Below are 41,320 nucleotides of genomic sequence, written 5' to 3' on the forward strand. Positions count from 1 at the left end.
TGCTGGGTCAGGTCGGCGCCCAGGTTTTCCCCGGAAATGGTGGCTTCCAGGTTGGACACCGGGTTCTTGCCCTTGTTCACAAAGTTCAGGGTCACGCTGGTGGAGTTGCCCACATAGATGGTATCGCTGATCTGCAGCTGGCCCACCTCAAACCGATCGGGCTGGCTGATGGGCACCGAGATCACGGTGGAGCCGGTGACCGAATTGCCGCTGAGAGCGCCGGCCCCCACCAGGTTCACGGTGATGTCGGCCACGCCGCCGGTAAAGCCCGCGGAGGCCTGCAGGCTGAAGCTCACATCCCGGGTGGACTGGGGGCTCATGGACCCCAGATAGGTGGACAGGCTGCCGCCGGTCATGGTCACGCCCTCGGGCAGGGTGAGGGAGGCCACCACGTCGGACAGGCTCTCGGTGCCGGAGGCGGCATAGACGGTGAGGGACAAAGTGAAGGGGCTGCCGGCGGTGATGGTCTCATTGCCGTAGCTGGACTGCCGTACGATCAGGCTGGGGGCCCGGGCCTTGCTGGGGTCGTTGGGGTCCTCGTCCACACACTGGCCGATGTTCACCGAGAACTGCTGCATGGGCAGGGCGTTGTCGATGTAGCTCAGGTCGATGGGCAGGCTGGTGCCGCCGCCGTTGTAGATCACGTCCCGGAACAGCAGCACATAGCTGTAATAGTTGTAGGCAGGGTCATTCTGGCCGGTAGGGTCATCGTTCTCCTCATAGAACTGGCCGATCTCCGCCGTGCCGGTGAAGGTGAACACCGAGGAGTTCACCCGGGCCACGATCTCCTCCGGCTTGACGTTGAACTTGGCCGAGGCCCGGTCCACGATCTTCAGCACGATGTTGACCTTGTCGCCCCAGTTCACGGTGGACACTTCGCCCCCCGCCACGTCGGTGACGGTGGCCGCCACCACATAGGCCGCCCCCTGGGGGCTGGCCGTGCCGGGTTCCTGGGGGATGGGGGTGGGGTCCGGGGTGCTGGTCTGCTGGCTGCTGGACGGGGCAGAAGCTGTGTCTTCCGCCAGGGCCGGGGCCATGACCGGGCCCGCAAACAGGGCGGCCGCCAACAGCAGGCTGGCCGTCAGTTTCAGTACAGAGCGTTTCACGGGTGGGTTCCTCCTCTTGTTTTCTTCTTTCTCTTCTCGTTTTGAAAATTCCTTGGGAATTTCTCGTTTCTCTCTCTCGTGGGAGCCGTCAGGCTTCCTTGGCCGCGGCGCCGCCGATCTCCAGGTTGTCCCGGATGGAGGCAAACAGCTCGTCGCGGTGTTTCTGTTTTACGTCCTCCGGCTGGCGGACGTTGGACTGGACCTTGCCGTCCAGAATGGTGATGATCCGGTCCGCACAGGCCGCCAGGGACGGCTCGTGGGTGACCATGACAAAGGTGATCTGCTCCTGCTTGGACAGTTCCAGCATCCGGTGCAGCACCTGCTTGGAGGTGGTGGAGTCCAGGTTGCCGGTGGGCTCGTCCGCAAAGATCACCTTGGGCCGGCTCACAAAGGCCCGGGCAATGCCCACCCGCTGCTGCTGGCCGCCGCTCATCTCGGTGGGCAGGTGGTTGGCGCGGCCGCCCAGACCCATGGTCTTGAGCTCCTTGCGGGCCATGGCCAGCCGCTCTTTGGGCGGGATGCCCTTGAACATCAGGGGCAGGGCGACATTCTCCGCCGCCGTCATGCTGGGCAGCAGGTTGTAACTCTGGAAGATGAACCCCAGATGCTGCTGCCGGAACTTGGCCAGCTGGTCCTCGTCCATGGCACTGATCTCGTGTTTGCCGATGAACACCCGCCCTTTGGTGGGCTTTTCCAGTCCGGCCAGCTGGTTCAGCAGGGTGGATTTGCCGCTGCCGGACTGGCCCACGATGCAGCAGAATTCCCCTTTTTCGATGTTGATGTCCACGTCGTTGAGGGCAATGACCCTCTCCTTGCCGACGGCGTAGACTTTGCGCAATTTTTCGGTGTGGATGATTGCCGCCACGAAGGCGCCTCCTTTCGGGCAAAAGAGCCGCCGCAGCGGCAATTGTCGAAACAGATATAACCTTATCATACCATAGCCGGAGACAGGCGGGAACCCCCTTTCCCGGCCGGGAAATGTAAATTTTCAGTGCCCCATTCCTGTTTTTGCCTCCGGGGCGCCATACAGAGCGGCGCCATCGGCAATCAGCACGTCGGGCAGGAACTCCAGCCCCGGCTTGCCGCCCTTGCGGGCCTGCAGCAGGAACAGCCAGGGGCGGTCCCCGGCCCGGTTCTTGACCAGCGCCAGCCGCTTGGGCTCCAGGCCGGCGGCACAGAGCACCGCGCAGACCTCGGCCAGCCGCTCGGGGCGCTGGCACAGGGCCAGCCGGCCCCCGTGGCGCAGGGCCCGGGCAGCACAGGCGGCCAGGTCGGCCAGGGTGCAGGTATCGTCATGGCGGGCGGCGGCCCTGCGGGCAGCGGGACTCTGGATGCCGCCGTGGAAGTAGGGCGGGTTGCAGGCCACCAGGTCGAACCGCTCCCGCTCCGGACCGGGCAGACAGAACTGCCGCAGGTCCCCGCACACCGGGGTGATGTGGGCGGCCAAGGGGCCGTTGTCCGCCGCCGAGGCGGCGCACAGGGCCGAGGCCTCCGGGTCCAGTTCCAGGGCGGTGCAGGGGCCCCGGTGGCCCATATCGTGCCAGCACAGGGCCACGATGCCGCACCCGCTGCACAGGTCCAGGGCCCGCTCCCCCGGGCGGGGCGGGGCAAACCGGGCCAGCAGCAAGGCGTCGGAGCCGAAGGTGGCCCCGGGGGCGGTGTGTACCCGGGTACCGTTGTCCAGAATCTCAACAGACATGACCATTCTCCTTATTGGATGACCGGCGGCTGATGAACCGCCGGAATTCTGCCCATTATTATACCATAAGCGGCGCAGCATCGGAAGAAAGGGGAAGGATTTGCCTTTGGGGAGCAAAACGTGTACAATAGGCAAAGAAGAATGGGGTCGAAAGGGGGCGGTGGCCATGACCCAAGGCAAAACCACCCGGCGCAGCGCCGGCGGGGTGGAGTATGCCCTGACCCGGCGGCGGGTGCGCAACATCAACCTGCGGGTGCGGCCGGACGGCAGCGTGGCGGTCTCGGCGGCCGGTTGGGTGCCGGTGTCGGCGGTGGATGCCTTTGTGGCTTCCCGGGCCGACTGGGTCCGGCAGGCCCGACAGCGGCTCACCCTGCGCCGGCAGACGGAGGAAAAAACGCCTCTGCCCGCCAGAACCGAAGCCCTGGCCCGGATGCAGGCCCTGTGCGAGGCCTATTACCCCGTGTTTGCCTCCACCTGCCCCGGCGGGCGGATGCCCAAAGTGGCGGTGCGGGACATGCATACCCGGTGGGGGTCCTGCAGCCTGCGCACCGGGACCCTGGCCTTTTCGCTGCGGCTGTGCACCATGCCTGCCGCCGCCCAGGAATATGTGGTGGTGCATGAGTTCTGCCACTTTGCCCACCCTGACCACAGTCCGGCTTTCTGGGCCGCCGTGGGCCGGGTGCTGCCCGACTACAAGGCCCGCCGTGCGCTGCTGCGCACCCCGGTGCCCCCACCGGGCATAGAATGACCCAATCCTATCAAAAGCAGGGAGGCCCGCCCTTTGTCTGACAATAAAAAGTATTCCATGCTGGTGAGCAACACACTGCTGTTTGCCATCTCCAACTTCAGCTCCAAGCTGGTCAGTCTGTTCATCCAGCCCTACCTGACCTACGCCCTGGAAAGCCCCGACGTCATGGGCGTCATCAAGCTCATGCAGAGCGTGACCAACCTGCTGATCCCGGTGGTCAGCCTGGGGGTCAGCTATGCGGTCATCCGTTTCGGCTTGGATAAGACCAAGGACAAATCCAGCGTCTTCATGAACGGTCTGGCCACCATCCTGGCCGGATTTGCCCTGATGGTGCTCTTCTGGCCGCTGGTGCGGGTGATCCCCAACGCGGCATCCTACCTGGTGCTTTTGTATATGTGCGTGCTGGCCAGCTGCCTGCGCACCCTTTGCACCCAGTTCATCCGCGCCCGGATGTGCAACCGGCTGGTGGCCATCGACGGTGTGCTCACCACCCTGACCCTGCTGGGGTTCTATTTCCTCTTCCTCAGCGTGCTGAACATGGGAGCCACCGGCTATCTGCTGGCCCTCTTCTGCTCGGACATGTGTTCGGCCGTCTTTGTGTTCCTGGCCGGGGGATGCCGGCATTATTTTAACCTGCGCAAGTTCAGCGCCTCTCTCTGGAAGGAGATGCTGCGCTACTGCGTGCCCATGATCCCGGCATCCATCAGCTTCTGGATCATCAACGCCTCCGACCAGTTCTATGTCCAGGCCATGTGCGGCGGCTACGAGGGCCGCAGCAGCGAAGCCTGGGTGGGCCTGCTCAGTACCGGGTACTATCTGCCCCAGATCATTACCTTTGTGGGGCAGTTCTTCTACGAAGCATGGCAGCTCTCCGCCGTGACGGTGGAGGAGGACCGGGAAGCCTTCTTCAGCAAGGTGTTCCGGGTGTACGCCAGCATGCTTTTCTGCTGTGCGGCGGGCATCATCTGGCTGTGCCAGCCCATGATGCACCTGTTCCGGGCGGACTACTACGACGCATGGCAGTTCGTGCCCTTCCTGGTGCTGGCGTCCATGTGCACCTGCCTGAACAACTTCCTGAACAGCGTGTACGTTGTGTACAAAAAATCTTCCGGTTCTCTGTACACCATGCTGGCGGGGGCGCTGCTCAACCTGGTGCTGAACTATCTGTTTATCCTGTGGATGGGACCGGTGGGGGCCACCTCGGCCAGCTTCCTGTCCCTGCTGCTGGTGTTCCTGCTGCGGGCCTACTCCACCCGGGGGCTTTTGTATATCGACTTCCACCCCAAATGGATGATCGTCAATCTGGGGCTCATCCTGGTGGAGATCTGGGTGCTGTTCTATGTGGAAAACTGGGTGGCCCCGGTGACCATCCTGACCATGGTGGTCTGCGGGCTGAATTTCCGGGAAGTATACAGCATGGCGCAGAAGCTGCTGGGCATGGTGACTGGACGGCTGCGGCGCAAGAAGTCCTGAAGGAGGCAACAGTATGGCGGATGTGACGGTGTGGGGGACGGTGCTTTCGGCACCGGCCCGGGCCACGGCGGGAAGCTGCAAGGTGATCGTGCCCCTGACGGCGGCGACCCCGGCGGAACTGGCCGGACTGGCGGTGCAGGCGGCGGAGGCAGCGGACCTGCTGGAAGTGCGGCTGGACGCCCTGGAAACCCTGACGCCCCGGACGGCGGCCCAGGCCCTGGCGGCGGTGCGCAAGGCGGCGCCCAAGCGGGCCATCCTGGCCACGGTGCGCACCGCCCGGGAGGGCGGTCCGGCGGACCTGACCCCCGAGGAATATGCTGCCCTGCTGGAAGGACTCTGTGAGGAAGCCCCCGGCGGGTTCGACCTGCTGGATGTGGAGTTCTCAGTGGGGGAGGCCCTGCGGGGGTCCCTGCTGGGGGCCGCCCATCAGGCAGGGGCGGCGGTGGTGTTCAGCTGCCACGATTTTGACAAGACGCCGGTGACCGTCGCCATGACCGACCTGCTGGTATCCATGGCGGATGCAGGGGCGGATGTGGCCAAGCTGGCCGTGATGCCCCGGGACGCGGCGGATGCGGCCCGACTGCTGCAGGCCACCGCCCAGGCGGCGGCCCGACGGCCGGAGACGCCCCTCATCACCATGGCCATGGGGCCCATGGGTGCGGTGACCCGGCTGTGCGGCGGGGCTTTCGGGGTGTGCGCCAGCTTCGGCGCCGTGGGCGGCGCCGCCAGCGCCCCCGGCCAGCCCGACGCCCGGGACCTGCGGGCGGCCATGGAGGCGGTGGGGAAGGCGATGCAATAAAACTTCCTTGCGTAGCCTTTTGGTAAATGGTGGTTGCTATGGCGGACGGCAGTCTGCCGGTTGGTCCTTCCTTTTTGTCACCAAAAAGGAAGCGAAAAAGTGCCACCGTTTCGATGCGGTGGACGCCGACCAGGGCTGCGGCTTTTCCTATCGTGTCCGGCACGATAGGAAAAACAACACGAAGTGTTGATTCCTCTATCACCCGGCCGCGAACAGCGGCCATTGGTTGGTCGAAGAACCTTGCCCCGCTGGGATGCGGCCACCTTACGACGGCCTTCTCACCGGCTGGGGCCGGTGAGCAAGGAATGGATTAAAATGACGTTTCAGAAGCTTTCCGATAGAGAGGAAGGGCTTCGCGTCTACATAAACAACCAAAAAATAAAGCAGACAGCCCTTTGCGGACTGTCTGCTTTTTTCGGTGTTTATCCCCGCGGTGGCACAACGCTGGAATCGGTGCTGTAGCCCTGCAGGTCGGTGGGGGTCAGGCTGGAGGACCAGCGGCCATCGGCCTGGGCGGCGTTCCATTCGTCCCAGGCGGCCTGACTGCGGATGGCCGTGCCGCTCAGGTACTTGTCATCCCAGGGGTTGGCCGGGTCGGGGTCGGTGGGGTCCCAGCCCCGCAGGGTCTCGTCGGCGGGGTCGGTGTAGATGGTGCCCGGTTTGCCCATGGGGCCGGGGTCGTTCTCGTCGTCATAGATGATGACCCGGGTGCCCAGCTCACAGTTGTCGTAGATCCACTTCACGTCCGCCACGGCCAGCCGGATGCACCCCAGAGAGGCCAGGGTGCCCAGCTTGTTGTACTCGTCGTATTCCAGGTCGTCCTTGTGCTGGCTGTAGTAGGGCACGCTGTGGAAGAGGTAGGAATCCCAGATGCGGGTGGAATACTGGCCGTACACATTGCCGCTGAGCAGCCGCCAGGGGTAATCCACCGGGGTGGCGAAGAAGCCCAGGGGGGTGTCCGAACCGCCGGAGCACACCATGGCCATATAAGGCACGGTGTACCGCTTTTCCTCGTCCAGGGTGTAGACGGTGACGGTGGAGGCTGCCCGGTTCACCGCGATCAGGTAGGGAAAGCCCGCCTTTTCACTGACATTGATGCCTTCCTTGACAAAGAACTCGTCGGAACTCAGCCGGTCCATCAGCTCCTTGCCCCGCTGGTTCCAGGTATCCGGGTCGGTGACAGCGGGCGCCGTGCCGGTGGTGTTGGCGGACGCTGTGGCGGTGGCCTCGTCGATGCGGGCCTGGGCCGGGTCCGGGGTGGGCTCGGTCACAGGGGTTTCCGCCTCGGTCCCGGCGGCCACGGCATCGGAGGCGGCGCCGCCGGCGGGGGCGGTGTCCGGTTTGGGACGGTTGAGCAGCAGGAACACGCTGGTGCAGATCAGCACAAGGGCTGCCAGACAGACGATCAGCCTGACCCGTGCCTGACGGCGGCGGGCAGCCCGACGGGCGGCGGCCCGCCGCTTGGCAGCAGCGGTCACCGGGTGCTGCGGTACATAGGATGCCCGGTCAGGGCGGCGGTCGGGTCGGCGGGATGTGGGCATAGGAAACTCCCCTTTTCGGTGTGGATGGAAAAGCGCAGGGCTTTTCTGTCAGTATATGTGGCGGAAGGGGGAAGGCGGGGCGCTGCCAGTATTTACCGGTTTACCGGCCGTAGCAGTCCCGCACAAAGCGGCGCAGGGCCTCAAAGCTGCGCTCCACCTTTTCGGTCTCGATGCAGTAGGCCATGCGGAAGTAGCCCGGGCAGCCGAAGCCGTCGCCGGGGACCAGGGCCAGGTCATAGTCCTGGGCCTTGCGGCAGAAGGCGGTGGCGTCCGCCTCCAGGGCCTTGGGGAAGATGTAGAAGGTGCCGCCCGGTTTGAGCACCGTGAAGCCCAGCCGCACCAGCTCGGCATAGATCAGCTCCATGTTGCGCTCATACACCGAAAGGTCGCTGGTCACGTCCAGGCATTCGGCCACCGCCAGCTGGATCAGGCTGGGCGGGCAGTTGTGGCCGGTGCCCCGGCTGATCTGGCCGCACATGGGCACGATGAGCTCGGCTTTTTCGCAGGCCGGGTTGGCGGCCACATAGCCGATGCGCTCCCCGGGCAGGGAGAGGCTCTTGCTGAAGGAATAGCAGGTCAGGGTGTCGGGGTAATAGGCGGCAGGGTGCTGCTGGGCAGCGCCGCCGAAGACGATCTCCCGGTAGGGTTCGTCGGAGATCAGGAAGATGTGGTGGCCGAATCTGGCCGAAGCGGCCTGCAGGCAGGCGGCCAGGTTCCGCAGGGTCTCGGGGCTGTAGGCCACGCCGGAGGGATTGTTGGGGGTGTTGATGAGCACCGCGGCGGTGTCCTTGTCCAGCAGGGCTTTCAGGCCGTCAAAGTCGATCTGGAAATCCTGTACCCGGGGCGGCACCACCCGCAGGGTCATGCCCGCGCCCTCCACATAGGGGGTGTACTCCGAGAAGAAGGGGGCAAAGGTGATGATGTTCTGCCCCGGCACCCCCACGCAGCGCAGGGCATGGGCCAGGGCGCCGGCGGCGCCGGTGGTCATGAAGATGTGGTCGGCGGTGTAGGGCACCCCGAACCGGCTGCGCAGGTTTTCGGCCACGGCGGCCCGCACCGAGGGGATGGTCAGGGTGGGGCTGTACCCGTGCAAAGTCACCGGGTCGCAGGTCTGCAGCAGGTGCAGCATGGTCTGGGTGAACTTGGGCGGGCAGGGCACGCTGGGATTGCCCAGGGAATAGTCAAAGACGTTCTCGTACCCGATCTCCTTGCCCCGGGCGGTGCTCCATTCGGACAGCTGCCGGATGACCGACTTGCCGCCCAGCATGTCCACATAGTGTTGTGCGATCATACAAACGATACCCCTTTCCGTAACTCAGCGGCCGGGATGGCCCAGCACGATCTGTTCCAGTTCTTCGGCGTCGGCGGCCAGGTATTTGGCGCCGGCTTCCTCCAGTTCCTCCCGGGTGCGGAAGCCCCACAGCACGCCGCAGCCGTCCAGGTCCGCATTGCCGGCCGTCTGCATGTCCACGTTGCTGTCCCCCACATAGAGGGTGTTGGCCGGGTCGGCCTTCAGAAAGGCCAGCAGGGCTTTGGTGCCTTCCGGTGCGGGCTTGGTGGGCACTTCGGGCCGCTGGCCCCGCACCACCGCAAAGAGGGACATATCAAAGTAATCGGCCACCACGGCCTGGGCCAGGGCGTCCGCTTTGTTGGAAAACACCGCCATCTGCACCCCGGCGGCGTGCAGATGCTGCAGCATGGCCTTGATGCCGGGATAGGGGGCGGTCTTGTCCCGCATATGGGCGCCGTAGTCGGCCTTGAACCAGTCCAGCGCCGCGGCCAGGATCTCCGGGGTGCGCTGCTCCGGCGGGGCCAGACGCTCGATGAGCTTGGGGATGCCGTTGCCCACAAAATAGCGGTAGGCGTCCACGGGATGCTGTTCCCAGCCCTGATGGGCACACAGCCGGTTTCCGGCGTCGGCCAGGTCGTCCAGCGTGTTGAGCAAAGTGCCGTCCAGATCAAAGATCACGGTCTTGTACATACTTTCCACCTCTGCGAATCCTTATGTGTTCATTATACCGCGGCTGTCAATCGGGGCGGAATTTGTAAAAGGTGTAAAAACAGGGTGCCAAATGCATAAAAGTATGGTATGATAAAGGATACAATAGGGGGATATGACAATGGATTTACTTGTGGAAATTTTGAAAGCCGTGGTATACGGCGTGATCGAGGGCGTCACCGAATGGCTGCCCGTTTCCAGTACCGGCCACATGATCCTGGCCGAACAGGTGCTGAAATTCCAGCTCAGCGACGCCTTTATGGAAATGTTCCGGGTGGTCATCCAGCTGGGTGCTATCCTGGCGGTGCTGGTTCTCTACTTCAAAAAATTGTGGCCCTTCTGCCGGGACAACGGGCGGGACAGCGGCTTCGGCCGGCATTTCCGCTGGCCGGTGATGCGGCTGTGGTACAAGATCATCGTGGCCTGCCTGCCCGCGGCGGTGCTGGGATTCCTGCTGGATGACTGGCTGGATACCCACCTGTACAACAGCATCACGGTGGCCGCCATGCTGATTATCTACGGCGTGGCCTTCATCCTCATCGAGCGCCGGCCCCGTCCGCCCCGCACCACCAAGCTCAGCCACATCGGCTACAAGCAGGCACTCCAGGTGGGCGCCTGGCAGGTGCTGGCCATGATCCCCGGCACCTCCCGCAGCGGCGCCACCATCCTGGGCGGCATGCTCTGCGGCCTGTCCCGGCCCTGCGCCTCCCAGTTCACCTTCTTCCTGGCCATCCCGGTCATGGCCGGCGCCAGCGCCCTGAAACTGGTCAAGTTCTTCCTGGACGGCAACACCCTCACCGGCACCGAGGTCATCGTGCTGCTGGTGGGCTGTGTGGTGGCCTTCCTCATCTCCATGCTGGCCATCCGGTTCCTGATGGACTACGTCAAGCGCCACACCTTCACCGTCTTCGGCTGGTACCGCATCGCCCTGGGCGTTGTGGTGCTCATCATCTGGGGCGTGCAGACCTTTGTGCTGAAAGCCCCTGCCGCGGCGGCCTGAATCCGGACGCAGCGACCCCCATACACGAAAAAAAGACCCGCTCTGCCAATGGCAGGGCGGGTCTTTGCAGTCTTTTGGAAAAACTCAGCGGCGCCGGCGGGAACGGGGGCGCATCTGGTGGGACATGAGGGCGAAAAACACGATCATGCCAAAGAGGGCGGCTGCGGCGATGACCAGCAGCACCAGCTGGAATACCTGGGCATTGAACCCGGATTTGAGGGTGGCGGTGGCTTCGTCCAGGGCGTCGGACACGGCGCCGGAGGAAGAATTGGCCGCACCGGCGGCGCTGCTCAGGGCGCCCAGGGCGGCGTTGGCGGCATCACTTTCGCCCAGGGCGTTCAGGGCGTCGGACAAGGACTGCCCGGACATGGCCTTGAGGGCGCTGCCGTCGGACTTGACCTGCTCCCCGTTGACGGCGGAGGAAAGGTAATCCGCAAAGACGTAGGCCGCACCCCGCAGGGCGGGTTCGGCATCGCTGTTGATGGTCCAGCCGTCGGAGGTCCACATCCCCTTGAGGTAGAGCAGCAGCTGCATGCCGGCGTCGGAGGTCAGGGTGGAGTACACCGTTTCCCGGAAATCGTTGGTGTTGCCGGTGTTCACATTGCCGAAGCTCAGGGCGGTGAACCGGTAGGCCCGGTCATAGTCGGACAGGTCGGCGTAATAGGTGCGCATCAGGTCGGCCAGGTTGGTGTCCGCCGTGAGCTGGGAGCCGATGTTGATGGAGTCCAGGTCGGCCCGCAGGTCCTCGGCCCCGAAGGTGCTGGTGCCGTCCTCCGAACCCAGGGAACTCTGCATCAGGGAGATGTAGCCGTCCACGTCGGAGGCCTGTCCGCTGAACTGCTGGGCCAGCTCCATGCAGTCGCCGCCCCAGCTGCCGGTGATGGGCACCCCCCGGTAGACCAGGTTGATGGAGGCCAGCAGATGGCCGAAATCAATGGACTGACCGTTGGGCAGGCTGATGCTGCCCATCCCCATCAGGTCGGCCAGGTCCCCGTTCTGGTCCAGCACATAGGTCTCGAAATCCGGGTCCTTGGACCCGGCGGTGAGCTGCCAGACCGTGTCGTTGTAGGCGCCCATGCGGGTGTAGGCCAGCATCAGCTCGATGGGGTCGGTGTCATCCCCCTGCTTGTCCGCATAGCTTTCGGCCAGGGACTGCAGCTCGCTGAGCTGGTTCAGGGTGGTGTCGAAATCGTCGGCGGCCAGGGCCGGGGTGGGCATTCCTACGGCCAGCAGGCAGGCCGCTGCGCAGCCCGCCAGGGCGCGGCGCAGACCTTTGCTTGAGAGTATCGTGAAAAAGCACCTCCAAGGCTCAAACCAAGCGCGGCGGAAGATTTCTCCCGCCGTGCACGGCAATTGTAATCAAATTGTATCCTTTAGTATACCATAACCGCCGCGGCCTGTCACGCGGTAAAATGTGAAATTCCAGAAATTTGCAAAATGGAAACATCGGTCTTATAATACCATCATGGGGTTTTGTCCCCCTGATTCGGAAATTGTCTGGGAAAGGCTGTGTTATCATGGAAAAAGCAACCGTGTATTATACCGACTTCCGGGTGCATGCGGGCACCAATCTGCAGGAAAAGCTGGAAAAACTCATCAAGGCCGCCGGCATCGGCCAGATCGATATGGACGGCAAGTTCGTGGCCATCAAGATCCACTTCGGGGAACCGGGCAACCTGGCCTTCCTGCGCCCCAACTGGGCCAAGACGGTGGCCGACGTGGTGAAATCCCAGGGCGGTCTGCCTTTCCTCACCGACTGCAACACCCTGTACCCGGGCCGCCGCAAGAACGCCCTGGAACACCTGGGCGCCGCCCAGGAGAACGGCTTCTGGCCCATGACCACCGGCTGCCAGGTCATCATCGGTGACGGCCTGCGGGGCACCGATGACATCGAAGTGCCGGTGCCCAATGCCGAATACTGCCCCACCGCCAAGATCGGCCGGGCCATCATGGACGCGGACATCGTCATCTCCCTGAACCACTTCAAAGGCCACGAGTCCACCGGCTTCGGCGGCGCGCTGAAGAACCTGGGCATGGGCTGTGGCTCCCGCGCCGGCAAGATGGAACAGCACAAGTCCGGCAAGCCGGTGGTGCAGCCTGGTCTGTGCCGCAACTGCAAGCAGTGCGCCAAGGAGTGCGGCTCCGACGCCATCCACTACGACACCGGCAAGGCGGTCATCGACCAGGATCTGTGCAAGGGCTGCGGCCGGTGCATCGGCCGGTGCAACTTTGACGCCATCTACGCCCCCGACGACAACGCCAACGCCCTGCTGGACTGCAAGATGGCGGAGTACGCCATGGCCGTCTGCCACGGGCGCCCCAACTTCCACATCAGCCTGGTGGTGGATGTGTCCCCCTTCTGCGACTGCCACGGGGAGAACGACGCCCCCATCGTGCCGGATATCGGCATGTTTGCCAGCTTTGACCCGGTGGCCCTGGACCGGGCCTGCGCCGACGCCGTGCTGGCCGCCCAGCCCCTGCCCGACAGCCTGCTGGGCGAACACCGGGCGGACAAGAATTTCACCTGCTGCGGTGACAACTTTATCGACGTGACCCCCGCCGCCACCTGGCGGGAGTGCCTGGACCATGCGGAGAAGATCGGCCTGGGCACCCAGGACTATGTGCTGAAGAAGGTGTGAGCATGACCGACAACCAGACCCTGCGGGAGCTGTACGCCCGCAAGTCGGTGCGGGCCTTCACCGATGAGCCGGTCACGAAGGAGGAGCAGGCCGCCATTCTGGAGGCCGCTTTCCAGGCGCCCACCGCCGGCAACCAGCAGCTGTACACCATCCTGAACATCACCGACCCCGACCTGCGCCGGACCCTGGCCGATTTGTGCGACCACCAGCCCATGATCACCAAAGCGCCTTTCTGCCTGGTGTTCCTGGCGGACTGCCGCCGCTGGCCCCGGGTGTTCCGGACAGCGGGGCAGGAAATCCGGGACCCCGGCCCCGGGGACCTGCTGCTGGCCGTGGCGGACAGCTGCATCGCGGCCCAGAACGCCGTGACCGCCGCCGAAAGCCTGGGCATCGGCAGCTGCTACATCGGGGATGTGCTGGAAAACTGCGAGGCCATGCGCAAAGCCCTGCACCTGCCGGCCCATGTGGTGCCTGCGGCCATGCTGATCTTCGGCCGCCCCACCCAGCAGCAGAAGGACCGGGCCAAGCCCGTCCGCTTCCCCCGGGAAGCGGTGGTGTGCGAGAACCTCTACCGGGACCGCACCGAGGAAGAACTGCGGGCGGATTTTGCGGCCCGGGCCGGGGGCGAGTACGATTTTGATGCCAAGATCCCGCCCTTCTGCGCCTTCAAGTACAACAGCGATTTCAGCAAGGAGATGAGCCGCAGTGCGGCCGTCTACCTGAAGGATTTCACCTTCGGCGTGGAATAAACCACAAAACAAAGGAGCCGTCCCGGCCGGGGCGGCTCCTTTTGTCATGTGCAAAGCCTTACGGCCGGGTCAGGGCTTGGGCCAGCTCCACGAACCGGGCCACGTCCGGGATGGGGTCCAGCTGGTAGAGCAGGCCGTAGGGGATGGTGAAGTCCCAGTCCACCGGCAGGGTCACCAGGGAGGGGTGGACCTCCGCCCAGCAGTCCAGGGTCATGAGGGGCTGGCGGGTCTGGGCACAGCGGTTGAACACTTCCAGGTCGTAGAACTGGGAGGTGTCCTCGATCCGGATGGCCGGGTGGCGCTCGATCTCGTCCCGCACCCGGTCCACCGAGGGGGAATCCCCCCGGCGTACCATCATCAGGGTCTGCCCGTACAGGTCCCGGATGGTCAGCTTTCCCCGGGCGGCCAGGGGATGGTCCCGGGGTACCGCTATGCAGTGATGGTACCGTCCCAGGGGCAGGAACCGGCACCGGTCCAGCCACTGGCGGGAATCGCAGGCCCCGATGAGAAAGTCGAACTTCACCCCCAGGGCCCCGATCTCGTTGAGGATGCCCTGGTGGTCGTCCTCAAAGGGGACGATGTGCAGCCGGTAGCCGGGAAACTGTCCGGACAGCCTGTCCCACAGATCCATGAAGGGCTTGCAGGGGTTGAGGATGGAGGTGCCCACACAGAAGGTGGTGGCCGCAAAGTCCGCCGCCGCCCGGGCTTCCTGCACCGCTTTGGCCGACTGCTCGAACATCTGACGGGCATACCGGTAGATGACCTGCCCTTCCGGGGTCAGGGTCACACCCCGGCGGCCCCGCACAAACAGGGTCAGATCCAGGTGCTTTTCCAGGGCGTTGACCTGCTTCATCACGGCGGTGGGGGAGATGTACAGGTTTTCCGCCGCCTTGTTGAAGCTGCCCAGGTCCGCCACCCGGACAAAAACGGTGAGCTGGGGATTGAACATGGGACAACCTCCTGACAGTAGAAACTTTTGGTTGATACTATGGTACAAAACCGGCACTTCCCTGTCAAGGGGCGGCGGGGTACAATAAAGAAAAAGGTCAGAACAACAGGAGGTCTGCGATATGGACTGGAACGAACTGAAAGAGACAAGCATCTTCCCCGTGGGGCAGCCCAACGACGCCTACGCCCGGTTTTTTGACGGCCAGAGCTGGCTGCAGAGCCTGTCCACCGCCCAGGTGGGCATTGCCAACGTGAGCTTTGAGCCCGGGTGCCGCAACCACTGGCACATCCACCATGCCAAGCAGGGCGGCGGCCAGATCCTGCTGGTCACCGCAGGCCGGGGCTACTACCAGGAATGGGGCCAGCCCGCCCGGGAACTGCACCCCGGGGATGTGGTGAACATCCCGCCGGAGGTCAAGCACTGGCACGGCGCCGCCAGGGACAGCGCCTTCCAGCATCTGGCCATCGAGGTGCCCGGGGTGGAGACCTCCAACGAGTGGTGCGAGCCGGTGGACGAGGCAGAGTATCAATTGTTACCCTGAATTGCTATTGCAAGGGCTGGTCACAATGTGATACCATATTTTTCAGATAGGCCGCATTGCGGACCGACAACCTTTTGCAAAGGAGAATCCCGTTTTATGGAAAACAAGAACCAAAATTCCCGGGTACAGAACCTGGCCCTGGCCGCTATGTTCATGGCCATCGGTCTGGTGCTGCCCTTCCTGACCGGCCAGATCCCCCAGATCGGCAGCATGCTGCTGCCCATGCACCTGCCGGTGCTGCTCTGCGGGCTGATCTGCGGCTGGCAGTACGGCGGTCTGGTGGGCTTTGTGCTGCCCCTGCTGCGCTATCTGCTCTTCGGCATGCCCCCCATCTATCCCACCGGCGCTGCCATGGCCTTTGAGCTGGCCGCCTACGGCATCCTGGCCGGCTGGCTGTACGCCCACTCCCGCTGGAAGTGCGTCAAGGCCCTGTACGTCTGCCTGATCGGCGCCATGCTGGGCGGCCGTCTGGTCTGGGGTCTGGCCGAAGTGCTGCTGCTGGGCCTGGGCGGTTCCGGGTTCACCTGGGCGGCCTTCCTGGCCGGGGCCTTCACCAACGCCATCCCCGGCATCATCCTGCAGCTGGTGTTCATCCCCGCCTTCATGGTGGCTTTGGACCGCACCGGTCTGCGCCGGTTCAGCCACGCCCACAACCCGGCCAAAAAAGAAAGCTGAACCCCCAAAATCAGGACTTTCCCCGGCCCCTTTCGCCCACCCCGCGGCGGAGGGGCCTTTTTTGATGGCCGGGGGCTTGTCAGCCGCCGCAAAGATGATACAATAAAATCAAAGTAAGGCCGCGGCTGCGGGTCGGGCCGGAATACAGGAGGAAAACAGATGATCTATCTTGGCGTGGATCTGGGCGGCACCAACATCAAGGCCGCCCTGGTAGAGGAGGATGGCCGCATCCTGCGGGAGGGCAGCCGTCCCACCCGTCTGCCCCGTCCGGCGGAAGCGGTGTGTGATGACATCGCCGGTTTGTGCCGGGAACTGATGAAGGAAGAAAAACTGGGCACCGCCGATGTGGCCTGCGTGGGTGTGGGCTGCCCCGGCACGGTGGATGACACCACCGGCATGGTGCTGTACTCCAACAACCTGGACTGGGCGGACTTTGCCATGGGGGACTACCTGCACAAGGCCCTGGGCATGCCGGTGCGTCTGGCCAACGACGCCAACGCCGCCGCTTTGGGCGAAGCTTTGGCCGGCTGCGCCAAGGGCGCCCAGAGCGCGGTGATCATCACCCTGGGCACCGGCGTGGGCGGCGGTGTGGTGCTGGACGGCAAGCTGCTCACCGGCTACACCGGCGCCGCCGCCGAACCCGGTCACATGGCCATTGACGGCAGTGCCGACGCCCCCCTGTGCACCTGCGGGCGCCGGGGCTGCTTTGAGGCCTTTGCCAGCGCCACCGCCCTGATCCGCCAGACCCGGGAAGCCATGCAGGCCCACCCCGAAAGCGGGCTGTGGAAGCTGGCCCCCACCCTGGAAGAGGTCACCGGCCGCACCGTTTTTGATGCCCGGGATGCCGGGGACCCGGTGGCCGCCCAGGTGGTGGACAACTACATCGGCTATCTGGCCGCCGGTGTGGCCAACCTGATCAACATCTTCTTCCCCCAGGTGGTGGGGCTGTCCGGCGGCATCGCCAACCAGGGCGAAGCCCTGCTGGTCCCCCTGCGGGCCAAGGTGGAGCCCCTGGTCTTCGGCGCGGCCCATGCCCACAAAAAGACCACCATCACCACCTGCACCCTGGGCTATCGGGCCGGGGTCATCGGCGCGGCGCTGCTGGGCCGCACCGCCCGCTGAACGTACATCTGCAGCAAAAAAGGACCGCTGCCCCCTGTGGGGCGGCGGTCCTTTTCGGTTGTCTTATCGGGCGGGTTCGGACGAGGGCTCGGGGGCGGCGTCGGCGTGCACCTGGATCTTTCCGCTGCGCACCAGGTCGATGAACAGCTTGCCCAGGCGGGGGTCGAACTGGGAACCCAAATTGTCCTCGATCTCCTGCAGGGCCCGGTCCACGCTCAGCGCGTCCTTGTAGCTGCGGCGGGAGACCATGGCGTCAAAGGAATCGGCCAGACACAGGCACCGGGCCCCGATGGGGATCTGCTCCCCCGCGATGCCCCGGGGATATCCCTGGCCGTCCCACCGTTCGTGGTGGCCCAGCACCGAAGGGATGACGTAGTCCATGGAGGGCAGGTACCGGATCATGGAGATGGAATCCTCCACATGCTGCTTGATCACATCGTATTCCTCGGCGGTCAGGCGGCCGGTCTTGGAAAGGATGGTCTCCGGGGTGCCGATCTTGCCGATGTCATGCAGCAGACCCGCCTGCCGGACGATCTCGATGTGCTCGGCGTCCAGACCGGCGGCCCGGGCCAGGGCGGCGGCGTATTCCGCCACATGCTGGGAATGGCTGAAGGTGTAATGGTCCTTGGCGTCGATGGCGGCGGTCAGGGCGAAGATGGTGGAAGAACAGCTGTCCGCCAGGGCCCGCTTGGAGGCGTAGCTCTTGGCGATGCGGGTGTCCTCCGGCTCGGGGGTGTACAGGCACACCCGGTTCTTGCCGCTGTTCTTGGCGGAGTAGACGGCCATGCCCGCATAGGTCAGCAGCTCCTCCACGCTGCGGGCACAGGTGGGATAGCTGCTGATGCCGGCGCAGAAGGTCAGGAAACGGCGGGTGGTCTGACCGGAGCCCACCACTTCCCGCCGCAGCCACTGGCGGGCCTGCTCTGCGCAGTCGGTGGCGGTGTCCGGCGCACAGAAGGGGAAGCTGATGACAAATTCCTTGCCGCTGTACCGGGCCACGGTGCCCCGGCTGCCCACCAGCACCCGCAGGGCGTTGGCAAACCGCTTGAGGATGCGGTCCCCTTCGGCGGCGCCGTACAGTTCGTTGTACAGCCGGAAGTCGTCAAAGCTGATGATGAGCACCGTCAGCTGGTCGTGGCGGGCCAGATCAAAGTCCCGCTGCAGCACTTCCTGGAAATAACTGCGGTTGTACAGCCCGGTGAGCGGGTCAAACTGGGCCTTTTTGCGCAGCGCCTCATACAGGGAGGCGTTGTTCAGGGCAATGGCCAGCACCGCCGCCACCGAATCCAGCATGCTCAGCCGGTCCTGGGACAGGGCGCGGCGGGCGGCCGTGTCCTGCCGGGAAAACAGGGTCAGGGCGGTCATTTCCTCCCCGCTCATGACGGGCAGCAGCAGTTCCACCCGCATCTGGTCCAGGCGGTCCTTCTCCTTCTGCCACAGGGCCCGGAAATACCGGGACCGGGTGAATTCCGCGTACTGGGAACAGCAGCCCCGGGATTTCAGCCAGACCATCAGCGGATCGTCGGCGGCAAAGCTGTCCCGGCAGGCCACCGACATCTCGGTGGCATCCCGCATCTCGTAGCAGCCGGTGCGGCTGTCCAGCACAAAGATGCGGGCGGTGTATCCGGGCATGGTGTGCTGCAGGTAATCCCGGTACAGCTGCAGCAGGGCGTTCATGCTCAGGGTCTTGTTCACGTCGGTGCTGAACCGGCGCAGTTCCTCGTTCTGCTGTTCGGCGCCCTTGAGCAGGATGGCGGTCATGAGGCGGCGGACCAGGCAGAACAGCAGCACCGTGAGCACCGACACCGCCACCGAGAAGACGATGGTCTTGTAGGGCATGAAGTTGGCAAAATACCGGGCATAGAAGGCGTCCGCCGCACGATAGCAGCTGACCAGCAGCACGCTGGCGCAGATCAGGGCGATGGCAAACACCGGCCCGTTGGAGGCAAAGCTGCGCAGGGGCACCAGGCGGCGCCGGTACAGCATGTAGTACAGGCAGCAGGCGTTGACCATGCAGGAGAAGGTATCCACCGGCAGCGAGACCATCTGGGGCAGCACCGCCGATACGGTGCAGGCGAACATGACCGCCACGCCCACCAGCATGGGGCGGAACTGGGCGATGTCCGTCTGGCCGTTCCGGCAGCTTTTGTAAGCCAGACGCCAGGAGGCCAGCAGGGTGTACACGGCCATGAGGATGGGGATGGCCACCAGGGGCGAGACACCGTACTCAAAGCGGGTCTCGTGGCCCACCGTGACCATGTGGGGGTCGGTGATGAAGACGTTGCCCGCGTTGAGCAGCAGGATCACCAGCCAGATGGCCCCCTGCACAATGTGGGAGAAGGGCGCCTTGGTGGCGGTGAACCGGTAGATGAAGTTGTAGACCAGGAAAGGTACCAGAAAGATGCCGGTGATGGACACCATGTACCAGAACGGGGACCCCGGTGCCAGCTGCAGGCGCATGAAGAGGGACCCGCCGGACCACATGGTGAAAGCACCCAGCAGGGCGATGAAGGCATAGACCAGGCGGTCCTTCTTGGTGCTCAGGGCGGTGAGGAACAGAAACAGGTTGCACAGCAGGGAAAGCAGGGGCACAATGATGAACAGGCGTTCGTTCAGGGTCACCGGTCCTCACCCCCTTCTTCCGCCGGACCCTGCATATGCAGGATGTCCAGCACGATCTCCCGGGGTGCGCCCACCGGCGGGACCCGGCGGCCGGTGCGGGCGGTATAGGCATCCACCGTGCCGGATTTCAGGATGGTCACCCGCAGCGGGTCCATGCCCAGCAGGCGTTTCAGGTCCTTGTAATCTCCGTCATAGGAGCGGAAGTAGATGGACAGATGTTCCTGCAGAATCTGCCGGGACAGGCTGGCGGCGCCGGGATCGTCCGAGTCCAGCTCCGCGTACAGGTCCAGGTAGGAGTGGCCGTCGGCGTCGTATTCCTTCACCGCGAACCAGTGCCCGATGGGCAGGCGGGAGAGGGTGATGACCTTTTCAATCTCCCGTTTGGTGATGCGGGTGAAGCCCGCAATGTCGATGACGGTGGGGATGCGGTCCACATACTCGAACTGGGGCAGGTCCAGCTTGTCCTCCGGGTTGCGCAGACGCAGGCAGCGGTAGATATCCCCCACCCGATAGCGCAGGAAGGCGCCGCCCTTGAGCACCGTGATGACCAGCTCGTATTTCTGGCCGGCCACCAGCTCGTCCATCAGATAGGTGCGGGGCGTGTAGGCGGGATCTTCCAGTTCCCGGAGGTATTCGTGCTCGGGAATGAACTCATAGAAGCAGGCGTCCGGGAAAAAGACCAGCCCGTTCTTGCTCCAAGTCTCGGTGCCCATGCAGGAAGGCTCGGTGCCGCCGGCCAGTTCCAGGGGACGGATGCCCCAGGCTTCGGCCAGCTCGTTCTTGTACAGGGCGGTGTCGGTACCCACACAGACAAACCCGTCCAGCTTGAACAGGTCCCGGGGCCGCAGATGGGTGCCGTCCCGCCGGCAGCGGTACAGGGCCGACAGCAGCCGTACCAGCATGCGGGGACTCATCCCCCACAGAAGGCTCAGACTGCCGCCGCCCCCGCCGCCGGCCAGACTGTCCAGGTTGCGGGTGGCGCCGTACAGCACGCTGCTCATGCCGAAAAACAGGTTCATGCCGTGCTTGACCGCCAGCTTGTATCCCAGGCGGGTCTGCTGGCCGAAGCTCATCTTGCGGGCTTCCCGCACCGAGGGCATGAACCGCAGGCGGATCTGCGGGCGGATCAGGTCGGGAAACATGCCGGTGGCGTAGGGCATGGGGGCCAGACTGTACAGCACCCGGGCCCCGGGCCGCACATGAAAATGGCCCCGGCCCTTGCTGGTGGACAGGATCATGGCCGCCAGAATGTTGCGGGTGTAGGCTTCCAGCATGCTCTCGGTATAAGGAGCGCGCTTGGAGGGAAAATCGCCGCCCTCCCAGGTGGTGTGCAGCCACACCACCGGCTTGGCGGGCAGCATCTCCTCCCGCTGGGGCAGCAGTACGTCGGCGTAATCCTCAAATTTCGTCAGGGGGACCAGGGTGCGGAACTCCTCCACATTGCGGGGCACACCGTTCTTGAACAGGCGCTGCCCCAGCGGGCAGGCGGCCATCAGCGACACCTGCTCCATGACCAGGCGGTTCTGGATCTGCATGTACTCCGGCAGAGTCAGGTCCAGAAAACCGCAGTATTCCTGCCAGATTTCGGCGGCCGGACATTGTTTCAGCTTTTCCTCAAAGGTCATGGTAGGACATCCCTTTTTTCAGATTTTACTTCGGGGTGCGCAGGGTACGCAGGCAGCGGCGCAGGCTGCGGAGGGTGGGCAGAAACCGGGGCGTGACGGCCCGGTAGGCCGCATAGTTCCGGATGCTGCGGGGAAAGACGACGGCGCCCTGCCAGGCGGCATAGGCGGCGTCCAGGGCGGTGAACAGCACAAAGGCACAGCCCAGGGCCCAGCCGCCCAGCGCGCCCCACAGGCAGGCGTAAAACCCGCCCAGGAACAGGACCCCCGGATGCCGGCACAGGGCGAACACGCCGGTGTCCACCAGAGGGCGGAGCTCATCCGGTCGGGCGGTGGCAGCGCTGCTGCCGCCCGACGGCAGGGCAAAAAACAGGGTGTAGACCAGAAGGCCCAGCAGCAGCACCGCCCCCGCGCCGAACACCAGGGAGACGGGACCGTGGGCATACCGGCGCAGGGCGTCGGCAGCCAGCACGGCGGTGACCAGGGCCAGCAATCCGCCGCCCGCCGGAAACAGCGCTCCGGCGCCCCGGCGGCCGTGCAGTACCTGGGCGTAATCGGAAAGGAACATCAGCCCGAAAGCCAGGGCGCCCAGACCCAGGCAGGCCAGCCGGATGGCCGTCATTTCTGGCGGAAGGCCAGACCCAGGCAGCCCGCCCCGGTATAAATGCCGATGACGGCGCCCACCCAGCCGATGGTGATGCGGATCTCCGGGTCGATGGCCCGCAGCCGTTCGGCCACGGTCTCGGCCAGCTGGGTGCGGTCGGCGTGAAAGACAAAGACCTCCCCGCCGTAGACCGCTCTCTCCCGGTACAGGTCCACCACCCGGTCCACCGCCCGGTCAAAGCCCCGGACGATGCCGATATCGCTGACCAGCCCGTCCTTGAACACCAGGATGGGTTTGACCTTGAGCAGGTCGGCGGCCAGCACCCGGATGGCCCCGGCGCGGCCGCCCTTGCGGGCGTTGGCCAGGGACTCCATGGCAAAGTAGACCCCCACATGAGGACGCAGTTCCTCCAGTTTTTCCACGATCCGGGCAGCGGTCAGGCCTTCCGCCGCCAGCCGTGCGGCCTCCCGGACCAGGACCGCCAGCCCGTAGGAGACCTGCTGGGAATCATAGATGGTCACGGGGGTGGCAAAGCCCTGTTCCTCCAGCAGCTTGACGGCGCTGCGGGCGGTGTTGCAGGAACCGGACATCTTGCTGGTCAGGCTCAGGCAGAGCAGCTCGGTGCAGCCCGGTTCGGCCGCAGCCGCCTGGAATGCCTGCATGAACTGCTCCAGATTGGGATGGGCTGTCTTGGGCAGCTCCTCACAATCCGCCAGCCGCCGGTACAGGGTGGGCGGGTCGATCTCGATGTTGTTGCGGTATTGCTCGGTGGGACTGAAGGCAATATAATCCGGGATGGCGGTGACGCCCAGCTCCTCCACCTGCTGCGGGGTCAGATCACAGACCGAATTGGTCAAAATATGTACCATCCGCGACAGCTCCTTCTTGTATACAAAACAGAACGGGTCCCGCCAACTCCCTTTGGAGCGGGCCGGAACCGATTTCAGGACAGACGAAATCTACTTTATTATGCGCGTGGGAGAGGGAACTTGTCAAGAAGTGCACAATCTTGTCGAAGTCCCAAAAATGACGCGGGGAAAAGCGGCCTCACACAATCTGTTGCGGCAGCGGGGGCGGTGGGTACCAGCCAAAAGGCATATTGCACAACTGTACAGGAAAAAGAGCTGGTTTGGGACGGCTGAACGCCAAAAATAGATATAGATCAAGAGTGGACCCCGCTGCCTTGCCGGGGACAGCGGATTGTGCTATCATAGGGAAAAAGCAGAAGAGGCTGCGAGGTGTAAGGAAGATGGAACAATCCAATCCGAAGGCGCGCCGGGTGCTGGCGGCCGGCTGTGTGTGCGGGCTGCTGGGCAGTCTGGCCCTGCCCTGGGACGCGGTGAGCTGCGTGCTGTACGCGCTGGCGTCGGTGCTGCTGGCGGTGGGCTGCGGCATGCTGCGCAAGATCCGCCCGGAATACGGCAGCGCCGCCAAGCCGGCGGTGGCGGCCGCGGTGGCCTTTGCCCTGGGCACCGTGCTGGACGGGGGCAGTCTGGCCCAGATGCCCATGGTGGCGGGAGCGGCGTTTTTGTATTTCAGCATCGCCTACTATGCCAACGGCGCCGTGCAGGAAGCCGGCGTGCGGGAAGCCCGGGGCGGTGCGCCCCGCCCGCCCAAGGCGGCCATCCGGTTTGAATATGCGGCCGGCCTGTTTGTGCTGGCGCTGCTTGTGGGCGAAATGATGCCCGCCATCCTGCGCCTTGCCCAGGTGGTGGCCATGGCTGCCATGGGGGTGGGCTTTGTGCAGCTGACCCGGTTCATGCTGAAAGGACCGGACAGGGAAGAACCTGCCGAGTGAGGCATCCCCGAAACATCACAGAAAAAGACCCCCGTCAACGGATTGCCCGTTGGCGGGGGTCCTTTGTGTTCTGCGTCAGTCGTCCAGTTCAAAGTCCCCGGGCAGCAGCAGGTCCAGGGGAGCGGCCGGGTCGGCCACCAGACGGCGGGACTGGTTCAGGATGGCCCGTTCCAGGGCGTTGCGGGCCATGCGGCCGTTGCCCGCCTTGGCGGCGTCCTCTGCCTGACGGCGGGCAAACCAGGATTTGAGGGGCAGGGCACAGCCTTCGTCCAGGCGGTAGCCCTTGGCGGCGGCCAGACTCCGGGTGATGGCCCACAGCTCGTCGGCGGTGTAGTCGGGAAACTCGATCTGGTTGGGGAACCGGCTGGCCAGACCGGAGTTGGCGGCCAGGAAGGTCTGCATCTCTTTGGTGTAGCCCGCCAGCACCACCACCAGATCGTTGCGGTGGTCCTCGATGCCCTTCACCAGGGTGTCGATGGCTTCCAGGCCGAAGCTGTCCTCCCCGCCCCGGTAGAGGCTGTAGGCTTCGTCAATGAACAGCACCCCGCCCAGGGCGCTGCTGATGACCTGGTTGGTCAGGGGGGCGGTGTGGCCCACATACCGGCCCACCAGGTCGGCACGGCCCACCTCCACCAGCTGGCCGCCCCGCAAGGCGCCGATGGCCTTCAGGTACTTGGCCAGGATGCGGGCGATGGTGGTCTTGCCGGTGCCCGGGTTGCCGGTGAAGATCATGTGCATGTTGATCTCCGCCACCGGCAGGCCCTGGGCCTTGCGCCGCTGTTGGGCCTGCACGTTTTTGGCGATGTCCCGCACAAAGGTCTTGACCTGGGCAAGGCCCACGATGCGGTCCAGCTCGGCCTCCACCGCCTCCACGTCACCCCGGTATTGCTGGGGCAGCAGGCTGAGCAGGTCGAAGGCCTCCCCGCCGTCCACGGCGGCAAAGACCCGGCCCTCCCGCACCGTGAGCACCGCGGGGGTGCCGTCGGCGGGGGCGGTGTCGGTGGAAAGAACATATTCCGCCAGGGCGCGGAAGAGCAGGTCCGCAAACTCCCGCATGGCGCTCATGCCGCCCCGCTTGCCGTACTGGGCGGCCAGATAATCCCGCATGTCCGCCCCCATGGACAGGGCCAGCCCGCACTGGCGGCGGGTCTTCTGGGCCAGGAAGTTCAGTTCCCGGGCGGCGATGGCGGCCAGACTTTCGGGGGTGAAGGGGTCGGTGCGGCAGATATCCCCGGCCAGGGCGTCCACGAACCGGGCGCCGAACCGGTCGGCCAGGGCGGCCTCATCCTTCTCGGAGAAAAAGACGAAATACTTGCCCCCGGCACTGAGCTCACCCACGGCCCCCGGGGCCAGGGCGGTGCCCACATCCACCAGGATGCCCCGCTGCAGCACATACCGGCTGGAAAGGGCCAGGGTGCCGTCCATGGCCAGGTCAGCCACCATGTTCAGGTAGGAGGAGGCACAGGCCTCGTAGTGGTCGAAGGCCAGCACCTGGGCGGGGGACTGCAGGGCTGCGTACAGGTCCTGCAGAAAGAGCTTTTCCTGGGCGGGGCCGGGGTAGAGGGCCAGGTCCAGGGTCTCGATGTCGGCGTTGGGCAGCAGGCCCCGGTCGGCCATCTGCCGCACCACACACCGCAGGGTGTAGTGGCGGCCGGTGCCCTCCGGCCCGCAGAGCAGCATGGGCCCCCGGGCTTTGCGGGGGTCGTCAGTGCCCATGACAAAGGGACGGCGGAAGGCCTTGACCACATCCGCCACAAAGGCGTCCTGGCCCAGCACCTCGGTGCGCACGGCGGCGGCCAGCCCCTGGAACCCGGCACCCCGGGCGGGGGCAGGCCCGGGCGCGGAGGCTTTGGTATCGTCCAGCAGACCGTCGCTGCGCAGACTGCGGGTCAGTTCGGTGCTCATCCGGCGGACGTTCTCGGTGGTGGCGGCCGCCGCCCGGTCCACTGCGTCCAGGGCGTCGGCGGCAGAGCGGCGGCGCTTGCTGCCGGCGGCCAGGGCATCCAGCTGTGCCTGCATGTCGGCCAGACTGGCAACGGCCGCATCGGCCTGTTCCTTGCTGCCGGAGCCCCGGGAACCCATCAGGCTCCGGACCCAGGCGTCATACCCGTCCTCAATGCTCATGGGGCGCCTCCTTGTCGCTTTTCACGGTGATGCGGTAAAAATTCTTCACGCTGCAGCCGGCCCGTCCGCCGCCCGCACAGGCGCAGGCACAGGCACAGCTGGAAACACAGGCACAGGCACATCCGCCGCCGGTGCGTCCGGCACCGCCGCCCCGGAAGGAACCGCCGTCCGCATGGAAGCCGGCGGGCGGTGCGGTGGGGGTGTAGCCCGGGGGCGGGACTGCCCCCGGCGCCAGATGGATGACGTGGTGGCCGTTGCTGTACCAGCGGCGGTCACTGCGGCCGAAGCCGCCCCGCCAGCGGGGACAGGTGGTGGCGTACATCCAGAAGATGAAAAAGACAAAGGCGAAGACGGAGACCATGAAGACCAGGATGATGAGGCTGTCCCTGCTCTGGATCTCGTCGGGCTGCATGCGGGTGGTGGGGTCGTAGGTGTCGGCCAGGGCGGCAGGGACCTGCACCCGGACGGTGGCTTTCTCCCCGTGGTCCAAAGCGCCGAAGTCCCACACATAATACCCGTCTTCCATCGTGTCGGTGTCGGCGGTCATGCCGTCGGCAGCCTTCCACCGGATGGTCAGTTGCTCCACGCACAGGTCGTCAAACCAGCCGGGGGTGAAATTGTAGCTGGCGGTGCCGTCGTCCGACACGGTGTACAGGTGGCTCTGGTGCACCCGGAAGGAAAAGCGGACCCGGCTCTGCTGGCCGGACTGGGCCGCATAGACGGGCTCATAGTACCGGTACACAAAGGTGACGCGGGCAAAGGTGTTGCCGTCCTCGGTCTGTACCCGCACCCCCGAGACCGTGTCCGGGGTCAGGTTCTCAAATTCGTCCACATGCCCGTTGGCCAGACCAATCTTGACCCAGGACAGAGGCTCGTCGGAACTGCCGCCGATGACCTCCCAGTCGATGTCATAGGTGATGTCAGCGCTGCCGTCTGCCCGGGGGTCCACCGTGACGGTGTAGGCGTTGATGCGGTCCAGATCGCCGCTGTCCGCCCGGGCGGGCAGCGCCGCCAGCAGGCTCAGCAGCAGGATCACAGGCAGCAGGGCGGCCAGACGGCGGGCGCGGAAAAGCAGTGTGTTCATGATTCGTCCTCCTGCAAAGGCGTTTCGCCCAGAGGGCAGATGTGCAGCATTTTGGCGCTCTGCCGGCGGATGCGGCGGCAGGCCGGATGGTTCCAGATGCGCCGCCAGGGCTGGTGCAGGATACTGCCCAGCCCCGGTCCGCACAACCAGCTCTGGCAGGGCAGCACGGTGCCGTCCGGGGCGATGGCCATGTTGGACAGGCAGGCCCCGCAGCTGGGCAGCTGGGTAAAGCCCAGCTCCCGCAGGGTCTCCTCCTTCAGCCAGCCCGGACTGGTGAAGTCCAGCTCCATGCCGTGCGCCTCCGCAAAGGCCCGGGCGTCTTTCAGGGTCCGGGTGAGTTCGGCGGGGGACAGGCGGGTGCCCCGGCTCTCGGGGCTCTGGGCGCTGCCCGCGGGGATCAGCCCGGAACAGGTGGCGTACCGGATGCCCAGTTCATGGGCCAGGGCCAGGGTGGATGCATAGTCCCGGTTCAGGCTGCACAGCGGGGTGTTGATGCTCACGTTCAGGCCGGCGGCCAGGGCGTTGCGGATACCGGCAATGGTGTCCGCATAGCCCGGGGCCCCCACCAGGGTATTGTGGATGGATTCGTCGGCGGAATACAGGGTGACCTGCACGCTGTCCAGGCTGGCCTCATACAGGTCGTGGCACAAAGCGCTGGTGAGCATCCGGCCGTTGGTGTTCAGCCGGGTGACGAACCACTGGGCGGCGTCCACCAGCTTGACCAGGTCGTGGCGCAGGGTGGGTTCGCCCCCGGTGAAGGTCAGCTGGGGGATGCCCGCCGCCCGACATTTCTGGATGACCGCCAGCCACTGGTCGGTGTCCAGCTCCTCGGTCTCGCCGTAGGGCTGGCGGGCGGCGTAGCAGTGCAGGCATTTCTGGTTGCAGTGCCAGGCCCCGTCCTTGACCATGGCGCTGATGAGCAGGTCCATGCGGTGGGGCGCCGCCATGTGGCGGGCATAGGAACCCAGGTCCATGGGCTGGATCTCCTGGGCGGGGGCCTTGCCTCTGGCGATGGCGGACAGCGCTTCCATCATGGAGCGCAGGTCGGCGGCGATCTGTTCCGGCGGGGTGCGTTTGTACACGGCGCAGGTGGCCTGCACGGCGGCGTCGGCGGCCTGCTGCCACTGCTCCTCCCCGATCTCCTGGCCTTCAAAGGGCTGCAGGGTTTCCATCAGGTTGGCCAGCAGAATGGCCCAGGAAACGCTCAGGGGCAGGATGTCCTTTCCGTTGAGGATGGCCACAAAGGGCACGTCGGTGTGCTGGTGCCGGCTGGGCACCAGATGGATGCGAAGGGCGCCGGGTCCTTCCGGGTCCAGGGTGATGTGGCACACATGGTCCAGATGGCGGCGCAGAAACTGGGTCTCGGCCCGGCTCAAAAGCGGCATGAGATACCCTCCTGTATCGTATTCAGAAAAGCAGGCGGCGGCCCCGCGGGCGCGCCCCGGCAAAGATTGTACAAAAGCCCGTGTAAATGTGTGGATATTATACCACAGAACTGCCCATGGGACAAGGAGAGTGCCCAACAAAGAAAAACACCCGCCCGCGGTGTGCGGACGGGTGAAACCAAAAAAATCCCGCCCGCAGGCCGCGGACGGGAGATAACGATCAGAAGGTGAGGTTGCCGAATTCGGACAGGCGCAGGTCGGAATTGTGCTCCTGGGCCCAGTTGATGCTCCACGGGCTGCCGAAGAGCAGCAGGCGGTTGCCCTTCAGGTCCTCGATGGCCCGGGTGTCGCTGGTCACGTCCAGGGTCTTGGGGTCCAGCTCGTCCGGGGTGTTGAGGATCCAGCGGATATACTCATAGGGCAGGGTCTGCAGGCGGATGTCCACGTTGTACTCGTTTTTCAGGCGGTACTCCAGCACTTCCAGCTGCAGCACGCCCACCACGCCCACAATGACTTCCTCCATGCCGGAACCCAGGTCCCGGAAGATCTGGATGGCGCCTTCCTGGGCGATCTGTTCCATGCCCTTGACGAACTGCTTGCGCTTCATGGTGTCCACCTGGGTCACCCGGGCAAAGTGCTCGGGGGCGAAGGTGGGGATGCCCGCAAACCGCACATGGGGCTTGCCGGTGCACAGGGTATCGCCGATGGAGAAGATGCCCGGGTCAAACAGGCCGATGATATCCCCGGCGTAGGCCTCGTCCACAATGGCGCGGTCATCGGCCATCATGCTGGTGCCGGTGGCCAGTTTGATGTTCTTGTTCTCCTGCACATGGAAGGCTTCCATGCCCCGCTCGAACTTGCCGGAGCAGATGCGCACAAAGGCGATGCGGTCCCGGTGGTTCTTGTTCATGTTGGCCTGGATCTTGAAGATGAAACCGGAGAAATCCGGGCTCTGGGGGTCCACCAGCTCGCCGCTCTCGGCGTCCTTGCGGGGCAGCGGGGTGGGGGTCAGGCGCAAAAAGTCCCGCAGGAAGGGTTCCACGCCGAAGTTGGTCAGCGCCGACCCGAAGAATACCGGGGACAATTCGCCCCGGTGCACCGCGGCCAGATCAAACTCCTCCGCGGCGCCGTCCAGCAGCTCGATGTCGTCGGCCAGACGCTGGTGGTTGTCCGCCCCGATGAGGTCGTCCAGGGCAGGGTCCCCCAGACCGGCCTCGATCTCGTCCACCATCTTCACGCCGTTGGCGCGGCCGTCGCCCTCAAAGGCCAGGACCCGGCGGCTGTTGCGGTCGAACACGCCCTTGAAGCCCTTGCCGCAGCCGATGGGCCAGTTCATGGGGTAGGTCTTGATGCCCAGGATCTCCTCAATGTTTTCCATCAGCTCAAAGGGGTCCCGGGCTTCCCGGTCCATCTTGTTGATGAAGGTGAAGATGGGGATGTGGCGCAGGGTGCAGACCTTGAACAGCTTGATGGTCTGGGCCTCCACGCCCTTGGCCGCGTCGATGACCATGACGGCAGAGTCCGCCGCCATCAGGGTGCGGTAGGTGTCCTCCGAGAAGTCCTGGTGGCCGGGGGTGTCCAGAATGTTGATGCACTTGCCCTGGTACCGGAACTGCAGCACCGACGAGGTGACCGAGATGCCGCGCTGCTTTTCAATGTCCATCCAGTCGGACACGGCGTGCTTGGCGCTCTGCTTGCCCTTGACAGAACCGGCGGTCTGGATGGCGCCCCCGTACAGAAGCAGCTTTTCGGTCAGGGTGGTTTTGCCGGCGTCCGGGTGCGAGATGATCGCAAATGTGCGCCGGCTTTCGATTTCTTCACGCAATGAAGCCATATTTCCAATTACTCCTTGTTGATTGTGACAGTGACGGCCCAAACGCATCGGTCACATGGGGGCACACTCCTCTATTCTAAGCATACTTTTCTATCATACCTTGTTTGGGGCGCAAATGCAACGGATTTTTGCCTTCCGGCGCACAAAAAATCCCCCGGACCGCCTTGGAGGGGCGTCCGGGGTGTGGTATAATGGTCAAAGACCTGCCTGAAAAGGCTTTTTCAGCACAAAGCAGGGCAGGGGCGCCGTGGAGGCCCAGTTGGCAAACTCGCACACCAGCACGGTGTACTTGGTCAGGGGCAGGGCGCGGAAAAATTCCAGGACAGCCTGCTTTTCCCCGTCCCCGATGACCTTGCCGCTGTACAGCACCGCCGTCAGCACGCCCCCGGGCTTGAGGGCATCCAGCGCCGCCTGCAAAGCGGGCAGGGTGCTTTCCGCCGCCGAGTGGACCGCATGGTCCGCTCCCGGCAGCCAGCCGAAGTTGAACACCGCTGCGTCCAGGGTGCCGGGGGGCACCAGATGCCCCAGGTCCCGGTGGTCGCAGACGATGGCCCGCCCCACCCCCTGCAGGCCGTGTTCCGCCAGCAGCCGGTTGGTGGCTTCCACCGCGGCGGGCTGGATGTCCAGGGCCAGCACCCGGCCGTTGGGAGACGCCTTGCGGCAGAGGAAGAGGGTGTCGTGGCCGTTGCCGCAGGTGGCATCCAGGAAGGTCCCGCCCGTGGGGATGGTGCCTTCCAGAAACCGGTGGCACAGCTCCACGGCGGTCATGTCCGGGGAACGCACCCGCTGCCAGGAACCGTCCGCCTCCCCCGTGGGGGAAAAGCCGAACTTGTGCAGCAGGGCCGCCGCCGCGGCATTCTCCGGCGCGGGGGCGGTGAAATGGCTGGGTGTCTGGCGGGCAAAACCGTCGTTGAGGCGCAGCATCTCCCGCAGAAGATAGCTGCCGTACCCCCGGTTGCGCCACTGGGGCTGCACCGTGAACATGGTGATGCGGTCCCCGTCCAGTTCGGCCTGACCGATGAGGGTGGATTCCTTGTACAAGAGATAGCGGTTGTCCTGCCGGGTGACCTGCATGGCGCGGCTCCTTTCCTGGGATTTGTCATTAGAATACGGCCAAAAACCGGGTTTTGTCAAGGGCGGAAAGGGGCTTGCGGGGCGGGCTTTTCACATTTGTTTCACGGTCAGGAAAAACCAATTTCACAATTGGCATTTATACTGGGAACCAAGCTCAAGGAAAGAGCCGGAGGCGCTTCGGACGCCGATCCTGGTATGAAATAGATTAAAGGAGTGCACGAATATGAGCGAATATGATTACTCGGGTCTGTATCACCAGAACCCGCAGAATACTCCGCCCACCGGCGGACAGACGCCGCCGCAGAATCCGGCGGACAGCGGATATCCCAACGTGGGCAGCAGCGGCATGAACACCGCCAACACCGCCCAGACCGATTTTGCCAGCGACGGACAGGGCGGCCAGCCGGCGGGCGAGGCCTATGCCGGCTACACCGCCCCCCACAGTGAACCCTACGGCAACCCCGGCAACCCCGGCGGTCCTGCCGGCCCCAACGGTCCGGTGAACGGGTACGGCGCACAGCCCACCCCGCCCACCCCGCCCCGCAAGAAGGGCGGCAAAAAGATCGGCCTGCGCATCCTGGCCGGTGTGGGCGTTGTGGTGCTGGGCTTCGGCGGCGGCCTGCTGGGCACGGTGGCGGCTTCCCGCGCCGGACTCACCGGCAGCCAGGTGGTGGTCCAGCAGGTGCAGCGGGACGAAAACGCCACCGCTTCCACCCAGGGCAGCACCGGCGGCACCAACCTGTCCATGACCGAGATCGCGGCCAAGGCCCAGCCCAGCGTGGTGGCCATCACCACCGAGCAGATGGTGAGCACCAACAGCTGGTTCGGCAACTATGTGCAGAGCGGCGCCGGTTCCGGCGTCATCATCAGCCAGGACGGCTACATCCTGACCTGCGCCCATGTGGTCAACGGCGCCACCAACATCAAGGTGCAGCTGCCTGACGACACCGAATACACCGCCACCGTGGTGGGGGCGGATACCACCTCCGACATTGCGGTGGTCAAGATCGACGCCACCGGCCTGAGCGCTGCCACCATCGGTGATTCCGATGCCCTGGCGGTGGGCGAGCTGGCGGTGGCCGTGGGCAACCCCCTGGGTACCCTGAGCGGCACCGTCACCGACGGCATCATCAGCGCGGTGAACCGTTCGGTGGAAGTGGAAAGCAATGAGATGAGCCTGATCCAGACCGACGCGGCCATCAGCCCGGGCAACTCCGGCGGCGGCCTGTTCAACGGCCAGGGCGAACTCATCGGCATCGTCAACGCCAAGAGCGGCTCCACCACCAACACCGGTGAGGCCACCAACGCCGAAGGTCTGGGCTTTGCCATCCCCATCAACACCGCCATGGACATTGCCCAGGATCTGATCGAGAACGGCTACGTCAAGCGTCCGGCCCTGGGCGTGACGGTGGTCACCGTTACCCAGGAGAACGCCATGCAGTTCGGTGTGTCCGACTACGGCGTGTATATCTACCAGATCACCCCGGGCAGCGGTGCGGCCAACGCCGGCCTGCAGGTGGGCGACCGGATCATCGCCATTGACGACAACTCGGTCTCCCAGAGCAGCGACCTGACCGGCTACCTGCAGCAGAAGGCGGTGGGCGACACCGTCAACCTGCAGATCGAGCGGGACGGCAAGATGGCCACCTACCAGGTGGTGCTGGGCGAAGGCACCAACACCAGCGCGGCTTCCACCACCGAGAACGCCGCGGGCTGATACGTCTGACCCTTGCGTGAATGAATAAGAACACCCCCGGCACGAAGCGTCTGCTTCGCGCCGGGGGTGTTTTGCTGTTCAGGCAAAGGTCATCAAAAGGCCATCAGAAGCCGTGGTTCTCGATGAGCTTGCGGCCCATGAGCACGCCCATGACCGAGGCCATCATCAGGCCGCGGGTCCAGCCGGAGGAGTCGCCCAGGCAGTGGAGGTTGGCCACGTTGGTCTCCAGGTCGGTGTCCATGCGGACCTTGTTGGAGTAGAACTTCAGCTCGGGGGAGTAGAGCAGGGTCTCGGGGGCGGCAAAGCCCGGGACCACATGGTCCACCATCTTGATGAACTCGATGATGTTCACCATGGCCCGGTAGGGCATGGCGGCGGTGATGTCACCGGCCACCGCGTCCTTCAGGGTGGGGCGGACGTTGGAGCGGGCCAGCTCCTGGGGCCAGGTGCGCTTGCCGTTGAGGATGTCCCCGTACCGCTGCACCAGAATGTGCCCCGCACCCAGCATGTTGGTCAGTTCGCCCACCTTCTGGGCGTAGGCGATGGGCTGGTTGAAGGGCTCGGTGAAGTTGTGGCTGACCAGGATGGCCAGGTTGGTGTTGGAGCTCTTCAGGTCCTTGTAGCTGTGGCCGTTGACCACCGCCAGGTCGTTGTCGTAGTTTTCCTGGGCCACAAAGCCGCCCGGGTTCTGGCAGAAGGTGCGGACCTTGTTCTTCCAGGGGTTGGGATAGCCGATGAGCTTGCCCTCATACAAAACGTTGTTGATGGTCTCCATGATCTCGTTGCGGCATTCCACCCGCACGCCGATGTCCACGGTGCCCGGACGGTGGGCGATGTTGTGCTCGGCGCAGATCTTTTCCAGCCAGTCGGCGCCCCGCCGGCCGGTGGCAATGACCACCTGGCGGCCGGTGACCCGGACTGCCTCGGCGTCCGGCTTGCCGGCCTTGCGGGCCACCACGCCCCGGCAGGTGTCCCCGTCCAGCAGGATGTTGTCGCACTCGGTCTCGAACCACATCTCCACCCCCTGGGCAGCCAGATAGTTCTGGATGTTCAGGTAGAGCTGCTGGGCTTTCTCGGTGCCCAGGTGACGGATGGGGCAGTCCACCAGCTGCAGGCCCGCCTGGATGGTGCGCTTGCGGATCTCCTTGATCTCGGCCCCTTCATACACGCCCTCCACATGGGGATCGGCGCCGAATTCCAGGTAGATCTTGTCGGTGTAGTCGATGAGGTCCTGGGCAAAGTCCTCCCCGATGAGTTCGGGCAGCTCGCCGCCCACCTCCCGGGACAGGGACAGTTTGCCGTCGGAGAAAGCGCCCGCCCCGGAAAAACCGGTGGTGATGGCGCAGTTGGGTTTGCAGTTCACACAGTGGCCGACCTCGGCTTTGGGACAGTGGCGGCGCTCCACCGGTTTGCCCTTCTCGATGAGCAGGATCTTGAGCTCTTTGGAGCGGCTGCTCTTGCGCAGCAGTTCCAGGGCGGTGAAGATACCGGCAGGGCCGGCGCCGACGATGATCAGGTCATACTGAGTTTGCATGGGTCGATGGGTCTCCTTTTGTTGTGTTGTGAAAAAAATCAGCAGGATCAGCTCTGCGGATCGCTCGGGTCGGGGTCGGCGGGGGCTTCCCCGTCGTCCGTGGGCGCCGGGGCTTCGGCGGCCTTGTCCAGGTCGTGCAGCAGCAGGGCGGTGTACAGGGTGCATCCGGCGTTGAGCACACCCTCGATAATCAGCAGCAGGCCGGACAGCCAGATGGAATCCACCGGCCAGTCGGAGAAGGGCTGCAGGATGAGCAGGATGCCCGCAATGCCGGTGACAAAGCCCAGCACAAACAGCACCCACCAGCGCTGGCCCTTGCGGCGCACCAGCGCCCAGGCGCTCTGTTCCCGGGCGGCGCCGTCCACCAGGAGAAAGACGCCGAACACCACCGGCAGCACCCACTGCACAAAATCGGGGCGCAGCAGGGCAAACAGGCCCAGGGCCAGGGTGACCACACCGCCCGCCAGGGTGAACCAGGCGGCCAGACCCTTCTCCTTGTTGCGGGAATACCGCCACAGGCTGCGGGCGCCGGTCAGGGCGATGAGAAGGCCGAATCCGGCGCACACCCAGGGCAGGCTGGCGGCGGGGGCGGCCAGCAGGGCCAGACCCAGGACAAAATACAGCACACTGAGCACCAGCATGCCGGTACGCAGATGATGAAGCATGACAAAAACCTCCTTGCGGGGCCTCAGGCCGCCGCGGCGGCGGTGCGCATGGGGCGGATGATCTTGTTATAGCAGACCCGCTGGAAAATGATGCACAGCAGGAAAGCCACCACCTCGGCGATGGGGAAGGCCCACCAAACCACATCCACCCGGCCGGCCAGACTGAGCAGCCAGGCGGTGGGCAGCAGCACCACCAGCTGGCGGATGACCGACACCCACAAAGCCAGCACGCCGTGCCCCAGGGCCTGGAAGTAGGCGGAGGAGATGACGTTGAAACCGGCCATCAGGAAGGAGATGGAGATGATGCGCAAAGCCACCGTGCCCAGGCTGAGCATGTCCGGGCTGGCGTTGAAGATGCTGAGCATGACCCCCGGCAGGAACTGCCCCGCCAGAAAGCCCAGCACCATGATGCCCACCGCGTAGATGGCGGCCAGCCGCTTGGTGCCCAGGATGCGCTCCGGCTTGCGGGCGCCGTAGTTGTAGCTGACGATGGGCACCATGCCGTTGTTCAGCCCGAACACCGGCATGAACACAAAGCTCTGCAGCTTGAAGTATACCCCGAAAACCGCCACCGCCGTGCTGGAATAGGCAATGAGGATGGCGTTCATGCCGAAGGTCATCACGCTGCCGATGGCGTTCATGGCGATGGAGGGGATGCCCACCTGGTAGATGCGCAGGATGGTGCGCGGCGCGGGACGGAAGCCCCGCAGGGAGATGTGCACGTCCTTGTTGTACAGAAAATGCAGGGTCAGAGCGGCGGTGGCGCCCACAAACTGGCCGATGACGGTGGCCACGGCGGCGCCGGCGGCCTCCAGGCGGGGCACCCCGAACAGGCCGAAGATGAAGATGGGGTCCAGCACGATGTTGGTCAGCGCACCGATGAGCTGGGTGGTCATGGCAAAGGTGCTGCGGCCGGTGGAGACCAGGATCTTTTCCATCATGCACTGGACGCAGCAGCCCAGGCTGAAGATGGTGCAGATGCTCAGGTATTCCGCTCCGTAGCGGGCAATGAGGGGGTCGGTGGTCTGGGCCCGGATGAAGGCCCCGGCCCCGAACAAACCGAAGATCAGGAAGGCCACGGCGCTGCACACGGCCAGGAACAGGCCGTTGGCGGCGGCGCGGTCCGCCTCGGCGTGGTTTCCTTCGCCCAGATTCTTGGACAGATAGGCGTTGACGCCCACCGCGGTGCCCACCGCAAAGGCGATCAGCAGGTTCTGGATCGGAAATGCCAGACTGACGGCGGACAACGCCGCCTCGTTGACATAGGATACAAAGATGCTGTCCACCACATTGTACAGGGCCTGCACCAGCATGGAAATCATCATGGGGATGGCCAGGGAAAGCAGCAGCGGGTTCAGCGGTTCGGTGCCCATGCGGGCGGCGGAAAGGGTCTTACTCATTCTCGGACGGAAGCCTCCATTGCCTTGGCGGCCTGAACGATGAGCTGGGCGCAGGCTTCCCGGCCCAGGGCGGCGTTCAGGCACAGGTCGTAGTTTTTGGCCTCGCCCCAACGGTTTTCGGTGTAGTAGTTATAATAGCTCGCGCGGGCGCGGTCATGCTTGGCCAGAGCGGTCTCCCACAGGCGGTCGGGCATGTCCTTGGCGCCGGGGCGGTCCTTCGCGTTGCGGATGCGCAGGTCCACCGGCGCATAGACGAAGGTGCTCAGCACATTGGGACGGTCCCGCAGCACGTAGTCGCCGCAGCGGCCCAGAATGACGCAGGAGCCTTTCTGGGCCAGTTCCTTGATGACGTTGGATTGCAGGATGTACACCTGGTCGGCCAGAGGCATGGTGTTGCCCATCATGTACAGGCTGTAGATCAGGCTGCCGCTGCGCTGATTCTCGCTGGCGGCAATGGCTTCTTCGGTCAGACCGCTTTTCTTGGCAGCCAGGGTGATGAGCTCCTTGTTGTACAGGGGCACACCCAGCAGGTCCGCGACCCGCTGCGCGATCTCGCTGCCGCCGGAGGCATATTCGCGTGCCATTGTGATGACCAGGGGTTCCATAAAATCCACCTCACAATTCAATTTTTCGGGGCGGGAAAGACCCGGAAGGCCGTACCACCCCCACTATACCCATTATAACGGCGGACGGGGCAAAAAACAAGAGGAACTCCTTCCCGTTTGCACCCCGGGCCGGGGTGGAGTATAATGGAAAAAACGTCCCGTGCCAACGGGGAACATCAAAGAAAAAACAACGAAAGGTGGAAGTTTTCCATGCCGCTGAAACTTGCCGTTCTGTCCACCAGCCGCATTGTGGCGGAGTTTATGGACCATCTGGCCGAAATGCCCGAGATCGAAGTCACCGCCCTGTGCTGCCGCCCCCAGAGCGAGGCCAAGGCAAAGGCCATGGCCCAGGCCCACGGGGTGCCCCGGGTCTTTACCGATGAGGATGCCTGCTACGCCGCCGGCGGATTTGAGGCGGTGTACATCGGCACCGCCAACCACCTGCACTATGCGGCGGCCAAAAAGGCCCTGGAAGCGGGGTATCATGTGATCCTGGAAAAGCCCTTCACCGCCACCGCCGCCGAAGCCCGGGAGCTGTTCGGTCTGGCCGACCGCAAGGGGGTCATCCTCTTTGAGGCCATCACCACTCCCTACCTGCCCGCCTACCGCTTCCTGCAGGAGAACATTGCCGCCATCGGTCCGGTGCGGGGGGCCATGGCCAGCTTCTGCGCCCGCAGCGCCCGGTATGACGACTACCTCAAGGGCATCTGGAACACCACCTTTGATCCGGCCTGCAACGGCGGCGCCCTCAACGACATGAACGTGTACAACCTGCACTATTTCTGGGGGCTGCTGGGCATGCCGGAATCCTGCGAATACCACCCCAGCCGGGGAGCCAACGGCATCGACACGGCGGGTACGGTGGTGCTCCACTACCCGGATTTTTGTGCCGTGGCCCTGGCCGCCAAGGACAGCGAAAGCGAAAAGTTTGCCAGCATCCAGGGCCCCGGCGGCTACCTGGTGCTGCACGGCGGCACCAACAGCCTGGATGAGGTGTACAGCGTGCTGGGCGGGGTGCGCGGCGGCGGAAAACGCACCGACTGTCCCCCGGCTGCCCGCCACCGCATGGCCTACGAGTTTGCGGAATTCGCCCGGATCGTGGCGGAAAAGGACCGGGCCGCCGAGGCCGAAGCCCGCACCCGGACCCTGGCTGTGATGGAGCTGCTGGACCGGCTGCACGCCGCTGACGTACAGTAATGCCTCCTGATTTTTAACAGGATTGTACAAGAATTGTGGAAAACTTTCCCTTTGCACCCACAAAAACCCACAAAGATGAACGGAATGTGAACAAAATCCCTTGACCCGCCGCCGCGGCTGTGCTAGCATGGGGACAACAAAGCAAATGGCAAAGGCGCCGGATGGTGAAATACCGTCCGGCGCCTTTTGCTATTTGATTTTGAACATGCAAGAGGGGAGTCATGTATATGTACAATTCCGCAGACGTAACATGGACGCTGGTAGCGGCGTTTATGGTGTTCTTCATGCAGGCGGGCTTTGCTTTGTGTGAAGCGGGCCTGACCCGTGCCAAGAACACGGGCAACATCCTCATGAAGAACATGATGGACTTTTGTATCGGCACACCTTGCTACTGGCTGGTCGGTTTCGGCGTGATGTTCGCCGGTTCCGGCGCACTGATCGGTGGGTTTGACCCGTTCATCCGCGGCAGCTACGATTTCGGTACCCTGCCTGTCTGGGTGTACGTGGTGTTCCAGACCGTCTTCTGCGCCACCGCTGCCACCATCGTTTCCGGCTCCATGGCCGAGCGCACCAAGTTCAGCGCCTACTGCCTGTACTCCGCCGCCATCAGCCTGATCGTCTATCCCATCTCCGGCCACTGGATCTGGGGCGGCGGCTGGCTGGCCCAGCTGGGCTTCCATGATTTCGCCGGTTCCACGGCCGTCCACTTCGTCGGCGGCGTCACCGCCATGCTGGGCGCCTGGATGCTGGGTCCCCGTATCGGCAAGTACGACAAGGACGGCAAGCCCCGCGCCATCCCCGGCCACAACATGACCGCCATGGCTCTCGGCGTCTTTATCCTGTGGTTCTGCTGGTTCGGCTTCAACGGCGGCTCCACCGTCTCCATGACCGGTGACGACACCATGATCTCCGCCGGCCTGATCTGCTTCAACACCAACCTGGCGGCTGCCCTGGCTACCTGCGCCGCCCTGATCACCACCTGGGTGCGCTACGGCAAGCCCGATGTGTCCCTGACCTTCAACGGCGCGCTGGCCGGCCTGGTTGCCATCACCGCCGGCTGCGACGAGGTCGATCCCTACGGCGCTGCCATCATCGGCATCGTTGCCGGTGTGCTGGTCGTCTTCTCTGTTGAATTCTTCGACAAGATCGCCCGCATCGATGACCCCGTGGGTGCTGTCTCGGTGCACTGCGTCAACGGTGCCTGGGGCACCCTGGCCGTGGGCCTCTTCGCCACCGACGGCGGCCTGTTCTACGGCGGCGGTTTCGCCCGTCTGGGCATCCAGGCTCTGGGTGTTGTCAGCGTGGCAGCCTGGGTCCTGGTCAGCATGTTCATCATCTTCAGCCTGATCAAGAAGTTCGTGGGCTTGCGCGTCTCCGAGAAGGAAGAGATCGACGGCCTGGATGTCCATGAACACGGTCTGGCCAGCGCCTACGCCGGCTTCGCCATCGCCGACGCCAGCTACGCCGACCTGTCCGTGAACGAAAACACCGACCTGGGCCAGAGCGACCTGGCCAAGGCCAGCCCCGCCCAGGTGGCCGCTGCGGTCCGCGTCCAGAAGGAAGAACCGCTGCCTCCCGAGCTGGATTCCGGCATGCACAAGGTCTCCATGATCGTCCAGCTGGCCAAGTTCGACGATCTGAAGCGCGCCCTGAACGCCGTGGGCATCACCGGCATGACCGTGACCCAGGTCATGGGCTGCGGCCTGCAGAAGGGCAGCGGCAAGAAGTACCGTGGTGCTGAGATCGACTCCACCCTGATTCCCAAGGTCAAGGTGGAAGTGGTCGTCAGCAAGATCCCCGTCGACAAGATCATCGACGCGGCTACCAAGGCACTGTACACCGGCCATATCGGCGATGGCAAGATCTTTGTCTACAACGTGGCCAAGGTCGTCAAGGTCCGTACCGGTGAGGTGGACTACGACGCCCTGCAGGATGTGGAGTAAGCACACATCCCGGCCGGGTTGCGCCATCCCATAACAGCCATCCCAAAAGCGGGACCCCGTTTGTGCGGCGGGGCCCCGCTTTTTGTCATAACATCCCCCGGTGGCGGAAAAACAAAAGGCCCCCCACCACCAGCACCGCACACACCGCCCCCACCGTGGGATAGCCCCAGGGCACGCTGGGGGCCAGCATGCCGTCAAAGTTCATGCCGTACCAGCCCACGATCAGGCTCAGGGGCAGAAACAGGGTGGTGACCACCGTGAGCATGGTGACCACCTGGTTCTGCTGCAGCTCGATGCGGGACTGGTAGACCTGCCACAGCTGCAGGATGTACTCCCGCAAGGTCTCGGCCTCGTCCCGCAGGCGGGCGGCCCGGGTGGTGGCCCGCTGCCAGGCCGCCCGCTCCGCCCGGTTCAGCAGCCGGGGGGCGTCGGCCTGGAGCTCGTCCCCCAGCAGCACCAGCTGGGCATAGGCCCCGTGCAGGGCGGCCAGGGTCCGGCGCTCCGCCATGACGGTGGACTCGAACCCCCGGATGTGTCCGGCGGCCAGGGCTTCCTCCAGGGAATTGAGCCGCTTTTCCAGCGTCTGCAAAACCAGGGCGTCGGCGCCCATGTGCTGTTCCAGCAAAGCCAGCAGCACCCCGGCGGGGGTGGCGGGGGCCGCCGCCGGCAAGGACGGGGAGAGGGGCGGGGCGCTGTCCGGACCGGGAATGAGGTAGAGGGCGGTGTCGTTCAGGCAGAAGCAGAACCGCAGCGGCGCACCCCCGGTGGGCAGACGGATGGTGCCCTGTACACAGTCCCGGTAGGCGGCGGCCCGACAGTAGCGGATGTTTTCCAGGGCGGCGGCCAGGGCCCGCCGGTGGGAGATGCCGGGGCAGCGGGACAGCTCGGCGGCGCTGAGCACAAACACGCTGCCCCGGTCCCCCGCTGCCGTGTGCAGATGTCCGGCGGGGTCCAGGCGGTAGCGGCGCATGGTGCATCCTCCTTTTTTGGATTTCGGCCAGAGTATGGCCCGCCCTTCCCCGCCTTAATCGCCGGACCCCGCATACCGGCGGCCAAACCGCATATACTGGCA

Annotated in this window: 34 protein-coding genes and 1 pseudogene; 13 read left to right on the plus strand and 22 right to left on the minus strand. The window is 64.6% G+C overall.

Annotation, left to right across the window (positions count from 1 at the left end; translation table 11 throughout):
- From Q0K17_RS02425 to Q0K17_RS02435, 3 genes and pseudogenes are all read right to left on the minus strand, one after another.
- Window positions 1-1,106 (minus strand): annotated as a pseudogene (locus Q0K17_RS02425) (hypothetical protein); the annotation flags it as partial.
- 88 nt (window positions 1,107-1,194) lie between these two features.
- Window positions 1,195-1,971: an ABC transporter ATP-binding protein gene (locus tag Q0K17_RS02430; RefSeq protein ID WP_294539520.1), complete on the minus strand. Its 777-nt coding sequence runs from the start codon at window positions 1,969-1,971 to the stop codon at window positions 1,195-1,197.
- Window positions 1,972-2,094: 123 nt separating this feature from the next.
- Window positions 2,095-2,805: a methyltransferase gene (locus tag Q0K17_RS02435; protein ID WP_294539522.1), complete on the minus strand. Its 711-nt coding sequence runs from the start codon at window positions 2,803-2,805 to the stop codon at window positions 2,095-2,097.
- A 166-nt stretch (window positions 2,806-2,971) separates the two neighbouring features.
- On the opposite strand from Q0K17_RS02435, the gene Q0K17_RS02440 reads away from it, so the two are divergent.
- From Q0K17_RS02440 to aroD, 3 genes are read left to right on the plus strand one after another with little or no spacing between them, the layout of a single operon-like run.
- Complete coding sequence (locus tag Q0K17_RS02440; RefSeq protein WP_294539524.1) at window positions 2,972-3,553, plus strand: YgjP-like metallopeptidase domain-containing protein; 582 nt, start codon at window positions 2,972-2,974, stop codon at window positions 3,551-3,553.
- Window positions 3,554-3,586: 33 nt separating this feature from the next.
- Window positions 3,587-5,026, plus strand: a complete 1,440-nt coding sequence (locus tag Q0K17_RS02445) for an oligosaccharide flippase family protein (RefSeq protein ID WP_294539525.1) — start codon at window positions 3,587-3,589, stop codon at window positions 5,024-5,026.
- 13 nt (window positions 5,027-5,039) lie between these two features.
- Window positions 5,040-5,825, plus strand: a complete 786-nt coding sequence (gene aroD, locus Q0K17_RS02450) for a type I 3-dehydroquinate dehydratase (protein ID WP_294539527.1) — start codon at window positions 5,040-5,042, stop codon at window positions 5,823-5,825.
- 422 nt (window positions 5,826-6,247) lie between these two features.
- Here the strand turns inward: aroD and Q0K17_RS02455 are convergent, their stop codons facing one another.
- The 3 genes from Q0K17_RS02455 to Q0K17_RS02465 all read right to left on the minus strand — a co-directional run bounded on the left by Q0K17_RS02455 (window position 6,248) and on the right by Q0K17_RS02465 (window position 9,347).
- Window positions 6,248-7,366 (minus strand): L,D-transpeptidase family protein, encoded by a 1,119-nt coding sequence (locus Q0K17_RS02455; protein WP_294539529.1) that lies wholly within the window; start codon window positions 7,364-7,366, stop codon window positions 6,248-6,250.
- A gap of 100 nt (window positions 7,367-7,466) precedes the next feature.
- On the minus strand, window positions 7,467-8,657 hold the full coding sequence (locus Q0K17_RS02460; protein WP_294539531.1) for a pyridoxal phosphate-dependent aminotransferase: 1,191 nt from the start codon (window positions 8,655-8,657) through the stop codon (window positions 7,467-7,469).
- A gap of 24 nt (window positions 8,658-8,681) precedes the next feature.
- Window positions 8,682-9,347 carry an HAD family hydrolase gene (locus Q0K17_RS02465; protein WP_294539533.1) on the minus strand — a complete coding sequence of 222 codons (666 nt, stop codon included), beginning with the start codon at window positions 9,345-9,347 and terminating at the stop codon, window positions 8,682-8,684.
- A gap of 139 nt (window positions 9,348-9,486) precedes the next feature.
- On the opposite strand from Q0K17_RS02465, the gene Q0K17_RS02470 reads away from it, so the two are divergent.
- Window positions 9,487-10,365: an undecaprenyl-diphosphate phosphatase gene (locus tag Q0K17_RS02470; RefSeq protein ID WP_294539535.1), complete on the plus strand. Its 879-nt coding sequence runs from the start codon at window positions 9,487-9,489 to the stop codon at window positions 10,363-10,365.
- A gap of 84 nt (window positions 10,366-10,449) precedes the next feature.
- On the opposite strand, the gene Q0K17_RS02475 is transcribed toward Q0K17_RS02470, so the two are convergent.
- Window positions 10,450-11,583, minus strand: coding sequence for a hypothetical protein (locus Q0K17_RS02475; protein WP_294539537.1), 1,134 nt, complete (start codon window positions 11,581-11,583; stop codon window positions 10,450-10,452).
- A gap of 299 nt (window positions 11,584-11,882) precedes the next feature.
- Here Q0K17_RS02475 and Q0K17_RS02480 point away from each other — a divergent pair, with 299 nt between their 5' ends.
- Complete coding sequence (locus Q0K17_RS02480) at window positions 11,883-13,004, plus strand: DUF362 domain-containing protein (RefSeq protein WP_294539538.1); 1,122 nt, start codon at window positions 11,883-11,885, stop codon at window positions 13,002-13,004.
- Window positions 13,005-13,006: 2 nt separating this feature from the next.
- The gene (locus tag Q0K17_RS02485) at window positions 13,007-13,753 is read left to right on the plus strand and encodes a nitroreductase family protein (protein WP_294539541.1); all 747 of its coding nucleotides are present in this window, start codon (window positions 13,007-13,009) and stop codon (window positions 13,751-13,753) included.
- Between the two features lie 58 nt (window positions 13,754-13,811).
- Here Q0K17_RS02485 and Q0K17_RS02490 read toward each other — a convergent pair whose 3' ends face one another.
- Window positions 13,812-14,702, minus strand: coding sequence for a LysR family transcriptional regulator (locus tag Q0K17_RS02490; RefSeq protein ID WP_294539543.1), 891 nt, complete (start codon window positions 14,700-14,702; stop codon window positions 13,812-13,814).
- A gap of 121 nt (window positions 14,703-14,823) precedes the next feature.
- On the opposite strand from Q0K17_RS02490, the gene Q0K17_RS02495 reads away from it, so the two are divergent.
- The 3 genes from Q0K17_RS02495 to Q0K17_RS02505 all read left to right on the plus strand — a co-directional run bounded on the left by Q0K17_RS02495 (window position 14,824) and on the right by Q0K17_RS02505 (window position 17,040).
- Entirely contained in the window at window positions 14,824-15,243 is a 420-nt protein-coding gene (locus Q0K17_RS02495) for a cupin domain-containing protein (RefSeq protein ID WP_294539545.1), read from the plus strand.
- A 96-nt stretch (window positions 15,244-15,339) separates the two neighbouring features.
- Window positions 15,340-15,918 (plus strand): ECF transporter S component, encoded by a 579-nt coding sequence (locus tag Q0K17_RS02500; RefSeq protein WP_294539547.1) that lies wholly within the window; start codon window positions 15,340-15,342, stop codon window positions 15,916-15,918.
- Window positions 15,919-16,077: 159 nt separating this feature from the next.
- Window positions 16,078-17,040 (plus strand): ROK family protein, encoded by a 963-nt coding sequence (locus Q0K17_RS02505; RefSeq protein WP_294539549.1) that lies wholly within the window; start codon window positions 16,078-16,080, stop codon window positions 17,038-17,040.
- 63 nt (window positions 17,041-17,103) lie between these two features.
- On the opposite strand, the gene Q0K17_RS02510 is transcribed toward Q0K17_RS02505, so the two are convergent.
- The 4 genes from Q0K17_RS02510 to Q0K17_RS02525 are packed head-to-tail and all read right to left on the minus strand — an operon-like array spanning window position 17,104 to window position 22,757.
- Window positions 17,104-19,662, minus strand: a complete 2,559-nt coding sequence (locus Q0K17_RS02510; protein ID WP_294539551.1) for an HD domain-containing phosphohydrolase — start codon at window positions 19,660-19,662, stop codon at window positions 17,104-17,106.
- A complete protein-coding gene (locus Q0K17_RS02515; protein WP_294539553.1) occupies window positions 19,659-21,287 on the minus strand; it encodes a GH3 auxin-responsive promoter family protein in 1,629 nt (542 codons plus the stop codon). The genes Q0K17_RS02510 and Q0K17_RS02515 overlap by 4 nt, the downstream gene beginning before the upstream one ends.
- Before the next feature lie 25 nt (window positions 21,288-21,312).
- Window positions 21,313-21,906 (minus strand): hypothetical protein, encoded by a 594-nt coding sequence (locus tag Q0K17_RS02520; RefSeq protein ID WP_294539555.1) that lies wholly within the window; start codon window positions 21,904-21,906, stop codon window positions 21,313-21,315.
- Window positions 21,903-22,757 carry a DegV family protein gene (locus tag Q0K17_RS02525; protein WP_294539557.1) on the minus strand — a complete coding sequence of 285 codons (855 nt, stop codon included), beginning with the start codon at window positions 22,755-22,757 and terminating at the stop codon, window positions 21,903-21,905. The genes Q0K17_RS02520 and Q0K17_RS02525 overlap by 4 nt, the downstream gene beginning before the upstream one ends.
- Window positions 22,758-23,137: 380 nt before the next feature.
- Here Q0K17_RS02525 and Q0K17_RS02530 point away from each other — a divergent pair, with 380 nt between their 5' ends.
- The gene (locus tag Q0K17_RS02530) at window positions 23,138-23,686 is read left to right on the plus strand and encodes a hypothetical protein (protein ID WP_294539559.1); all 549 of its coding nucleotides are present in this window, start codon (window positions 23,138-23,140) and stop codon (window positions 23,684-23,686) included.
- Window positions 23,687-23,761: 75 nt separating this feature from the next.
- Here the strand turns inward: Q0K17_RS02530 and Q0K17_RS02535 are convergent, their stop codons facing one another.
- The 5 genes from Q0K17_RS02535 to Q0K17_RS02555 form a co-directional block, all read right to left on the minus strand.
- Window positions 23,762-25,810, minus strand: a complete 2,049-nt coding sequence (locus tag Q0K17_RS02535; RefSeq protein WP_294539561.1) for an AAA family ATPase — start codon at window positions 25,808-25,810, stop codon at window positions 23,762-23,764.
- Window positions 25,800-26,894, minus strand: a complete 1,095-nt coding sequence (locus Q0K17_RS02540; protein ID WP_294539563.1) for a hypothetical protein — start codon at window positions 26,892-26,894, stop codon at window positions 25,800-25,802. Before Q0K17_RS02540 ends, Q0K17_RS02535 begins: the two co-directional genes overlap by 11 nt.
- Window positions 26,891-28,279, minus strand: coding sequence for a radical SAM protein (locus Q0K17_RS02545; RefSeq protein WP_294539565.1), 1,389 nt, complete (start codon window positions 28,277-28,279; stop codon window positions 26,891-26,893). Before Q0K17_RS02545 ends, Q0K17_RS02540 begins: the two co-directional genes overlap by 4 nt.
- A 220-nt stretch (window positions 28,280-28,499) precedes the next feature.
- Complete coding sequence (locus Q0K17_RS02550) at window positions 28,500-30,113, minus strand: peptide chain release factor 3 (protein WP_294539567.1); 1,614 nt, start codon at window positions 30,111-30,113, stop codon at window positions 28,500-28,502.
- A gap of 195 nt (window positions 30,114-30,308) precedes the next feature.
- On the minus strand, window positions 30,309-31,187 hold the full coding sequence (locus Q0K17_RS02555) for a GNAT family N-acetyltransferase (RefSeq protein WP_294539570.1): 879 nt from the start codon (window positions 31,185-31,187) through the stop codon (window positions 30,309-30,311).
- Between the two features lie 223 nt (window positions 31,188-31,410).
- Here Q0K17_RS02555 and Q0K17_RS02560 point away from each other — a divergent pair, with 223 nt between their 5' ends.
- The gene (locus tag Q0K17_RS02560) at window positions 31,411-32,904 is read left to right on the plus strand and encodes a trypsin-like peptidase domain-containing protein (protein ID WP_294539573.1); all 1,494 of its coding nucleotides are present in this window, start codon (window positions 31,411-31,413) and stop codon (window positions 32,902-32,904) included.
- Between the two features lie 103 nt (window positions 32,905-33,007).
- On the opposite strand, the gene Q0K17_RS02565 is transcribed toward Q0K17_RS02560, so the two are convergent.
- From Q0K17_RS02565 to Q0K17_RS02580, 4 genes are read right to left on the minus strand one after another with little or no spacing between them, the layout of a single operon-like run.
- Complete coding sequence (locus Q0K17_RS02565) at window positions 33,008-34,438, minus strand: FAD-dependent protein (RefSeq protein WP_294539576.1); 1,431 nt, start codon at window positions 34,436-34,438, stop codon at window positions 33,008-33,010.
- A 47-nt stretch (window positions 34,439-34,485) separates the two neighbouring features.
- Window positions 34,486-35,103 carry a DUF308 domain-containing protein gene (locus Q0K17_RS02570; protein WP_294539579.1) on the minus strand — a complete coding sequence of 206 codons (618 nt, stop codon included), beginning with the start codon at window positions 35,101-35,103 and terminating at the stop codon, window positions 34,486-34,488.
- Window positions 35,104-35,126: 23 nt separating this feature from the next.
- Window positions 35,127-36,503, minus strand: a complete 1,377-nt coding sequence (locus tag Q0K17_RS02575; RefSeq protein ID WP_294539581.1) for an MATE family efflux transporter — start codon at window positions 36,501-36,503, stop codon at window positions 35,127-35,129.
- A complete protein-coding gene (locus tag Q0K17_RS02580; protein WP_294539584.1) occupies window positions 36,500-37,108 on the minus strand; it encodes an AAA family ATPase in 609 nt (202 codons plus the stop codon). Before Q0K17_RS02580 ends, Q0K17_RS02575 begins: the two co-directional genes overlap by 4 nt.
- A gap of 210 nt (window positions 37,109-37,318) precedes the next feature.
- Here Q0K17_RS02580 and Q0K17_RS02585 point away from each other — a divergent pair, with 210 nt between their 5' ends.
- Window positions 37,319-38,305 carry a Gfo/Idh/MocA family oxidoreductase gene (locus tag Q0K17_RS02585; protein ID WP_294539587.1) on the plus strand — a complete coding sequence of 329 codons (987 nt, stop codon included), beginning with the start codon at window positions 37,319-37,321 and terminating at the stop codon, window positions 38,303-38,305.
- Window positions 38,306-38,532: 227 nt separating this feature from the next.
- Window positions 38,533-40,248 carry an ammonium transporter gene (locus Q0K17_RS02590; protein ID WP_294539590.1) on the plus strand — a complete coding sequence of 572 codons (1,716 nt, stop codon included), beginning with the start codon at window positions 38,533-38,535 and terminating at the stop codon, window positions 40,246-40,248.
- An 85-nt stretch (window positions 40,249-40,333) separates the two neighbouring features.
- On the opposite strand, the gene Q0K17_RS02595 is transcribed toward Q0K17_RS02590, so the two are convergent.
- Window positions 40,334-41,218: a CorA family divalent cation transporter gene (locus Q0K17_RS02595; protein ID WP_294539592.1), complete on the minus strand. Its 885-nt coding sequence runs from the start codon at window positions 41,216-41,218 to the stop codon at window positions 40,334-40,336.
- Window positions 41,219-41,320: the final 102 nt, after the last annotated feature.

This window comes from uncultured Gemmiger sp. (genome assembly GCA_944388105.1).
Lineage (GTDB): Bacteria > Bacillota > Clostridia > Oscillospirales > Ruminococcaceae > Gemmiger.

What these genes read in the sequence shown, in the direction of transcription:
- Q0K17_RS02435 (WP_294539522.1), bottom strand. Translation starts at nt 2,805, where the DNA reads ATGTCTGTTGAGATTCTGGACAACGGTACCCGGGTACACACCGCCCCC.
- Q0K17_RS02440 (WP_294539524.1), top strand. Translation starts at nt 2,972, where the DNA reads ATGACCCAAGGCAAAACCACCCGGCGCAGCGCCGGCGGGGTGGAGTAT.
- aroD (WP_294539527.1), top strand. Translation starts at nt 5,040, where the DNA reads ATGGCGGATGTGACGGTGTGGGGGACGGTGCTTTCGGCACCGGCCCGG.
- Q0K17_RS02455 (WP_294539529.1), bottom strand. Translation starts at nt 7,366, where the DNA reads ATGCCCACATCCCGCCGACCCGACCGCCGCCCTGACCGGGCATCCTAT.
- Q0K17_RS02460 (WP_294539531.1), bottom strand. Translation starts at nt 8,657, where the DNA reads ATGATCGCACAACACTATGTGGACATGCTGGGCGGCAAGTCGGTCATC.
- Q0K17_RS02465 (WP_294539533.1), bottom strand. Translation starts at nt 9,347, where the DNA reads ATGTACAAGACCGTGATCTTTGATCTGGACGGCACTTTGCTCAACACG.
- Q0K17_RS02470 (WP_294539535.1), top strand. Translation starts at nt 9,487, where the DNA reads ATGGATTTACTTGTGGAAATTTTGAAAGCCGTGGTATACGGCGTGATC.
- Q0K17_RS02475 (WP_294539537.1), bottom strand. Translation starts at nt 11,583, where the DNA reads ATGCCCACCCCGGCCCTGGCCGCCGACGATTTCGACACCACCCTGAAC.
- Q0K17_RS02480 (WP_294539538.1), top strand. Translation starts at nt 11,883, where the DNA reads ATGGAAAAAGCAACCGTGTATTATACCGACTTCCGGGTGCATGCGGGC.
- Q0K17_RS02485 (WP_294539541.1), top strand. Translation starts at nt 13,007, where the DNA reads ATGACCGACAACCAGACCCTGCGGGAGCTGTACGCCCGCAAGTCGGTG.
- Q0K17_RS02490 (WP_294539543.1), bottom strand. Translation starts at nt 14,702, where the DNA reads ATGTTCAATCCCCAGCTCACCGTTTTTGTCCGGGTGGCGGACCTGGGC.
- Q0K17_RS02495 (WP_294539545.1), top strand. Translation starts at nt 14,824, where the DNA reads ATGGACTGGAACGAACTGAAAGAGACAAGCATCTTCCCCGTGGGGCAG.
- Q0K17_RS02500 (WP_294539547.1), top strand. Translation starts at nt 15,340, where the DNA reads ATGGAAAACAAGAACCAAAATTCCCGGGTACAGAACCTGGCCCTGGCC.
- Q0K17_RS02505 (WP_294539549.1), top strand. Translation starts at nt 16,078, where the DNA reads ATGATCTATCTTGGCGTGGATCTGGGCGGCACCAACATCAAGGCCGCC.
- Q0K17_RS02515 (WP_294539553.1), bottom strand. Translation starts at nt 21,287, where the DNA reads ATGACCTTTGAGGAAAAGCTGAAACAATGTCCGGCCGCCGAAATCTGG.
- Q0K17_RS02520 (WP_294539555.1), bottom strand. Translation starts at nt 21,906, where the DNA reads ATGACGGCCATCCGGCTGGCCTGCCTGGGTCTGGGCGCCCTGGCTTTC.
- Q0K17_RS02525 (WP_294539557.1), bottom strand. Translation starts at nt 22,757, where the DNA reads ATGGTACATATTTTGACCAATTCGGTCTGTGATCTGACCCCGCAGCAG.
- Q0K17_RS02530 (WP_294539559.1), top strand. Translation starts at nt 23,138, where the DNA reads ATGGAACAATCCAATCCGAAGGCGCGCCGGGTGCTGGCGGCCGGCTGT.
- Q0K17_RS02535 (WP_294539561.1), bottom strand. Translation starts at nt 25,810, where the DNA reads ATGAGCATTGAGGACGGGTATGACGCCTGGGTCCGGAGCCTGATGGGT.
- Q0K17_RS02540 (WP_294539563.1), bottom strand. Translation starts at nt 26,894, where the DNA reads ATGAACACACTGCTTTTCCGCGCCCGCCGTCTGGCCGCCCTGCTGCCT.
- Q0K17_RS02545 (WP_294539565.1), bottom strand. Translation starts at nt 28,279, where the DNA reads ATGCCGCTTTTGAGCCGGGCCGAGACCCAGTTTCTGCGCCGCCATCTG.
- Q0K17_RS02550 (WP_294539567.1), bottom strand. Translation starts at nt 30,113, where the DNA reads ATGGCTTCATTGCGTGAAGAAATCGAAAGCCGGCGCACATTTGCGATC.
- Q0K17_RS02555 (WP_294539570.1), bottom strand. Translation starts at nt 31,187, where the DNA reads ATGCAGGTCACCCGGCAGGACAACCGCTATCTCTTGTACAAGGAATCC.
- Q0K17_RS02560 (WP_294539573.1), top strand. Translation starts at nt 31,411, where the DNA reads ATGAGCGAATATGATTACTCGGGTCTGTATCACCAGAACCCGCAGAAT.
- Q0K17_RS02565 (WP_294539576.1), bottom strand. Translation starts at nt 34,438, where the DNA reads ATGCAAACTCAGTATGACCTGATCATCGTCGGCGCCGGCCCTGCCGGT.
- Q0K17_RS02570 (WP_294539579.1), bottom strand. Translation starts at nt 35,103, where the DNA reads ATGCTTCATCATCTGCGTACCGGCATGCTGGTGCTCAGTGTGCTGTAT.
- Q0K17_RS02575 (WP_294539581.1), bottom strand. Translation starts at nt 36,503, where the DNA reads ATGAGTAAGACCCTTTCCGCCGCCCGCATGGGCACCGAACCGCTGAAC.
- Q0K17_RS02580 (WP_294539584.1), bottom strand. Translation starts at nt 37,108, where the DNA reads ATGGAACCCCTGGTCATCACAATGGCACGCGAATATGCCTCCGGCGGC.
- Q0K17_RS02585 (WP_294539587.1), top strand. Translation starts at nt 37,319, where the DNA reads ATGCCGCTGAAACTTGCCGTTCTGTCCACCAGCCGCATTGTGGCGGAG.
- Q0K17_RS02590 (WP_294539590.1), top strand. Translation starts at nt 38,533, where the DNA reads ATGTACAATTCCGCAGACGTAACATGGACGCTGGTAGCGGCGTTTATG.
- Q0K17_RS02595 (WP_294539592.1), bottom strand. Translation starts at nt 41,218, where the DNA reads ATGCGCCGCTACCGCCTGGACCCCGCCGGACATCTGCACACGGCAGCG.